The 57,275-nt window shown below is 55.2% G+C and carries 54 protein-coding genes and 1 pseudogene (1 of these 55 cut by a window edge); 16 read left to right on the top strand and 39 right to left on the bottom strand.

The window, feature by feature from the left end:
* A protein-coding gene (locus RT613_RS10945) for an ATP-binding protein (protein ID WP_313615278.1) crosses the window boundary here: on the top strand, positions 1–1,692 show its 3' portion. Its footprint begins 648 nt before the window's first position; the window shows 1,692 of its 2,340 coding nt (coding positions 649–2,340); its start codon lies beyond the left edge, outside the window; its stop codon occupies positions 1,690–1,692.
* Positions 1,693–1,725: 33 nt separating this feature from the next.
* Here the strand turns inward: RT613_RS10945 and RT613_RS10940 are convergent, their stop codons facing one another.
* From RT613_RS10940 to RT613_RS10885, 12 genes are all read right to left on the bottom strand, one after another.
* On the bottom strand, positions 1,726–4,719 hold the full coding sequence (locus RT613_RS10940; protein WP_313615276.1) for a bifunctional [glutamine synthetase] adenylyltransferase/[glutamine synthetase]-adenylyl-L-tyrosine phosphorylase: 2,994 nt from the start codon (positions 4,717–4,719) through the stop codon (positions 1,726–1,728).
* A 72-nt stretch (positions 4,720–4,791) separates the two neighbouring features.
* A complete protein-coding gene (locus RT613_RS10935; RefSeq protein WP_313615275.1) occupies positions 4,792–6,198 on the bottom strand; it encodes a sensor histidine kinase in 1,407 nt (468 codons plus the stop codon).
* 9 nt (positions 6,199–6,207) lie between these two features.
* A complete protein-coding gene (locus tag RT613_RS10930) occupies positions 6,208–6,966 on the bottom strand; it encodes a response regulator transcription factor (RefSeq protein ID WP_313615274.1) in 759 nt (252 codons plus the stop codon).
* A 63-nt stretch (positions 6,967–7,029) separates the two neighbouring features.
* Complete coding sequence (locus RT613_RS10925; protein ID WP_313615273.1) at positions 7,030–8,589, bottom strand: Do family serine endopeptidase; 1,560 nt, start codon at positions 8,587–8,589, stop codon at positions 7,030–7,032.
* Positions 8,590–8,734: 145 nt separating this feature from the next.
* Positions 8,735–9,196: a cytochrome c-type biogenesis protein gene (locus RT613_RS10920; protein WP_313615272.1), complete on the bottom strand. Its 462-nt coding sequence runs from the start codon at positions 9,194–9,196 to the stop codon at positions 8,735–8,737.
* Positions 9,193–11,184: a heme lyase CcmF/NrfE family subunit gene (locus RT613_RS10915; RefSeq protein ID WP_313615271.1), complete on the bottom strand. Its 1,992-nt coding sequence runs from the start codon at positions 11,182–11,184 to the stop codon at positions 9,193–9,195. Before RT613_RS10915 ends, RT613_RS10920 begins: the two co-directional genes overlap by 4 nt.
* Entirely contained in the window at positions 11,181–11,639 is a 459-nt protein-coding gene (gene ccmE / locus RT613_RS10910) for a cytochrome c maturation protein CcmE (protein ID WP_313615269.1), read from the bottom strand. Before ccmE ends, RT613_RS10915 begins: the two co-directional genes overlap by 4 nt.
* Positions 11,636–12,829 carry a c-type cytochrome biogenesis protein CcmI gene (ccmI, locus tag RT613_RS10905; protein ID WP_313615267.1) on the bottom strand — a complete coding sequence of 398 codons (1,194 nt, stop codon included), beginning with the start codon at positions 12,827–12,829 and terminating at the stop codon, positions 11,636–11,638. The genes ccmE and ccmI overlap by 4 nt, the downstream gene beginning before the upstream one ends.
* Before the next feature lie 123 nt (positions 12,830–12,952).
* Complete coding sequence (locus tag RT613_RS10900; RefSeq protein WP_313615265.1) at positions 12,953–13,381, bottom strand: hypothetical protein; 429 nt, start codon at positions 13,379–13,381, stop codon at positions 12,953–12,955.
* A 217-nt stretch (positions 13,382–13,598) separates the two neighbouring features.
* Positions 13,599–14,999, bottom strand: coding sequence for a HAMP domain-containing sensor histidine kinase (locus RT613_RS10895; RefSeq protein WP_313615264.1), 1,401 nt, complete (start codon positions 14,997–14,999; stop codon positions 13,599–13,601).
* Positions 14,989–15,660 (bottom strand): response regulator transcription factor, encoded by a 672-nt coding sequence (locus RT613_RS10890; protein WP_313615322.1) that lies wholly within the window; start codon positions 15,658–15,660, stop codon positions 14,989–14,991. Before RT613_RS10890 ends, RT613_RS10895 begins: the two co-directional genes overlap by 11 nt.
* 173 nt (positions 15,661–15,833) lie before the next feature.
* Positions 15,834–16,088, bottom strand: coding sequence for a hypothetical protein (locus RT613_RS10885; protein ID WP_313615262.1), 255 nt, complete (start codon positions 16,086–16,088; stop codon positions 15,834–15,836).
* Between the two features lie 648 nt (positions 16,089–16,736).
* Here RT613_RS10885 and RT613_RS23860 point away from each other — a divergent pair.
* Entirely contained in the window at positions 16,737–16,826 is a 90-nt protein-coding gene (locus tag RT613_RS23860; RefSeq protein ID WP_409558809.1) for a hypothetical protein, read from the top strand.
* A gap of 183 nt (positions 16,827–17,009) precedes the next feature.
* Here the strand turns inward: RT613_RS23860 and RT613_RS10875 are convergent, their stop codons facing one another.
* The gene (locus RT613_RS10875) at positions 17,010–17,324 is read right to left on the bottom strand and encodes a Dabb family protein (protein ID WP_313615260.1); all 315 of its coding nucleotides are present in this window, start codon (positions 17,322–17,324) and stop codon (positions 17,010–17,012) included.
* An 803-nt stretch (positions 17,325–18,127) separates the two neighbouring features.
* Between RT613_RS10875 and RT613_RS10870 the strand changes: the two genes are divergently transcribed.
* Complete coding sequence (locus RT613_RS10870) at positions 18,128–19,789, top strand: alpha/beta-hydrolase family protein (RefSeq protein ID WP_313615258.1); 1,662 nt, start codon at positions 18,128–18,130, stop codon at positions 19,787–19,789.
* A gap of 35 nt (positions 19,790–19,824) precedes the next feature.
* Here the strand turns inward: RT613_RS10870 and RT613_RS10865 are convergent, their stop codons facing one another.
* On the bottom strand, positions 19,825–20,664 hold the full coding sequence (locus RT613_RS10865; RefSeq protein WP_313615257.1) for an SDR family oxidoreductase: 840 nt from the start codon (positions 20,662–20,664) through the stop codon (positions 19,825–19,827).
* A gap of 138 nt (positions 20,665–20,802) precedes the next feature.
* Between RT613_RS10865 and RT613_RS10860 the strand changes: the two genes are divergently transcribed.
* On the top strand, positions 20,803–21,177 hold the full coding sequence (locus tag RT613_RS10860) for a helix-turn-helix domain-containing protein (protein ID WP_313615255.1): 375 nt from the start codon (positions 20,803–20,805) through the stop codon (positions 21,175–21,177).
* A gap of 5 nt (positions 21,178–21,182) precedes the next feature.
* Here RT613_RS10860 and RT613_RS10855 read toward each other — a convergent pair whose 3' ends face one another.
* Entirely contained in the window at positions 21,183–21,614 is a 432-nt protein-coding gene (locus RT613_RS10855; protein ID WP_313615254.1) for an Lrp/AsnC family transcriptional regulator, read from the bottom strand.
* Positions 21,615–21,739: 125 nt separating this feature from the next.
* Here RT613_RS10855 and RT613_RS10850 point away from each other — a divergent pair, with 125 nt between their 5' ends.
* Positions 21,740–22,840 carry a saccharopine dehydrogenase family protein gene (locus tag RT613_RS10850; RefSeq protein ID WP_313615253.1) on the top strand — a complete coding sequence of 367 codons (1,101 nt, stop codon included), beginning with the start codon at positions 21,740–21,742 and terminating at the stop codon, positions 22,838–22,840.
* A gap of 53 nt (positions 22,841–22,893) precedes the next feature.
* Here the strand turns inward: RT613_RS10850 and RT613_RS10845 are convergent, their stop codons facing one another.
* The 4 genes from RT613_RS10845 to RT613_RS10830 all read right to left on the bottom strand — a co-directional run bounded on the left by RT613_RS10845 (position 22,894) and on the right by RT613_RS10830 (position 29,209).
* On the bottom strand, positions 22,894–24,357 hold the full coding sequence (locus RT613_RS10845; RefSeq protein ID WP_409558806.1) for a protein adenylyltransferase SelO: 1,464 nt from the start codon (positions 24,355–24,357) through the stop codon (positions 22,894–22,896).
* 74 nt (positions 24,358–24,431) lie between these two features.
* The gene (locus tag RT613_RS10840) at positions 24,432–25,631 is read right to left on the bottom strand and encodes a low temperature requirement protein A (RefSeq protein ID WP_313615251.1); all 1,200 of its coding nucleotides are present in this window, start codon (positions 25,629–25,631) and stop codon (positions 24,432–24,434) included.
* A gap of 26 nt (positions 25,632–25,657) precedes the next feature.
* Positions 25,658–25,936: a hypothetical protein gene (locus RT613_RS10835; RefSeq protein ID WP_313615249.1), complete on the bottom strand. Its 279-nt coding sequence runs from the start codon at positions 25,934–25,936 to the stop codon at positions 25,658–25,660.
* 93 nt (positions 25,937–26,029) lie between these two features.
* The gene (locus tag RT613_RS10830) at positions 26,030–29,209 is read right to left on the bottom strand and encodes a PAS domain S-box protein (RefSeq protein ID WP_313615248.1); all 3,180 of its coding nucleotides are present in this window, start codon (positions 29,207–29,209) and stop codon (positions 26,030–26,032) included.
* A gap of 248 nt (positions 29,210–29,457) precedes the next feature.
* On the opposite strand from RT613_RS10830, the gene RT613_RS10825 reads away from it, so the two are divergent.
* The 4 genes from RT613_RS10825 to RT613_RS10810 all read left to right on the top strand — a co-directional run bounded on the left by RT613_RS10825 (position 29,458) and on the right by RT613_RS10810 (position 33,627).
* Positions 29,458–31,173: a glycoside hydrolase family 32 protein gene (locus tag RT613_RS10825; RefSeq protein WP_313615246.1), complete on the top strand. Its 1,716-nt coding sequence runs from the start codon at positions 29,458–29,460 to the stop codon at positions 31,171–31,173.
* A gap of 130 nt (positions 31,174–31,303) precedes the next feature.
* A complete protein-coding gene (locus RT613_RS10820; RefSeq protein ID WP_313615244.1) occupies positions 31,304–32,032 on the top strand; it encodes a hypothetical protein in 729 nt (242 codons plus the stop codon).
* Between the two features lie 86 nt (positions 32,033–32,118).
* Positions 32,119–33,192: a linear amide C-N hydrolase gene (locus RT613_RS10815; RefSeq protein WP_313615242.1), complete on the top strand. Its 1,074-nt coding sequence runs from the start codon at positions 32,119–32,121 to the stop codon at positions 33,190–33,192.
* 105 nt (positions 33,193–33,297) lie between these two features.
* Positions 33,298–33,627, top strand: coding sequence for an SMR family transporter (locus RT613_RS10810; RefSeq protein ID WP_313615240.1), 330 nt, complete (start codon positions 33,298–33,300; stop codon positions 33,625–33,627).
* A 25-nt stretch (positions 33,628–33,652) separates the two neighbouring features.
* Here the strand turns inward: RT613_RS10810 and RT613_RS10805 are convergent, their stop codons facing one another.
* The 4 genes from RT613_RS10805 to RT613_RS10790 all read right to left on the bottom strand — a co-directional run bounded on the left by RT613_RS10805 (position 33,653) and on the right by RT613_RS10790 (position 37,587).
* Complete coding sequence (locus tag RT613_RS10805; protein WP_313615238.1) at positions 33,653–33,856, bottom strand: heavy-metal-associated domain-containing protein; 204 nt, start codon at positions 33,854–33,856, stop codon at positions 33,653–33,655.
* Positions 33,857–33,893: 37 nt separating this feature from the next.
* Positions 33,894–34,322, bottom strand: a complete 429-nt coding sequence (cueR, locus tag RT613_RS10800; protein WP_313615236.1) for a Cu(I)-responsive transcriptional regulator — start codon at positions 34,320–34,322, stop codon at positions 33,894–33,896.
* Positions 34,319–36,871: a heavy metal translocating P-type ATPase gene (locus RT613_RS10795; RefSeq protein ID WP_313615234.1), complete on the bottom strand. Its 2,553-nt coding sequence runs from the start codon at positions 36,869–36,871 to the stop codon at positions 34,319–34,321. Before RT613_RS10795 ends, cueR begins: the two co-directional genes overlap by 4 nt.
* Positions 36,872–37,113: 242 nt before the next feature.
* The gene (locus RT613_RS10790; RefSeq protein ID WP_313615232.1) at positions 37,114–37,587 is read right to left on the bottom strand and encodes a YcgN family cysteine cluster protein; all 474 of its coding nucleotides are present in this window, start codon (positions 37,585–37,587) and stop codon (positions 37,114–37,116) included.
* Between the two features lie 168 nt (positions 37,588–37,755).
* Between RT613_RS10790 and RT613_RS10785 the strand changes: the two genes are divergently transcribed.
* The 3 genes from RT613_RS10785 to RT613_RS10775 all read left to right on the top strand — a co-directional run bounded on the left by RT613_RS10785 (position 37,756) and on the right by RT613_RS10775 (position 41,263).
* Positions 37,756–39,948, top strand: coding sequence for a transglycosylase domain-containing protein (locus RT613_RS10785; protein WP_313615231.1), 2,193 nt, complete (start codon positions 37,756–37,758; stop codon positions 39,946–39,948).
* A 186-nt stretch (positions 39,949–40,134) separates the two neighbouring features.
* Positions 40,135–40,722, top strand: coding sequence for a DUF1214 domain-containing protein (locus tag RT613_RS10780; protein ID WP_313615229.1), 588 nt, complete (start codon positions 40,135–40,137; stop codon positions 40,720–40,722).
* Entirely contained in the window at positions 40,715–41,263 is a 549-nt protein-coding gene (locus RT613_RS10775) for a DUF1254 domain-containing protein (protein WP_313615227.1), read from the top strand. The genes RT613_RS10780 and RT613_RS10775 overlap by 8 nt, the downstream gene beginning before the upstream one ends.
* A 57-nt stretch (positions 41,264–41,320) precedes the next feature.
* Here the strand turns inward: RT613_RS10775 and RT613_RS10770 are convergent, their stop codons facing one another.
* On the bottom strand, positions 41,321–41,527 hold the full coding sequence (locus RT613_RS10770; protein ID WP_313615225.1) for a hypothetical protein: 207 nt from the start codon (positions 41,525–41,527) through the stop codon (positions 41,321–41,323).
* A gap of 724 nt (positions 41,528–42,251) precedes the next feature.
* Between RT613_RS10770 and RT613_RS10765 the strand changes: the two genes are divergently transcribed.
* Positions 42,252–43,208: a DUF2336 domain-containing protein gene (locus RT613_RS10765; protein WP_313615223.1), complete on the top strand. Its 957-nt coding sequence runs from the start codon at positions 42,252–42,254 to the stop codon at positions 43,206–43,208.
* Positions 43,209–43,226: 18 nt separating this feature from the next.
* On the opposite strand, the gene RT613_RS10760 is transcribed toward RT613_RS10765, so the two are convergent.
* Genes RT613_RS10760 through RT613_RS10750 form a run of 3 tightly spaced genes read right to left on the bottom strand, consistent with a single transcriptional unit; the run spans position 43,227 to position 46,050 of the window.
* Positions 43,227–43,577, bottom strand: coding sequence for a DUF1491 family protein (locus RT613_RS10760; RefSeq protein WP_313615221.1), 351 nt, complete (start codon positions 43,575–43,577; stop codon positions 43,227–43,229).
* Between the two features lie 36 nt (positions 43,578–43,613).
* Positions 43,614–44,549, bottom strand: coding sequence for a peptidoglycan-binding domain-containing protein (locus tag RT613_RS10755; protein ID WP_313615220.1), 936 nt, complete (start codon positions 44,547–44,549; stop codon positions 43,614–43,616).
* Positions 44,521–46,050 carry a HAMP domain-containing sensor histidine kinase gene (locus RT613_RS10750; protein WP_313615318.1) on the bottom strand — a complete coding sequence of 510 codons (1,530 nt, stop codon included), beginning with the start codon at positions 46,048–46,050 and terminating at the stop codon, positions 44,521–44,523. Before RT613_RS10750 ends, RT613_RS10755 begins: the two co-directional genes overlap by 29 nt.
* A gap of 509 nt (positions 46,051–46,559) precedes the next feature.
* On the opposite strand from RT613_RS10750, the gene RT613_RS10745 reads away from it, so the two are divergent.
* Both RT613_RS10745 and RT613_RS10740 read left to right on the top strand, forming a co-directional pair.
* Positions 46,560–46,970 carry a DUF5330 domain-containing protein gene (locus tag RT613_RS10745; protein ID WP_313615219.1) on the top strand — a complete coding sequence of 137 codons (411 nt, stop codon included), beginning with the start codon at positions 46,560–46,562 and terminating at the stop codon, positions 46,968–46,970.
* Between the two features lie 237 nt (positions 46,971–47,207).
* Positions 47,208–47,624, top strand: coding sequence for a SufE family protein (locus RT613_RS10740; RefSeq protein WP_313615316.1), 417 nt, complete (start codon positions 47,208–47,210; stop codon positions 47,622–47,624).
* 112 nt (positions 47,625–47,736) lie between these two features.
* Here the strand turns inward: RT613_RS10740 and RT613_RS10735 are convergent, their stop codons facing one another.
* The 9 genes from RT613_RS10735 to RT613_RS10695 all read right to left on the bottom strand — a co-directional run bounded on the left by RT613_RS10735 (position 47,737) and on the right by RT613_RS10695 (position 55,279).
* A complete protein-coding gene (locus RT613_RS10735) occupies positions 47,737–48,153 on the bottom strand; it encodes a helix-turn-helix domain-containing protein (protein WP_313615217.1) in 417 nt (138 codons plus the stop codon).
* Positions 48,154–48,519: 366 nt separating this feature from the next.
* Entirely contained in the window at positions 48,520–48,948 is a 429-nt protein-coding gene (locus RT613_RS10730) for a MucR family transcriptional regulator (protein WP_313615215.1), read from the bottom strand.
* Positions 48,949–49,355: 407 nt separating this feature from the next.
* Complete coding sequence (gene mnhG / locus RT613_RS10725; protein WP_313615213.1) at positions 49,356–49,694, bottom strand: monovalent cation/H(+) antiporter subunit G; 339 nt, start codon at positions 49,692–49,694, stop codon at positions 49,356–49,358.
* Entirely contained in the window at positions 49,691–50,050 is a 360-nt protein-coding gene (locus RT613_RS10720; RefSeq protein ID WP_313615211.1) for a cation:proton antiporter, read from the bottom strand. The genes mnhG and RT613_RS10720 overlap by 4 nt, the downstream gene beginning before the upstream one ends.
* Positions 50,047–50,520, bottom strand: coding sequence for a Na+/H+ antiporter subunit E (locus tag RT613_RS10715; protein ID WP_313615209.1), 474 nt, complete (start codon positions 50,518–50,520; stop codon positions 50,047–50,049). The genes RT613_RS10720 and RT613_RS10715 overlap by 4 nt, the downstream gene beginning before the upstream one ends.
* Positions 50,517–52,094 (bottom strand): Na+/H+ antiporter subunit D, encoded by a 1,578-nt coding sequence (locus RT613_RS10710; RefSeq protein ID WP_313615208.1) that lies wholly within the window; start codon positions 52,092–52,094, stop codon positions 50,517–50,519. Before RT613_RS10710 ends, RT613_RS10715 begins: the two co-directional genes overlap by 4 nt.
* A 22-nt stretch (positions 52,095–52,116) precedes the next feature.
* Positions 52,117–52,494, bottom strand: coding sequence for a Na+/H+ antiporter subunit C (locus tag RT613_RS10705; protein WP_313615206.1), 378 nt, complete (start codon positions 52,492–52,494; stop codon positions 52,117–52,119).
* Entirely contained in the window at positions 52,494–52,913 is a 420-nt protein-coding gene (locus RT613_RS10700; RefSeq protein ID WP_313615205.1) for a Na+/H+ antiporter subunit B, read from the bottom strand. Before RT613_RS10700 ends, RT613_RS10705 begins: the two co-directional genes overlap by 1 nt.
* The gene (locus RT613_RS10695) at positions 52,910–55,279 is read right to left on the bottom strand and encodes a putative monovalent cation/H+ antiporter subunit A (RefSeq protein WP_313615203.1); all 2,370 of its coding nucleotides are present in this window, start codon (positions 55,277–55,279) and stop codon (positions 52,910–52,912) included. The genes RT613_RS10700 and RT613_RS10695 overlap by 4 nt, the downstream gene beginning before the upstream one ends.
* 199 nt (positions 55,280–55,478) lie before the next feature.
* On the opposite strand from RT613_RS10695, the gene msrB reads away from it, so the two are divergent.
* Positions 55,479–55,886, top strand: coding sequence for a peptide-methionine (R)-S-oxide reductase MsrB (msrB, locus tag RT613_RS10690; protein WP_313615201.1), 408 nt, complete (start codon positions 55,479–55,481; stop codon positions 55,884–55,886).
* Positions 55,887–55,998: 112 nt separating this feature from the next.
* Here the strand turns inward: msrB and RT613_RS10685 are convergent, their stop codons facing one another.
* The 3 genes and pseudogenes from RT613_RS10685 to RT613_RS10675 all read right to left on the bottom strand — a co-directional run.
* Positions 55,999–56,577 carry a histidine phosphatase family protein gene (locus RT613_RS10685; protein ID WP_313615199.1) on the bottom strand — a complete coding sequence of 193 codons (579 nt, stop codon included), beginning with the start codon at positions 56,575–56,577 and terminating at the stop codon, positions 55,999–56,001.
* On the bottom strand, positions 56,574–57,086 hold the full coding sequence (locus tag RT613_RS10680; protein ID WP_313615197.1) for an N-acetyltransferase family protein: 513 nt from the start codon (positions 57,084–57,086) through the stop codon (positions 56,574–56,576). Before RT613_RS10680 ends, RT613_RS10685 begins: the two co-directional genes overlap by 4 nt.
* A gap of 46 nt (positions 57,087–57,132) precedes the next feature.
* Positions 57,133–57,275, bottom strand: a pseudogene (locus RT613_RS10675) (hemolysin III family protein); the annotation flags it as partial.

Below are 57,275 nucleotides of genomic sequence, written 5' to 3'. Positions count from 1 at the left end.
GAAATTGCCATGAACGTCACTTTGTTCGCCGGCATTTCCTCAATCCTCATCGTCATTCTTTACGCCTATTACATGCAGGTCAAACGGGCGCGTGAAGCCGACGAAATCTTTCTGGAATCGAACCTGCGCGTCGATACCGCCCTTTCACGTGGGCGCTGCGGTCTTTGGGATTTCGATCTCGCCAACCGCCGCATGTTCTGGTCCAGCTCCCTTTACGAAATGCTGGGCCTGCCACCGCGCAACAAACCGCTTTCGTTTAGCGACGTGGCCCGCATGATGCACCCGCAGGATGGAAATCTCTACGCGCTTGCCCGTGCGGTTGCTGGCCACGAACTGAACCAGATCGACCAGATTTTTCGCATCAGACATGCCAAGGGCCATTATGTGTGGATGCGCGCTCGTGCGCAGGTTATCCGCACGGCAACCGGTCGCACCCATGTAATCGGTATCGCCATGGACGTCACCGAACAGCATCGTCTTGCACAACGTTACGCCGAGGCCGACCAGCGTCTTGCCGATGCTATTGAATGTACGTCGGAAGCCTTTGTTCTCTGGGACAAAAATGACCGTCTGGTGATGTGCAACGCCCACTTCCAACAGGCCTATGGTTTGCCAGACAGCGTGCTCATTCCCGGGACTGAACGCTCAGCAGTCAATTCTGCGGCGGCACGCCCGGTTGTCGAGCGCCGTATTGCCGATGGCGACAAGTCCGGCTTGTCGCGCACCACCGAAGTGCAGCTTGCCGATGAACGCTGGCTGCAGATCAACGAACGGCGCACCCGCGACGGCGGCCTCGTTTCAGTTGGTACGGACATTACCCTTCTCAAGCGCCATCAGGAACGGTTGCGCGATTCAGAAAAACGCTTGATGGCAACGATCGGTGATCTTTCAGCCTCCCGACACACGCTTGAACGTCAGAAATCCGAACTGTCGCTGGCCAATACCAATTACCTAGCGGAAAAAGAGCGGGCCGAGGCTGCCAACAAGGCCAAGTCAGAGTTTCTGGCCAATATGAGCCACGAGTTGCGCACGCCGTTGAACGCCATTCTCGGTTTCTCGGAAATTCTGATGAATGAGATGTTCGGCCCGGTCGGCTCACCGAAATATCAGGAATATTCGCATGACATTTACGACAGTGGCAAACATCTGCTGAACGTCATCAATGATATTCTCGACATGTCGAAAATCGAAGCCGGCCACATGCGGATCAACCCGGAAAATGTCGACCTTGCTCCGCTGATCGATGAGGCGCTGCGCCTGACCTCCATTCAGGCCGAGCAGAAGAGCATTTCGATTGAACAACGCATCTGCACCGGCCTGACCATGACCGGCGACCGCCGCGCCATGAAGCAGATTTTCCTCAACCTTCTGTCCAACGCCGTGAAGTTTACTGAAGAAGGCGGTAAGATCGCCCTGCGAACCCATGTGCACCAGGGTGCTCTGATGCTGACGATTGCCGACACCGGCATCGGCATTCCAACCAACTCACTGCACAAGATCGGCCAGCCGTTTGAACAGGTTCAAAGCCAGTACGCGAAAAGCAAGGGTGGTTCAGGCCTTGGACTGGCAATTTCCCGCTCCCTGGTTCACCTGCATGGCGGCACGATGAAAATCCGCTCCTGCGAGGGCAAGGGAACGGTCGTGACGCTGATCATTCCCCATGTTCAGCCACGGGGATGCCTGCTGCACTGATGCGCTGATCCCCTTCCGTCCCTTGGCGGCGGATCAGCCGCCGTTCTTCACCATTGCATTGAAGGTCTTGCGAACGGTTTTGGACAACCGTTTGACTTCACCTTCAAGCGTGCCGATGTCGGGGCATTCCCCTGCACGGCAGACGAGATCGATCAGACCGGCAGGCGCATCTTTCGGTTCGAAACCGGTGTCGATACACAGGCGGATGATCTGGGAGAGCGACGTCCACAAACGCATGGCTTTCAGGCAGTCCTCATAGGCCGATGGATCGATTGTGCCCTCGCCTTGGCCCTCCAGCACGTCGAGCGTGCTCTGACCAAGCGTTGGCAGCTCCTTGCACTTGGTCACCGTGACCAGCATCAGAAACTGCGCCATGAATTCCAAATCGATCAACCCGCCAGGAATAAGTTTCAGATCCCAGATATCGGCTGGTGGTTTTTCCTGTTCGATCAGGCCACGCATTTCCTTGACGTCGGCTGCAATCTTGCTGATCTCGCGTTTTTCCGACAGGACCGAGCGGATGATGGTTGTAGCATCGAGCCTCAGGCTTGGATCACCGCAAAGCGGCCGGGCGCGCGACAGCGCCATATGTTCCCAAGTCCAGGCTTCTTCGCGCTGGTATTTCTCGAAAGCGGCAAGGCGTGTTGCCACAGGACCCTTGTTGCCAGATGGGCGAAGCCGCATATCGACCTCGTAAAGCACGCCCTCTGCAGTGGGTGCCGACAGAGCCGCAATCAGACGCTGCGTGACGCGGGTGAAGTAGCGCACGGCGTCCAGCGGCTTTTCGCCGTCCGATGCGGTTGCACTGTCGTCGTAATCATAAAGCAGGATGAGATCGACATCGGAGCCGGCGGTCAGTTCAAAACTGCCAAGCTTGCCCATGCCCAGCACTGCCACGCGCCCGCCGGGGAACTGGCCATGCGCCTGCTTGATCTGTTCCAGCACCGCATTAAGCGACGCCTCGATCACCAGATCGGCAAGGTGGGTGAAAGCCCGTGCCGCCATCTCGCCTCTGATGGCACCTGTCAGCAACCGCACACCAATCAGGAAGCGCTGTTCAGCGGCAAAGATACGCAACCGGTCGAGGATGTCCTCGTAATGCTGTGCTGGCGCCAGAAAGCCGGCCATGCGGCCCGCCAGATATTCGCGGGTCGGAATATCATTCATCAGGCCCGGATCGAGCATACCGTCAAACACATGCGGCCTTGAGGCAATGATATCTGCCAGTCTGGGCGCAGACGACATGATCGTCACCAGCAGGGACAACAGAGCGGGATTGTTGCCAAGCAGCGAAAAAAGCTGGATGCCAGCGGGAAGGCCAGAGAGGAAATTGTCAAAGCGCAGCAGCGCTTCATCGGCACGTTTGCTTTCCCCAAATGCTTTCAGCAATTGCGGTGTCAGTTCGGTCAAGCGTTCACGAGCCTCAACCGACTGGGTGGAGCGGTAACGCCCATTGTGCCAGGTGCGGATGACCCGCGAAATATCCTGCGGGCGCTCAAAACCAAGCTTGCTCAAAGTCTGCAACGTGTCGGGGTCATCTTTCTGGCCGGTGAATACCAGATTTCCGGAACCGACAGACAGGCGTGTTTCCTGTTCGAACAGTTCCGAATATTGTTTTTCAACCCGACGCAGCACCTCCTCCAGACGGCTGGAGAATGTCTTGGTGTCTGCGAAGCCGAACATGAAGGCAATACGCTTCAACTCCGCCTCACTATCCGGCAGCGTGTGCAGTTGCTCATCACGGACCATCTGGATCCGGTGTTCGATTTCTCTCAGGAACCAGTAGGCATCGATCAAATCGTCGCGGGTGGTCGCATCGATCCATTTCGCCGTGGTCAGCTCGTTCAATGCCGGCTCTGTGGCAGGCACCCGCAGCGCAGGCATACGGCCACCGGCAATCAGCTGCTGGGTCTGCGCAAAGAACTCGATTTCACGGATGCCGCCGCGCCCCAGCTTGACGTTATGGCCTTTGACGGCGATGGCACCATGGCCTTTATGGGCATGGATCTGTCGCTTGATCGAATGAATGTCAGCAATTGCCGCGTAGTCGAGATATTTGCGGAACACGAAAGGTGTCAGCTCGCGCAGGAAGCTTTCGCCGGCTTTCAAATCACCGGCCACCGGCCGCGCCTTTATATAGGCCGCACGTTCCCAGTTTTGTCCCCTGCCCTCGTAATAGAGCAGAGCTGCCTCGACTGGTATGGCGAGCGGTGTTGAGCCGGGATCAGGTCGCAGACGCAGATCGGTGCGGAAGACATAACCGTCGCCCGTACGCTCCTGCATGATACGGATCAGGCGGCGCATCAAACGCCCGAAAGTTTCCGTTGCCTCCAGCGGATCGGGCACGATGCCAGCCGACGGTTCGAAAAACACCACAGCGTCAATATCGGAGGAGTAGTTGAGTTCACGCGCGCCAAGCTTGCCCATGCCAAGCACCACAAGTCCAGATTTGTCTGACGGGGTGGAAGGATCGACAAGAACCAGCTTGCCGGCCTGATGGGCCGACAGCAGCAGAAAATCGATTGCAGCAGACAGGGCAGCGTCTGCCATGTCGCTTAACCAGCGCACCGTATCACGGGCGGTATAGATGCGGGCGAGATCGGCAAGGGCCACGATGAAGGACAAGCGACGTTTGGCAACACGCAACCGTGTCATCACATCGCTCTCGCTTGGGAAAGTCCCTTCCTCATCCGCACGCCAGCAATTGCGGGCATCCGCGACCAGCTTGTGCAACGTGGCGTCCAGCGGTTCACTGATTGCCAAAGTCAGCAGGCCTTCATCCATGGTTGCCATGTCGCGCAGATAGGGCGACAGGGTGAAAGCATTGGCAATGAAGTCCTTGAGCGGGCTGTCCTGTGCCATCAAAACAGCAACGGCCGGTTCGTTTCTAGCGATATCCTTCAAAATCGAAAGGACGGATTTCAGCTCCGTTTGCGTATAGGGGCGAATGATATCCGCCGCGACGCTGTCCAAACGGCTCTGCGCGATCTTGTCCTGCAGCAATGTCTCTCTCCCTTGTCGATACATTCTAAGCCGTTTTCCCTTTGAAGGGGAATCGGCGCGTACCGTTCAATTTCGGGAGCTTAGAGCTTTTCCGGTCTAATTTGAAACGGGAAAGACCATCGACACCGTCAGGCCCGGACACGCGGTGTTGAGCGGGTTGGTGTCGGAAAGCTCCAACCGGCCGCCATGCAACTCCATAACCGCTTCAACAAGCGACAAGCCAAGGCCGGTACCCGGCTTCGAGCGGCTTTCATCCAGTCGCACAAAACGCTTGATGACTTCGCTGCGTTTATCTTCAGGCACACCGGGGCCATCATCGCAAACGGACAGAACAATCTTCTGGTCCTTGCGTGTCAAGGTCACGCGAATGCGCTTTTCGCCTTCGCTCTCCGAGGAGTATTTGATGGCGTTATCAATGAGGTTGGTCAAAGCCTGGCCGATCAGTTCACGATTGCCATGCAGCTTGATGCCCTGTTCAACCTCGACAAGGAAAGACAGCCCCGCCTCTTCCGCCACAGGCTCGTAAAGTTCGGCGCTGTCAGCGGCGATGGCCGAAATATCCACTTCCGTCATTTCAGCTGCAATGGAGCCAGCCTCGACGCGAGAAATCATCAGCAGCGCATTGAAGGTCCGGATCAACTGATCCGATTCGGCAATAATGCCTTCGAGTGCAATCTTGCGCGTATCTTCGTCATGGCTGCCCAAGGCGTCCGCGGCCTTGTTACGCAACCGGGTCAGCGGCGTTTTGAGGTCATGGGCTATGTTGTCAGAGACCTGGCGCAGGCCCTCATTGAGTTTTTCGATACGGCCGAGCATGGCGTTGAGCGAACTGGACAGGCGGTCGAATTCATCGCCCGAACGCCCTTCCGGCAGACGCTGCGAGAGGTCACCAGCCATGATTTTTTTGCTAGCCGCAGACATGCGGTCGATACGCTTCAGTGCATTACGACCAATTGCAAACCAGATGACAAGCGCACCAATGCCCATGATGGCCAGAGCAACCATCAGTGCGTTGCGAACCAGCAGGCGCAGCTTGGTCGGCTCGCCCAGATCTCGACCGATCAGGATACGCAGTCCGTTGTCCAGGAAGAAAACATGGCCTGCGGCGAGATGTCTGACGCCTTCGCCACTTTCCGAATAACGCTGGTATCGGAACGGAAAACCGGTCCAGCCTTCCTTGTCGAAGATACCAGGCTGTACCGAGGCAACGTTGCCGGCCAGTATTTCACCATTCGGCCCGGCAATGACATAGAGATTGGCACCGGGCTGGCGGGCGCGTCGTTCCAGCATGCGCAGCATGGGGTTGATGCCGCCACGTTCATAGGAACGCTGGACCTCCAGCACTTCCTGCACAAGCGAGTCCCGCGTCTGCTGATTCAGCAGACGCTCGGACAAGGCTGTCACGTAGAAGACGAGAAATGCCGCGCATAAGGCAACAAGCAGAATGTAGAGTGCGGAAAGACGAACTGCCGTCGAACGCTGTAGAAGCCGGAAACCAGCCATAATGCGGGCTTACCCCTCGTCTTTGATCATGTAACCCGCGCCGCGGATCGTTTTCAGCAAGGGCTTTTCAAAGTCCTTTTCGATCTTGGAGCGCAGCCGTGACACATGCACATCAATCACGTTGGTCTGCGGATCGAAATGATAGTCCCAGACGTTTTCAAGAAGCATGGTTCTGGTTACCACTTGTCCGGCATTTTTCATGAGATACTCAAGCAAGCGGAATTCGCGTGGCTGCAACAGGATTTCCTTGCCGTTTCGGCGAACATCATGGGACAGGCGATCCAGTTCCAGATCACCGACCCGGTAGACCATGTCCTGCTCCGGCTTGCCCTTGCGGCGGCCGAGCACCTCGATACGGGCCAAGAGCTCACTGAACGCATAGGGCTTTGGCAGGTAGTCGTCGCCACCAGCCCGCAGGCCCGTGACGCGGTCATCGACCTGGCCAAGGGCCGACAGAATGAGAACCGGGGTCTCAATGCCACGACGGCGCAACTCGCTGATGACCGAAAGGCCATCACGGCGCGGCAACATGCGATCAATGACCATCACGTCGTAGGTATTCTCACACCCCATAAACAGACCGCTCTCGCCATCGCTGGCGTGATCGGCGACTATTCCGGTTTCCCGGAATGCCTTTGTCATGTAGGCCGCAGCCTCAAGGTCGTCTTCAATAACAAGAATCTTCATGTGCGGCACATTAGCGCCGTCAACCTTTTGGGCACAACCGGAAACAGACGAGGCTGCGGCTTCCTGAAGCTTGATATCCATAAGAAACCTCCTCAAAAAATATGTGCCGGGGCATTAAGCGCCCCGGCACAGGTTCGATGGGGCTTAACCGGCGTCGATGTCGAGAGCGACGAAACGGCTGCCGTTTTCAGTCTGGATCTGGAACAGAGCCTTTGAGCGGCCGTCTTTCTTGGCCTGCTCGAGGATTTTTTCCACATCGGCCGCCGAGCCAACCTGCTGGTTGTTGACGGAGGTGATCTTCTCACCTGTCTTGAGGCCACGCGCGGCTGCGTCCGAATCCGGATCAACATCCGTAATGCTCAGACCCTTGCCGTCATCCGAAGGCGCAACGGTGACACCGAGGCTTGCAAGTGCCTTTTCAGTGGACGGCTGCTCCTCGTTCTGCGAGGTGGTTGGCGTGGACGTAGCAGCATCATCGCTGGAAAGGTCCCCAAGCGTCACCGTGACTGGTTGAGATTTGCCATCACGCCACAGCGAGATTTCCACCTTGGTGCCTGGCGGCATGGCGCCAATCTTGCGCGACAGGTCACGGGCATCCTTGATGGTGTCGCCGTTGACCGCAGTGATGATGTCACCCTGCTTGATACCGGCCTTGTCACCCGGCGAACCGGCCTGTGGTGCAACAACCAGCGCACCGCTTGCTTCGGACAGGCCAAGCGATTCCGCAATATCCTTGCTGACCGGCTGGATCTGAACACCAAGCCAACCGCGTTCTACCTTGCCATCCTTCATCAGGTCGGCAACGACATCCTTGGCAACTGCTGCCGGGATTGCGAAGGCAATGCCGACGTTGCCGCCGGATGGCGAGAAGATGGCGGTGTTGATACCGACCACTTCACCATTGAGGTTGAAGGCCGGGCCACCGGAGTTGCCACGGTTCACGGCAGCGTCGATCTGCAGGTAATCGTCGTAGGGGCCAGATCCGATATCGCGACCACGCGCCGAAATGATACCCGAGGTTACCGTGCCGCCAAGACCAAACGGGTTACCAACGGCAACCACCCAATCACCGACGCGAACCTTGCTGTCATCCGCAAATTGCACGTAGGTGAACTTGCGGTTCACATCGACCTTCAACACGGCCAGATCGGTTCTGCTGTCCTTGCCAACCAGCTTGGCGTCATATTCGGTACCGTCATTCATCACGACCGTGAAGGCTGCACCATCATCGACAACGTGGTTGTTGGTGACGATGTAACCATCTTCAGAGATGAAGAAACCGGAACCCTGTGAGGTTGGACGCAAGGCACCCTTGCCTGGGCCACGACGGTTCGGGCCACGGTCCGCATGATCACGGTCACCTGGCATTGGGCCGCCAAACTCGCGGAAGAAACGCTTCAACGGGTGATCGTCCGGAAGCTGGTCAAGACCACGACCGCCGAAATTGAAGGAAAAGTTACTGTTGTCATCGGCAGCGGCTTGGACATTGGTCTGTACGCGCACGGAAACAACGGCTGGAGAGACGGCGTCCACGACATTGGCAAAGCTTGCCACCTGCGGTGCATTCACCTCAACAGGCGCAGCAAGCGACTGGCTGACATGCAGCGGCAAACCGGCGGCCAGCATAACAGCAGCCAGGCCAGCAACAGTTGACGTCTTAAGTGCGTTTTTTGCGAAAATGCGTCCGGTTAAATTCTTCAGCATGGTGGTACCTCTTTCATCATTCAAACTGGAGCCCTGAGCGGGAAGCGGTGGATGATGAAGATATAGGACCTCTCACCTTACAATCAGGTGTCTGCCGCATGAAAAATCGGTAATGTTGCGAAAAGACGGTTTTTACAACCGCGTTTTAGTCCTGCTTTGCCAGCAAGGAGCGGATTTTCGCTTCTTCTTCTGACGACAATTTCTGCTGTGCCGGCAAGGTGTTACGGCGTCTGGCAAAGACCAGCAGCGATGTAATTCCGGCGAGTGTCAACAAAATAGGCGCGCCCCACAACAACAATGTCCGCGTGCTGAAACGGGGTTTCAACAGCACGAATTCGCCGTAACGGGACACGACATAGGCAATCACATCCTGATCGCTGTCGCCATCTACCAGCCGTTCGCGCACCAGCACGCGCAAATCGCGGGCAAGCTCGGCATTGGAATCGTCTATCGACTGATTCTGGCAGACCATGCAGCGCAACTGGGCGGAAAGATTGCGTGCGCGCTCTTCCAACACCGGATCGCTCAACACCTCATCAGGCAGAACGGCCATGGCCGGAAGGGTGGAAAACAGCAACAGGACGGCCAGAACAATACTGCGCATCATTCGGCGGCCTCCAGCGTGGGAGCCTTCGCAGGCTTTGCTTTTCGGGTCGGTGCACCGACACGCAACCTTCTGTCACTGAGCGAAATGAAACCGCCCGCCATCATGAACAACGTACCGCCCCAGATGCAGAGGATGAAGGGTTTCCACCAGACACGAACGACAATGCCACCGTCTTCTGTCGGATCACCCAACGATACATAGAGCTGGCTGAGCCAGAAGGTAGAGATGCCAGCCTCCGTGGTTGGCATGCGCCGCGCCGTGTAGAGTCGTTTGGACGACCACACATCGGCCACCATGACGCCACCCTTCATGATGTTGAAGTGGCCACGGTCCTCAGTGAAGTTGGGACCGACCGCACTGCGGACACCGTCGAACACCAGCGTGTAACCACCAGCTTCCGTGGTCATACCCGGCTTCATTTCCAGCACATGTTCCGTTTCATAGGTGGTGACGATGACGATACCGAGAACCGTGATACCAAGACCCATATGGGCAAGGGCGGTACCGAAGGCTGAACGCGGCAAGCCTTTCAGACGACGAAATGCGATGTCGAAGGCCAGCTTGCCAAAGTTTGCACGGTACCAGAGATCGGCAAGCGCACCGATGATCAGGAAAAAACCGGCGGCGATGCCAAGGGCTGCCATAACAGGGCCGCCATTTTCGACGTACCACAACACAAGGCCGGCCAGCGCCGACAGGGACGCAGCCACATAAAGCCGCTGGAATGCACCCAGCAGATCACCACGCTTCCACGCCAGAAGCGGACCAAATGGCGTGATGATGAGGATTGGCACCATCAACAGACCGAAGGTCAGATTGAAGAATGGGGCGCCGACCGAGATCTTCTCACCGGTCAGTGTTTCCAGAACCAGCGGATAAAGCGTGCCGGTCAGGATTGTTGCGGTCGAAACGGTCAGCACGAGATTGTTGAGAACCAATGCGCCTTCGCGCGAAATCGGCGCAAACATGCCGCCGGCTTTCAACATCGGCGCACGCCAGGCAAACAGGGCAAATGCGCCACCGATAAAAATGGTCAGAATGCCAAGGATGAAGATGCCGCGGCTTGGATCTGTCGCAAAGGCGTGAACCGAGGTCAATACGCCAGAGCGCACAAGGAAAGTGCCAAGCAATGACAGCGAGAAGGTCATGATGGCAAGAAGCACGGTCCAGATTTTGAGCGCTTCGCGCTTTTCCATGACCAGTGCCGAGTGAAGCAGCGCCGTGCCAGCCAGCCATGGCATGAAGGAGGCATTTTCGACCGGGTCCCAGAACCACCAGCCACCCCAGCCCAGCTCGTAATAGGCCCAGTAAGAGCCCATCGATATGCCTGCCGTCAGAAAGGTCCATGCAGCCAGCGTCCATGGACGCACCCAGCGCGCCCAGGCGGCATCAATGCGGCCATCCAGCAAGGCTGCGACGGCGAAGGAAAAACACACGGAAAAGCCGACATAACCGAGATAGAGCAGCGGCGGATGGATCGCCAGGCCAAAGTCTTGCAGGATCGGGTTAAGGTCCTGACCTTCGGCCGGCACCGGCTCCATCCGCTCAAACGGGTTGGAGGTGAGCAGGATGAACAGCAGGAAAGCAACCGTGATCCAGGCCTGCACGGACAGCACATTGGCTTTCAACGTATCCGGTAGGTTGCGACCGTAAATGGCAACCAGCGCGCTGAAGAAGGTGATGATCAACAACCACAACATCATCGAGCCTTCGTGGTTACCCCACACACCGGTGATCTTGTAGAGCATCGGCATCATCGAATGCGAGTTCTGGTAGACATTGGCAACCGAGAAATCCGACACGGCATAGGCACGTGTCAGCGCGGCAAAGGACAGGCTAACCAGCAGGAACTGCAGGATGGAGCCGAGGCTTCCAATCTCCATCAGCGCGACATCCTGACGGCGTGCGCCGATGACCGGCAGGATCGACACGATCAGCGCAACCGCCAGAGCAAGCACCAGCGAATAGTGACCGATTTCGGTAATCATTGCGTTGCTCCTGCTGCAGCCTCTTCGCCGCCATGCTGCCATAGCCCCTGCTCTTTCAGGCGATCGGCAACTTCCTTGGGCATGTAATTTTCATCATGCTTGGCCAGAACACTATCGGCCATGAATGTATGGGTTGTGGCATCGAACACGCCTTCGGTCACCACGCCTTGTCCCTCACGAAACAGGTCAGGCAAAATGCCGGTGTAGGACACAGGCACGGTTGCCGACCCATCCGTCACCACAAAACTGACAGTGGTGCCTTCACCACGCTTGACGGAGTTTTCACCTCCCAGACGGATACGGGTGCCTGGCTCAACCGTGGTTTTGGTCAGATCGGACGGCATATAGAAATAGGCAACCGCCTGCCCGAAGGCGAACATGACCAGAAACACAGCCGCAATGATGAAGCTGACACCACCGCCGATAATGCTCAGGCGTTTCTGTTTGCGTGTCATTGCTGAACTCCTTCAAGCGACAATCCCAGTTCCCGTGCCAGGGCGACAAGCTGTTTGCCCTGATCGCCTTCCGCCGGGAATGATTGCAGGCCGCTTTTCAATGCTTCCTGTGCCTTGTCCTGATTTTTGAGCATTGCATAAGACCTGACGAGACGCATCCAACCCTCGAAATTATCGGGGTCTTCGCGCAAACGCGCATCAAGACTATCGACCATGCCCTGGATCATCGCCTGACGATCCTCGACACTCATGTTTTGCGCATTGGCGACATCTTCAGCACTTGGATTACCAAGGGCTGTGCCGGACTGCGTTTGGGACTGGCCCTGCGCCGGCGTCTGGGTTTGCGCCCGGTCGACAGTCGGTCCGTTGTCCTGCTTCAATGCGGCGATATGTTCATTGACCAGAGGAAGCCAGGGTGAATCTGCCTTGGAATCCTTCACCAGTCCTTCAAAGGCTGCGAGTGCCTCCTGTTTTTTACCAGCCTGCTCATAGGCAAGACCAACATAAAAACGGGCACGCGGATTGGTGGCATCAAGGCTCAGGCCTTCTTCAAAGGCCGAGCGCGCATCTTCGGTGACAATGCCGTCATTGGCTGCGACCATGGTTTCACCAAGACCGATCAGACGTTCGGGGCTGACACCCTGAATGCGGAGGGCATTGCGGTATGCAAGTTCGGCATCACCCAGACGCATTGTACGGAAATAGATCGGCGCGAGAATATCCCAGCCGGCGCCATCTTCCGGATTTTCTGCCAGGTGTCGTTCTGCCTTTGCCACGAGAAGCGCGATGTTGTTTCCGGGGTTTGCAAGACGTGCTTCTAGCGGCATGTCCGGTTTTTCCGGATTGCCGGTCAGCAAGTAAAGACAGAGACCGAAAGCTGGCAGCAAAACGGTGACGAAGGCCGACGCAAATTTGTGATTGCTCCGGGTTCGTGCTGCCGCGTCAGATACGGAGGTTTTCTTGGCATCGGCCGCCAAAAGGCGCCGGCCAATTTCCGCCCGGGCATATTCCGCTTCGGAATCGCTGATCAGGCCGCTCTTGCGTTCGCGTTCCAGTTCCGCGATCTGATCCTTGTAAACGGCGACTTCTCCGCTTTCTGTTGCAGCGGGCAGTTCAGCCTTGCGCATCAGCGGATACATGAGGACGACAGCCACAGCAGCCGTCAATATGGCAACTATAATCCAGAACATAATGCCCATTACTCGAAGGCAGACCCATTTGAAACAAGCAGGTCCTCAATAACGCAAATTTGAGGCAATGTGCCGCAACCCTGCGTGTCTTTCATGGGGCTGAAAACAGCCTCACGCCATGACTTATGTCAAAGGCGTCCAGCTACCATCCGCATTTCGGCAGGCCGTGCCACGCACCTTTGTCTCACGACCTTCGGCCGTCAGCGTGTGGGTGTACTGGCGGCAATTCTGCCCACCAACCTGATAAGGGGCTGCTGCGACGACCTGGCCCTTACCGCCATCGCCATTCCAGTTCACCGGCTGGCCGCCCGGAGCGGCCTCAAGCGCCTTGTATTCGGCTTCCAGTGCGCGCTGCAGATCATTGCGCTCAAACTTCATGCCACTACGCGCGACAATGCCACCTTGCAGGCTGGCTATGTAGGGCGTTGACGTGGCCGAACTGCGCGACAGCAAGCCGCCGGTGTGGGCTGCACGGTTTGTTGTGGTGCAGGCGCTTAAAACAGACAGGGATACAGCCGAAACGACTGCCGAACGCATTGCGAGATTGATCATCTTTCCAAATCTTGTTTTTTGATATGCACCGGTCATGAATATGCTTGTGTCCATCCTAGAACATTTCCAGAAAAAGTGTGAAGCAGTTTTGCGTGGCGACCCACGTAAAAACAAAGAGATGGTGCGTTTCAGTGACTCTTTTTCAAGAGCGGATACATCACCACCGGCAAAAAACCTTACGATAGCTTGAATTGTTGTGTTTGGGTTTTGAGCACCCTCACCCGTGTTCTTTCGAAAGCCCCGGCAACAGCAGTTCAGCCCTGAGACCGCCAAGCGTGCTGCGGGACAGCTTGAATGTACCATGATATTCCGAGGCCACCTCGCTGACGATGGACAGACCAAGGCCTGTTCCGGGCTTGCTTTCATCCAGACGCTTGCCACGTTTCATGGCTTCGCTGATCTGCTCAGGTTCCAGTCCCGGGCCGTCATCCTCCACCAGCAGCGTCACCCATGAGCGCCGTGCATCTTCAGGATCGGACGGCGCGTGGGTGGACACTGAAAGTGATAGGTGAACCCGCGACGCGGCAAAGCGGGCCGCGTTTTCCAGCAGGTTTCCGACGACTTCTTCGAGATCCTGCTGCTCCATGGCAAGCACCAGACCTGATGGAGCAACGTCGAGGCTGAAGGCCTTGTCGCTGTTAAGGCGACGCATGACCCGCACCAGACGTTCCAGAGCTGGTTCCGCCTCAACACGCGCTAGAATGGAGCCACGTTGTGCAGCGATGCGCGCCCGACTGAGATAGGACTGCACCTGCGCCTGCATGGCCTCTGCCTGCGTGCGGACAAGTTCTCCCTGCTGGTGATCCAGCAAACGGGCCTCGTTCAACAGAACCGCGATCGGTGTTTTCAGCGAATGGGCAAGATTGCCCACCTGCATTCGGGCACGTTCGACAAGCCGGCGGTTGCTATCGATAAGGGCGTTGATTTCCGTGGCAAGCGGCTGGATTTCCCGTGGGAACGTGCCTTCGAGCCGCTCCGCATCGCCACTGCGAACCTTGCCAAGCGCCACCTTTGCCTGATCAAGCGGGCGCAGACCAAACAGAATGGCAAAACCATTGACGGCCAGACTGCCAACACCAAAAATCGCCAGCGCGATATAAAGGCTGTTGGAGAAACTGGCGATATCATCTTCCACGACATCGAGATTACCGGTCACACGAAACCGTGCCGCACGGCCTTCGCCATCCAGCACCACTTCGGTTTCGGCAACCAGCACACGGTTACCGGCCTCGTCGACGACGGGATAAAACCGCTCATAGCGGCTATCAAACGGTGCATCGAGAATGCCGGGAACCGGAAGGCTTGCCACACCAAGCGATGATGACACCAGGGGTGCTGCAGTGAAATTGCCGAGCGGCTCCACCACCCAATACCAGCCGGTATCGGGCTGGGCAAAACGCAGGTCACCCAGCTGCGGGCTTCCTGTCAGCGTGTTTTCGTTGCTGATCGAAACCGAATTGATGACGTTGTAGAGCTGGGCACGCAGGAGGTCGCTGAAGCTGCGCTCAACACCCTGACGATACAGTGTGGAAATGGTCACGGCAATCACCACCAGCGCCAGTGCTGACCACAAGGAGGCAAGCAGCAGAACGCGGGCAGTGAGTGAACTATTTTGCATTTTCAGGCGCTTGCATTCGGTATCCCAGACCACGGATGGTCTCGATCAGATCGATGCCGATCTTCTTTCGCAAGCGACCGACGAAAACCTCGATCGTGTTGGAATCCCGGTCGAAATCCTGATCATACATATGTTCGACGAGTTCGGTACGGGACACGACCTCACCCATGTGATGCATGAGATAGGACAGCAGGCGGAATTCATGTGAGGTGAGTTTCAGCGTGATGCCATTGACGGTTGCCTTGGAGGTCTTGGTATCCAGACGCACCGGGCCGCAGATGATTTCCGAGGAGGCATGGCCAGCCGCGCGACGAATGAGGGCACGCACACGCGCCAGAACTTCCTCGACGTGGAAAGGCTTGGTGACATAGTCATCGGCACCGGCATCAATACCGGCCACCTTGTCGCTCCAGCGGTCACGCGCCGTCAGCATCAGCACCGGCATGCCCTTGCCACTGGCACGCCATTTTTCAACAACGGTAATACCATCCATCTGTGGCAGGCCGATATCCAGCACCACGGCATCATAAGGTTCGGTGTCGCCGAGATAGTGGCCCTCTTCGCCATCAAAGGCTTGATCGACCACATATCCTGCCTCTTTCAAGGCGTCCGTAAGCTGCCGGTTGAGATTTGTGTCGTCCTCGACCACAAGAATGCGCATTGTCCGCCCTTTAACCCTCTGAAGCGTTCCGGTGAACACCGGGTCGTGAAGACGCTCCATTTCTTTCCATCTGCATTCCCGAACGCAAAACAGAGACCGATTTTTGCCGGAAATGCCATTTCATCCATCGTCACATTGCTGGCAACAGTGCACCGTTACCAGCAACGCAACATTTACATGGGAACTCTCATCGTGACTTTTCTTGGGCGTTCTCCCCCGCCCTGCACCAGAACAGTCACAACGCAACTCTGGCCGTCCCCCGAGGGCTGGGCAGACAGAAGCTGACCGCCGGTTTCGCGGACGACCCGGGAAACGGCCTTACTGCAATCGACAGCAGCCATGATGATCCGGTCCTGCAAATCAGCCTCCGGCGCCATGAAGCCGGAAATCCCGGCTGCAAGCGTCGCTATGATCAGAGGTGATGCCATTCCACAAACTTCCAAATACGAAACACAGTAACGAATATGTAGCGCAATACGCCTGAATGGCAAATGAATGACGCCATAATTCAGGAAAACAAGGTTTACAGCACCGGTTCCTGCCGTGTTATTTCAAAGACTTGATGGTAAAAACCTCGCCATAAAGTACAGCCTGACAAGTGAGAAGATTGGTATGGCTTATGCGGATATCCACAGCCTGATTCTTGATGCCTGCGCCAGATCACCAATTGCGGAATGCCAAGTCAGAGTTGCCGGGATATTCAACCGCCGTGGAGCGGACGCAGGCCTGCGCCTGCAAAGTTCAGAGATAATTCATCTGTTCGGTGTAAGACGAAAAAACACTGGCAGGACGTTCTGCCCTGGCCAGCCGGACCCGTTTTGCGCTTTGTCAAACCGGAAATGCCGATTCAAATGAATCGCTTGCGCGACATATTTCACGCATTGATTCCAGTCCTTCACAGATTGATTCAACTTTTGCCAATCAAGAATCTGCAAAAGCGCGTAATGCTTTGTTTTTTTGTAATATTGACCATGCTCAAGGTGATTGCGCAGGCTTTGATCAAACCGGAGGCGGTAGAGAGCGTCATGCCGCTCTAACGGGCGCTTGTCGAAAAAAACAAACGGGAAAAACTCTGCATCGCCCATGATCTTTTCGTTGATCAGAAGGACTCCGGCCATTTCATTTTCATCGAGGAATGGCCCGACAGGACGGCACTCAATGCCTAAATGCGCCACAGAAAATTTCACCCGCTTTTTGCCTCTGATCAACCAGCATCAACAACAGGATGGCACCTTTTATTTTGATGAATGGGCTCGAACCCGTCCCATAGAGAACGCAGAAAAAAACCGCCGCGAAATTGCTTTCCGGCGGTTTGATTTTCGGACCACTAGAGTGGATTGCTCTTCGCCTCAATCTGATTTGATCGGGTTTGTCACAGCCCTAGCGCTGTCATAGTCCGCGGCGATGCGCATTTCGCGCAGCGGCTTTACTGTCGAGGTCGAACGATTATAGTCCGGGTGCGCCTTGTAAGCGGCAAGTGCTGCTTCATCCTCAAACTCACCATACACGACAAAATCGATTTCATTGTCCCACTGGTCATTCTTCACATTCTCGCCAATCTCCAGCTTTGAAGCGTGCGGGATCGCGGTGAGGATCGACAATCCTGCCCGTACCGCCTCGCGGTTTGCTTTTGTGGCTGTGAAGAAAACGATGTGACGGATCACGGCTGCACCCTGCTTTTAATATTCGTCTGAATTGTCCCCGGCGATATCACCTGCGCCGCCCATGTTCAATCCGCGGGACATGACACAACGATTCTCACACTAAACTGTGAGCGGCACTCTTGCCTTTGAACGCGCTTTTTTCTGCGTCAAAAAAGGAACTTTCGTCGCAGAAGAACCGCGCTGGAACAAAGCGGCACGTGGACCTGCTGTCAGCGTGATTGCCTTTCATCAAATGCTAATCGATTTGAAAAAATCTTAATCGATTTTAATGTCATCAAGGCCTGTTTGGAGTGGTTTTTTGCTTGAAGCGTGGAACGATCACGGTAATCCTCACGTTCATTGACCCGCTATTAACAATAGGAGGAATGCCAATGACACCGACAATTCCCCATGATGTTGCACAGCGTCTCGAAGATGAATGGCGTCAGATGCGCGATCTCGGATCGAAGCAAAAGCCAGTGACTGAGAGCAAAAAGTAATATTCATAAGGTTTTCGTAAGGGGCATTTCATGCCCCTTACTTTTTTGGGAAATTCATTCCCAAATTCATCCGCGATATTGATTGCCAAGAACGGCTTGCCCGTCACCTCGGTTTGATGATCGCGTTATCGTGCCGTTTTCCCGAAAGTCTTAGCTTGGTTACCAGGACACCCATTCGGTGTATCTGTATCCCGTGAGAGTTAACGAAATCATGAAATAGGATTATTATCCTATTTTGCGCAATTTTATCAATTTCGCCTGCTGGCATATCCGGAGTAGCCGTAATAGAGTTGGGCAAATAGCCAACAGGATTTTGAAACAATCATGAATTTTCAATTCCTTAGGAAATTTCCATCCTCCCTTTCCATTACGGGCATTCTGATTGGAACGCTGTTTTTCTGCGTTTCACTGACCCCCAGCCTGCTACCCCGGACCTATGTCATGCAGGGTGCGCTGTGCGGATTTGCTTTCAGTACCGGATACATGATCGGCGTGTTCCTGCATTGGGTGTGGGCCTATCTTCAGTTGCCGGAACCGGACCGGAATCAGGCACGTGGCATACGGTTCATCATTTCCTTTGCCTGCCTGATCACCGCGATCTTTTTCCTGTGGCAAGCCGCAGAGTGGCAAAACTCCATTCGTATCCTGATGCATCTGCAGCCAGTGGACAGTGCACATCCGACCAAAACAGGTCTCATTGCTGCAGCAATCAGTATTGTGCTGATTGCGGCCGGCCGCCTCTTCCAGTTCATCCTGCGGTTTACCTCACAGCGCAGCGGTCGTTTCCTGCCGCGCCGTGTGGCGAATGTTGTCGGTGTCGCCGTTGCCGTGTCGCTGTCGTGGATGGTGGTCAACGGCATCATCTTCGACATTGGGCTTAGAGCAATGGACTCGTCCCTCAAGCAGTTCGACTCGATGATGGAGCCGGATGTCGCAAGGCCGATCGATGCCAGCAAAACCGGTAGCGGCGCATCTCTGGTCAGCTGGGAGGGTCTTGGCCGACGCGGTCGTGAATATGTGGCAACCGGCCCATCCAAGGCGGATATTGAGGTACTGACCGCAAAACCGGCGCAGGAGCCTATCCGGGTCTATACCGGCCTGAACTCGGCAGAGACACCGCAGGACCGAGCAAAACTGGCACTGGAGGAGTTGAAGCGACAGGGCGGTTTTGAACGTTCGATGCTGGTTATCATTGTGCCAACCGGCACCGGCTGGATTGACCCTGAGGCGGTTGACACACTGGAATATCTGCACCAAGGCGATACGGCCAGCATTGCCGTGCAATATTCCTATCTCTCCAGCTGGCTGGCACTACTGACAGAACCCGATTACGGTATTGAGACGGGCCGTGCTTTGTTTCAGGAGGTCTATGGTTACTGGACCACACTGCCAAAAGACCAGCGTCCCAAACTGTATCTGCATGGTCTGAGTCTCGGTTCGCTGAACTCGCAGAAGTCTTCGGATCTTTATGATGTTCTGGCAGATCCGTTTGACGGGGCTCTGTGGAGCGGACCACCCTTCTCCAGCACAACTTGGCGCATGGCGACCAACGGTCGTGAACCGGGTTCGCCGGCATGGTTGCCACGCTTCCGGGATTCGTCGGTCATCCGCTTTGCCAACCAAACCACGACGGCTGAGATGCCGGACAAGCCGTGGGGGCCGATGCGGATTGTCTACCTGCAATATGCCAGCGACCCGATCACCTTCTTCGAACCCTCGGCGCTTTATCGCCGCCCCGCTTGGATGGATGCGCCACGCGGACCGGATGTTTCACTGTCGCTGCGCTGGTTTCCGGTCGTCACACTTCTGCAATTGGGGCTCGATGTCGCCTCTGCGACAACAGCGCCGATGGGTTATGGCCACGTCTATGCGCCGGAGCATTATATTGATGCCTGGATACAGGTGACCCAGCCACAAGGCTGGAACGCGGAAGAGACACAGAGGCTGAAGGCGTTTTTCATCAAGCGGCGTAGTTTGACAGAATAGGGCAGAAACAGCTCTGCCCTGTCTGACGTCATCGCTTAACCTTTAAGCGCTGCAAGATTGTCGGCGATGTAGGTTTCCAGCGAGCGTGCGGGTTTACCGGTCAGCACCTCAACATCGCCGGTGACAGCTGACGTCCACCCCTGACGGACCGGGTAGAAGATCGAGGTGAGGAATGTTGCGTAATCCTCCGGCACACCAACACCGGTCAAAAGTCCGATAAAGGCCTCGTCACTCAAGGTCGAATAAGTCACGGGCTTGCCGATCGCCGTGGAGATGAGAGCAATCGCTTCGGCGTAACCCAGTGCCTTCGGGCCGGTCAGGTTAAATGCCTTGCCATTAAATTTGCTTGTTGTGAGTGCTGCGGCTGCACTGGCGGCAATGTCCCGCACATCGATGAAGCTGGACTTGCCGTCATCGGCAGGCACGGAAACCTGACCTTGGTCGATGCCTGCCTTCCAGTAGGTATGGAAGTTGTCCGAGAACCAGTTGGGCCGCAGGATGACAAAAGGCACGCCTGAATTGATGATTTCCAGTTCCACCTGACGGTAAGGAATGCTGTCATCTGCATCGACACCCAGCACGCTCTGGAAGACGATTTTGACCTTGCGGCTGATGGCGGCTTCGATGACCGGCAACAACTTGCCCTTGGCATCGACGTAACCGCCCGCCAGCATGATGTAGGCACGATCGACGCCCTCGAATGCCGGGCCGAAGGTTGCTGCATCATCATAATCAAACCGCACGCCTTCCGCACCCTCGATCGCGTTGCCGGAGCGGGACGCTGCCTTCACGCTTTCGCCCTTGTCGAGCAACAGCTTGACCAGCGGTTTGCCGACGTTTCCATTTGCCCCCAATACGAGAACCTTGCCTGCCATATCAAAACCTCTTAGTATCCGTTAGAAACTATGTGCGCAGACGATACATACTTTCCTTGAAAAATTTGCGAAAGAGAGCACTTTGAAGTCACATGGTTTCCATCAGGAAACCGGTGAACATGCCAAAGCGGGGTTGAGATGGAACATGTCTATGATGTCTACGAGGATCGCTGCCCCACCCGCATGGTGCTGGACAGGCTGGCCGACAAATGGGCGCTGTTGATCCTGGATCGGTTGCGGTCGAAGACCGTGCGCTTCAACCACCTGCGACGCGACATCAAAGGCATTTCGCAAAAGGTTCTGTCACAGACCCTAAAAAAGCTGGAGCGCGACGGCCTGATCAACCGCGAGGTCTTCCCCACCGTTCCCGTGACAGTGGAATATTCCCTGACACCGCTTGGGCTGACGTTGAATGAAACCGTGGCAGCCCTCACCCATTGGGCGGAAGGCAATATAGAAGCAGTGCTGGCGGCGCAAAAAGCCTATGATGACAATATCGCCGAGAAGAACTGAACGGTTCAGCGCGAAATCCGGGTCGACAAAATAATCGACGATAGGGTTCGCTCAACCCCATCGATTGCGCCGATGCGATCAATCAGGCTGTCGAGGTCGGCAATGGATGGCGCTGCCAGAATGGCAATCAGATCAAAAGTGCCGCTGACAGAATGCAGTGTGGTGACCTCACTGATTGCGGCCAGCGCCGCCGTCACGGCCGGCAGGGACTTGGGCGCGATGGTTATCAACACATGCGCTCGCACCAACCCGCTGCGATAGGCATCCGACAGCCGAAGGCCGTAACCGGCAATCACCCCATCTGCTTCCAGACGCTCGATCCGGGCCTGCACCGTGGTGCGGGACAGGCCGAGTTTGCGCGCCAGTTCCGTCACCGGCATGCGGGCATTTTCACTCAACAGCGCCAGCAAAGCGCGATCCTTGTCGCCCACCGTCATATTGCACAATCCTGTCGGCATTATGCGTTATTTATTTCGTCCATATGAAACATATGCAGCTACAAATCGACAAGAAAAATCGGCATTCTGTTAAAAAATTGCATTGCCTCTGCGGGGAAAACAAAATGAAAAACATTGTTGTCGTTGGTGCTGGAAATATCGGTTCTGCCATCTCATGGATGCTGGCAGCCACGGGTGATTACCGGATTACCGTTGCGGACCGGTCCACAGAGCAGTTGGCCAATGTGCCGGCTCACGAGCTGGTTGAAACCAAAGTTGTCGATATTACCAACCGTCCGGAACTTGAGGCCTTGCTCAAAGGCCAGTTCGCGGTGCTGTCTGCTGCACCGTTTCACCTGACCTCTGGCATCGCCGAAGCGGCGGTTGCGGTTGGCACACATTATCTCGATCTGACGGAAGACGTCGAATCCACCCGCCGGGTCAAGGCACTGGCGGAAACCGCCAACACTGCACTCATCCCACAGTGCGGTCTGGCACCCGGTTTCATTTCCATCGTGGCTGCCGATCTCGCGTCGCGCTTCGATAAGCTGGACAGCGTGCGCATGCGGGTTGGTGCCCTTCCGCAATATCCGTCCAATGCGTTGAACTATAACCTCACCTGGAGCACAGACGGCCTGATCAACGAATATATCGAGCCGTGCGAAGCGATTGTCGAGGGACGCCTGACTGCGGTGCCAGCGCTGGAAGAACGCGAAGAGTTTTCGCTGGATGGCGTCACCTATGAGGCGTTCAACACGTCGGGTGGCCTTGGTACACTGGCGGCAACGCTGGAAGGCAAGGTGCGGACCATGAACTACCGCACCATCCGTTATCCCGGCCATGTGTCGATCATGAAGGCGTTGCTGAACGACCTGAACCTGCGCAACCGCCGCGAAGTGCTGAAAGACCTGTTCGAAAACGCCCTGCCCGCCACAATGCAGGACGTTGTGATTGTGTTTGTGACTGTGTGCGGCACACGCGGTGGCCGTTTCCTTCAGGAAACCTATGCCAACAAGGTTTATGCCGGCCCGGTAGCCGGCCGCATGATGAGCGCAATCCAGATCACCACAGCCGCCGGTATTTGCACGGTTCTGGATCTCCTGGCCGATGGCAGCCTTCCACAGAAGGGTTTCGTGACGCAGGAAGAAGTTGCTCTACCAAAATTCCTCAACAACCGCTTCGGCCATTATTATGCGCCGCATGACGGTCTGGCGAAGGTTGGCTGAGTTAGCTCAATCGGGGGCGATCACCTTTCGCCCCCAATCTGTTGTTCCTGGACTTAAGTCCCACAGAATGTCCTGAACACCCGCTCATGGCCCATTGGCGGCTGCATGTAGACGGAAAATTCCGGCAGTTCTTCAAACGGCTTGGCGATGGCCTTCAGCATGTCGTGGAAGGGTTCGAAATCTTCATCCTCAACTGCTGCGGCAATCAGTTCTTCGATGCGGTGATTGCGCGGAATGATCGCCGGATTGGTGGCGCGCATCTTGCTCGCCCGGTCAGCCGGTGAAATTGACTCACGCCCTGCCCGTTCCTTCCATCGTGCAAGCCAAGTGTCGATGGAATGCAGATCAATAAACATGCTGCGGAATGGTTCGACGTTACCTTCTGCCGCGTCACAGAGCCGGCGGAAGGCGAGCGTGAAATCGACCTCGCCCAGCTTCATCTGCTCCAGCAGATCCTGCACCAGCGCTTCGTCATCATCCTCTTCATTGTCCAAGCCTAGCTTCTGACGGAGACCGGACAGCCAGCGCTGCGGGAAGGTTTTGGCAAAATCTGCCAACACGCCATTGGCCATCTCGGCTGCTTTTTCGACATTGTCATCCAGCAGCGGCAGCAGGCACTCCGCCAGCCGGGCAATGTTCCACTGGGCGATGCCCGGCTGGTTGTTATAGGCGTAACGCCCCTGCGCATCGATGGAAGAAAACACCTTCATCGGCTGGTATTCATCGAGAAAGGCACAGGGGCCAAAGTCAATGGTTTCGCCTGACACTGCCATATTGTCAGTGTTCATCACGCCGTGAATGAAACCGACCATCAACCAGCGGGCAATCAGTTCAAGCTGGCGTGCGGCAATGCCCTGCAGCATGGCAAGATACGGATTTTCGGCCTGTCTGGCGTCCGGATAGTGGCGATCAATGACGTGATCTGCCAGGGCCTTGATGGCCTCATTGTCTTCTCTGGCGGCAAAAAACTGGAATGTGCCGACGCGGATATGGCTTGCAGCAACACGGGTAAAGACACCGCCCGGCAGCCCGGTTTCACGCTGGACGCGCTCGCCTGTCGTCACGGCGGCAAGCGCGCGTGTAGCGGGAATGCCAAGCGCATACATGGCCTCGGATACGATATATTCCCGCAACACAGGTCCGAGCGCTGCGCGCCCATCACCTCGCCGAGAGAATGGCGTACGGCCAGCCCCTTTTAACTGAATGTCACGGCGTTTGCCTGATGTGTCGACCACCTCACCCAGCAGAATTGCTCGGCCATCGCCAAGCTGCGGCACGAAGCCGCCAAACTGATGGCCGGCATAAGCCATGGCAAGAGGCTCGGAGCCTTGCAGAATGGTGTTGCCGGAGAAGATCTGCGCCAGACGTGCATCATCGGAATCAGCCAGATCAAGCCCAAGCTCTTCGGCAAGAGGCCTGTTGAAGGCTATAAGCTGCGGCGCTTTTACCTGCGTCGGCATGACCGCTGCGGTAAACCGTTCAGGCAGGCGGGCATATGAATTGTCAAAATGGGTCAAGGTTTCACTCCCTGCGTTTGCCTCTATATGGGACTTGTCAGGCAAAGATGCGAGAGGATTTCACCCACACACCATCATGCGGCGGAAACAGCGACCACCCGCCGGCGAAGTACCAGATATTCCCATATGGCGACCATCAACAGCACTGTGGCACTGGCAATCTGCAACAGATAAAGCGGCAAGCCTGGCAAGAAGAGGAAACCGGCCAGAATGGCAATGCCGGCAAAATGCGACAAAGGACGTATATGAGCGGAAGCCATTTTCACACCGATCGCTCCGGCCAGGAACAGGACCGGCCCACCGATGAGTGCGAGCGTATGGCGCAGCGTCGCCTCCTCATGGCTGTGCGACAGGCTGAAATCCTCACCGACCGCGGTTAAGATGATGCCGGCGACGATTGGCAAATGACCGTAGTTAAACAGGTTTTGGGCGATTTTTTCCGGCGCTGCCGCACCATCGACCTTTTCGGACACCCGCTCCTGCGCATAATCAAAATAAATCCACCACATCAGAACTGTGCTGGAAAAGGCGCAGAAAAACACCAGGAATGTCAGGCTGGAATTCATGTGTTCCGATGCGGTACGCCCGGTCGTCAGGATCGTTTCGCCCAGGCATATGATGACGAACAAAGCACAGCGCTCCGCCAGATGTTCGCCCGACAGCCCGAGCTTTTCCTCACCGCCGGCTTGTAGACCCGGTACGTAATATCTTACCAGCGGCCCTATATATTCCACCGCAATGGCAAGCGTCCACAAGACGATGCGCAGATGCAGCTCGGCCAGTCCGCCGGCGAACCAGAACAGGCTTGAAAACACCAGCCACACTGCAATACGTGCAAATATGCGATGATTTTCGTCATCAACGCCTTTGAACACATAGAGCGCAAAACATGTCCTGCCGATCTGGATGGCGCTGTAGACGATCGCAAACACCATACCCTGTTCGCTAAAGGCTTCGGGGATGGAGATCGCCAGCAGGATGCCGCCAAACATCATGGCAAATAGCAGAAGCCGCACGACTTCCTTCTCGGTGTTCAGCAGGTTGGTGAGCCAGGTGGTATTGATCCATAACCACCACAAAGCCAGGATGAGGATTGCCGCCTCAATGAGGGCCGTTGCCCCGAAATCTTCCGCCAATGTGTGTGACAGCTGGATCAGCGCAAAGACAAAGACCAGATCAAAGAACAATTCAGGGAATGTCGCCTTGCCGCTTTCCTGATCATCACGTTTTAAAAGCCCGGCTTTTGCCGGCTCTGCAGCCTGCGTATTCTTCATGATGTGCCCCGCATGCCGAGTGTTCTTTATCGCATTGCTGCATCAGCCAGATCATTACGTTCCAGCCCAGGGTTTTCCCGACCAGGAAATTTCATCGCAGTTGCCGGGTCCGTATAAAAACGCGGGCCGACAAGGCGCACGCGCTTGCCTGCAACATCGGTGATGTAATGGACCTCACCGGCGGCGGCAGTCACCTGCTGGTTTTTCTGGGCCGGTGGGCCGCCAGCCTGTATGGATTGGGACAAAGCGGGAAGTGAAGTGGCTGTAAGGGTAATAACCGCAAGACTGATCGACAGCCAATTCATATCTGTTCTCCATACATGATGAGATTTCACGCATGGAGAACCGTAAAGGGAAAATTTTGTTCCATCGCCCGATCAAGCCCGGCAATGGACCGATCAGGACGCCTTCGGTAGAAGCGTTGGCGCGGGCTTGTTCTTAAGTTGCGGGATTTCGTTGAGCAGTTCGCTGACCTGATTTGTCGTCAAAGGTCGCGCCATCAGGAAACCCTGAACCTCGTTGCACTGATCCGCAGTTAGCATTGCAAGCTGGTCGTTGGTTTCAACGCCTTCGGCGGTGACCGACATGCCAAGCGCCTTGCCCAGACCGAGAATGGCCTGAATGATCGAGCGTGCGCTATCGCTGGAATCAATGTCCGAGATAAAGCTGCGATCGATCTTGATCACGTCAAACGGGAAGTTGCGCAGGTAGCTCAGCGAGGAATAGCCGGTTCCGAAATCGTCCATGGCAAGCTTCACGCCAAGCGCCTTCAAATCCTGAAGTACTTCATTGGCGCGCTCAGCATCCTCCAGCAGCACACCTTCGGTGATTTCGAGTTCCAGCAGATGACCGGGCAGACCGCTTTCCAGCAGGCTTGACTTGACCTTGTCGACCAGTCCGGCGTCGCGGAACTGGATGGGTGACACGTTGACGGATACGCCGATACCCTCCCATTTGGCGGCAGCATTGCAAGCAGTGCGCAAAATCCACTCTCCAAGTGGAACGATCAAGCCATTCTGTTCGGCTATCGAAATGAAATCCACCGGGCTAATACGACCGCGCTCAGGATGCGCCCATCGAACCAGTGCTTCAACGCTGCGGATCGTTCTCTGGCGTGTATCGAATCGCGGCTGATATTCGAGATAGAAATCACCGGCTGTCAGACTATGACGCATGTCTTCAGCCAATTGCCGCTGCACGCTGATCTTCTCATTCATCTCGGACGCAAAGAAGCTGTAATGTCCGCGACCATTTTCCTTGGAGCGATAGAGGGCCGCATCGGCCATCCGCAACAGTTCGTCCGGTGTCGTTGCATCGGTTGGCGCAATAGCAATACCAATGGACATACCAACGCTGACCTCGCCACCATCGTGACGGATCGGCTGGGTGACTGACCTATAGAGATTTTTGCAGAAGGGCTCGATCTCATCCATCGTCATGCCAGGTGCGGCAATGACGAATTCGTCACCGCCGATACGGGCAACGAGTTGATCGTCCTTCAATGAGCGGCGCATACGGTCAGCCACTTCGCCCAACACACGGTCACCGACATGGTGGCCATAGGTGTCGTTGACCGGCTTGAAACGGTCGAGGTCGATATAGAACACCACCATACTGGCTTCTGGACCACCAAGGCAGGCATTCATGAAGCTCGACAATTTGGCACGGTTGGGCAAGGACGTTGCGGCGTCGTGGTTGGCCTGACGGCGCGCATCCTCGAAGGCTTCGGCAAGCGCAACATTGGAGCTGACATCGGTGGCATATTTGATGACCTTGACCGGCTTGCCGTCGAGATCGAGCACCGGATTATAGGAGGCCTGAATCCAGATTTCACGGCCGTCCTTGCCCAGACGTTTGTACATGCCGGAGTGATAGGCGCCGGTGCGCAAAAGATCCCAGAACTCAACATAGTCACGGCTGGCGGCAAATTCCTTCTCAACCAGCGTCGCGTGATGTTTGCCGTCGAGTTCATTGGCTTCATAACCGAACATCGACAGGAAGTTTTCATTGGCCTCGGCGACCGTGCCATCGAGGTTGAACACCACAACGCCCTGTGATCTGTGAATGGCGTTGATCTGGCCGACATGGTCGGCATGCATCATCTTGTCGGCGGTAACATCGGTTGCGTATTTGACGATCTTGAACGGCTTGCCGTTCATGTCGAGAATGGGGTTATAGGTAGCTTGCAGCCAGATCTCGCGCCCACCCTTGCAGATGCGGCGATATTCGCCGGCGCAATGGTGACCTTCGGACAGTTTTTTCCAGAATGTCTTGTAGTCCTCGGTCTTTGCATATTCCTGTTCCACGAACATGCTGTGGTGCATGCCGCGCACGTCGGAATAACGGTAACCGGTGGCATCAAGGAAGTTTTCGTTGGCATCGATGATCGTGCCGTCAAGCTCGAACGAAATCACGCATTGTGCGTTGTGGATCGCAGCAATCTGACCTTGATTGTCGGCCTGCAACAAGCGTTCATCAGTCACCACGGAGGCGTATTTCACCACCTTGACCGGCTGACCATTGGTATCAAAAATCGGATTATAGGTTGCCTGTAACCAGACTTCCTTACCGTCCTTGCCAACGCGACGATACTGGCCGGAGCGATGGTGCCCCTTACGCAGGTCCTGCCAGAAGGCGGCATATTCACCGCTATGGGCATAGGACGGCTCCACAAAGATGCGGTGGTGACGTCCGCAAATTTCGTTTTCCGAATACCCGGTTGCTTCCAGAAACAGGTCGTTGGCCTCCAGAATGGTGCCGTACATGTCAAACGTGATAACAAGGTTGGACTTGTGGATGGCGGTGATCTGCCAGCTGTAATCCGCCTGGCGCAGCTTTTGCTGAGTAATGTCGGTGGCGTATTTCACGACCTTGGTTGGACGTCCCGCAGGATCGAGAACCGGACTGTAAACCGCCTGCAGCCAGACTTCCTTGCCATTCTTGTTGATACGCTGGCATTCTCCTATCCGGTGCCCGCCCGCAGAAAGCTCATTCCAGAACGCCTGATACTCAGCCCCATCACGCTTATCTTCGCGGATGAAAATGGAATGATGCTGGCCAAGCACTTCATGCTCCTGATAACCCATGGTTTTCAGGAATATGTCATTGGCGCTGAGAATGATGCCGTTCAGCGAAAAATGGGCAACGGCCTGCGTTTTATTGATAGCGACAATCTGACTACGCTCATCCGCTTCGCGGGTCTGCTGCTCGGTCACGTCCTCAACGATCTGCACGATTTCATTGATATGACCACGGTCGTCCTGCAACGGCACGTAACGGGAATGCAGCCAGATTTCACGTCCACCATTGGTGATGCACAAAGAGCGTTTTTCAACGATCTTGCCGTCGCGCAAATTCTCCCAGGTCGTATTATGTTCGCTGCGCTGGTAACTTTTTGACAGGAACATGGTGTCCTGCTGGCCGATCAGATCAGGCAGCTCATACCCGGTAATGCGCAAAAACCTGTGGTTTGCAGCATTGATTCTGCCATCCGGTGAATACCGAACCGTAGCAAAAACCTGATTGAGCGCACGTAACTCGGCATGCACTTCAGAGGTTTTATTAGTAATGACAGACATTTGTTCTACCGAATAAAAATGAAATTTCGGCACCGTTATAGTCCATGACTATCTAAACAAATGTAAACCATTGTATCTTCACGAGAAGTTCAGCTTCTAAGTTAATGAAACATCTACAATGCGCTGCAAGCATAGCGCCATGGTTGACGCACGATGCTCACCTTGATGTCATGCAGCCTTGTTCTTGCTGAACTTTTGGGCCTTAGTTTCGTTGTCTAGGGTTACACACAGACGAGAAAGGACGCTGAATGAACGACACATCCTTGCCCATCGAAGCAGAGAGCGCCATTCGCACCATCCACCTCGACCTCCCCGTCAACACGACATTCCACATATGGCTGAAGGCAAAAAAAGATGATGAAGCAGGTGCTGTTGCCTTTTCCAATGCCAATGGGAAATTTGCCGAGGTTTCCAGTTCCAATACTGACGAATATTCATTTCGCATCTACCAGATTTTCGGCGGCGGCCATGTGGAGTTGAATTATGACACGGCTCTGACGGCCGTGTCGGTCATCTACTGGTTTACTGCCTCCGACGTGCTGGAAACCGGCATTACCGTGGTTCACACCAAGCCGGACAATGCCGCACCCGACATATCTGGCAGCTATCATTTCCGCCCACCCTTCGGCTGGATGAATGATCCCAACGGCTTTGGTCGTTTTGAAGGGCGCCCGCACCTGTTCTATCAGCATTATTCACATGGGCTGCACTGGAACACCATGCATTGGGGCCATGCCGTTTCGTCCGATTACCTGCGCTGGCGGCATCTGCCAATCTTTCTGTTCCCATCTGAGGAACTGACCGCCAAACCCGACAAACGTGGCGGGGCATTTTCCGGCACCACCATTCCGCTTGCCGAGGGACCGGGCATTCGCGTGTTCTTTACCGAGCAGGAATTGGGACGTGAGCCGGAACAGCAGATCCAGCTGACCGCGACCTCCCATGACCTGATCATGGCCGGTCAGGCCGAGGTCATTCTCGCCAATCGACCCGCCAATGAAGGCCTGACGCCCGATTTTCGTGACCCCTACGTGTTCAAGGGGCCGGATGGCATCTGGAAGATGTTGCTTGGCAGCCAGAGCGATCAGGGCGGCGTTATTCTTCTGTATGAAACGCAGGACCCGACCGCCGCGTCCGACTGGACCTATGTCGGTAAATTGCTGGTCGAGACCCGCTACAAGACAACGGCGATCGAGTGTCCATGCCTGCTGCCACTGGATGGGCCAGTCACCGGCCGCGCTACACGCTGGGTATTGATTTATGGTCTGATGCACAGCGAGGATGCGCAGACCGGCCGCAGGAACCTGACCATGGCCGATGTCGGCTGGTTCGATGGCAAGACCTTCACCAAGTCCTTCGGCCAGGAACTGGATTTCGGCACCGATAATTATGCGTTCCAGGCGTTTCTCGACGGTGACACCGCCGTTGGCATAGGATGGTTGGCCAACTGGTGTGACGCTAGCCCGGAGATCGATTTCCCGACCGCAATGACACTACCACGACGGTTGCATCTTGCCGGTGATGCCCTGTTGACACCGCCGATTGGCGCGGCGGAAAGCCTGCGTAGCCACATTCTCGACCGCACCCGCCTGGCGGCCGGAGACCGCGTGACGTTTCTGAGCGGCGCCATCGAACTGCTTTTCGAAACCTCGGAAGCTGGTGGTCACTTCGAACTGGAGCTCGACCACCCTACTTTAAGGCTTGGTGTGGTGTGCGATGACACCGGGCTTTGGATCCGCCACGAGGATAAGAATGGTGCGCCATCACCGCATTATCTGGCGCGAGATGCCCGGCCTTCGCGCTTTCGAATATTTCTCGACTTCGGCTCGATTGAAGTGTTCGCCGACAAGGGGCGCTGGGTCGGCACAAAACGCATCGACGGCTTTGCCCCTGTCAGTTCCGCAGTGCTGCACGCGCCGACCGGTTCCGTGCAACATGCAACCATATGGGCACTCAAACCGTAGTCTTTTAAATTTCATCCACCCTGCATTGAATTAGATTGCGCGACAATAACTTCTGATTATTATCCTCGCCAGATGCGTAAATGGCGGGGGCGTTACTTTGTGTCATTCCATTCGTTCGTTGATGTCGGCCGTGGCTTTGTCAGCCCTTGCTTTTCCGGCTGTTGGCGCTGATTTCAATGCAGAACGCATGGCGCCTGAACGGGAATGGGCAGTGATTGTCAGCCCTTATGCCTGGGCCGCAAGCCTGAAAGGTGATGGTTCACTGGCCGGGTTCGACACCGATGTCGATGTGCCTTTCTCCGACGTTCTCAAACATCTCGATTTCGTGGCCATGGGCAATGTCGAAATCACCAACGGTTATTGGGGCGTCTATTTCGATGTGCAACATGTGCGCACCAGCCAGGATGAGGAATTGCTGGCCAATGAACTCGACCTTGGTATCAAGACTACCTCGTTGAGTGCCGGTGCCTTCTTCAAGGCCTATGAGGCTGAGCTGGGTGGCCAGACTGTATTTAACCGCCCACGTACCATTTCGATTGAACCAACCGCCGGTATTCGCTGGACGAAGCTGGAAGGCAGCGTGCATTTTCTGGGTCTGAGCGCTCAAAAGAGTGCCGACTGGGTTGATCCCTTCATTGGGGTGCGCGTCAATGCCGACCTGACCGATCGCTGGAACCTGTTCAGCTCGGTGGATGTCGGTGGTTTCGATGTCGGCTCGAAATTCACCATCAACGCGCAATCCTATCTCGGTTATCGCACCGCCATGTTCGGCAAACCGACAATCCTGCGCGCCGGATACCGCGTGCTGCATCAGGACTATGAAAGCGACGACTTTACCGGCGCCAACAAGTTCCGCTGAAACGTGACACAGCATGGGCCTGTCGTCGGTTTTTCCATGCGCTTTTGAACGTCCTGATACCAGGCTCCAAGCAGAGGACATCTCCCATGAAAGCCAGACGCCTTAACGTTTCAAAATCATTGGCGGCCCTTGCCTTTGCCAGCATTTTCACGCTCCAGACCACTGCGGAAGCCTGCACCCGCGTTGTTTATCTCGGTCCAAACGACAACATCATTACCGCCCGTTCGATGGACTGGAAAAATGACGTTGCGACCAATCTCTGGGTCTTGCCACGCGGCATCGAGCGAACAGGCGAAGCCGGGCCAAATTCCATCAAATGGAAAGCGAAATATGGCAGCGTGGTTGCCACCGGTTATGATGTTTCCACCACAGACGGCGTCAATGAAATGGGTCTCAACGCCAACCTGTTGTGGCTGGTGGAATCACAATATCCGCCCCTTGATAACAACAAGCCGGGCCTGACGATTGCTGCCTGGGCGCAATATGTGCTGGACAGTTTTGCGACGGTTGCCGAGGCGGTCGAGGCGCTGGAAAAAGAGCCATTTACCATCGTGACCGACAATGTGCCGGGTGAAAACCGCCTGACCACGCTTCATCTGTCGATCTCCGACGCCAGCGGTGACAGCGCGATTGTCGAGTATATCGACGGCAAGCAGATCATTCATCACAACCGCGATTATCAGGTGATGACCAACTCGCCGATTTTCGATCAGCAGCTTGCGCTCAACGCCTATTGGAAAAGCATTGGTGGCACAACGATGCTGCCCGGCACCAACCGTGCGGCAGATCGCTTTGCGCGTGCCTCGTTCTACGTCAATGCCATTCCTAAAGAGGAAGACACCAACCGGGCTCTCGCCAGCGTGTTCAGCGTTATCCGCAATGCGTCCGTGCCATTTGGCATCAACACGCCGGAAGAACCCAATATTTCCTCCACCCGCTGGCGGGTGGTGACGGACCACAAACGAAAGCTCTATTTCTTCGAGTCCGCACTGACACCCAACACATTCTGGGTTGATTTGAAGAAGCTGGATTTTGCAGAAAACACCGGCAAGGTGCTGAAACTCGATCTGGGGCCTGACCAGGATCACACCTATTCCGGTGAGACGAGCGCCCTATTTAAGGAGAGTCCAGCCTTCAAATTTTTAGGGCTGCCGCAGTAATCATGTGATCCGAAAGGTGGCGCGCCAACATGCCTGGTGATGCGGGTGCGACCATCATTTAAAATTCACGTGACGGAAATTGGGTTTTCTGCTTGATGCGTTGATATGAACGCATATCTCGCACTTGGCATCGCCATCGTCTCCGAAGTCATCGCAACGGCCGCGCTCAAAGCATCACAGGGCTTTAGCCAACTCGTGCCATCGATCATCGTAGTGCTCGGTTATGGCGCGGCGTTTTATTTCCTGTCGATCACGCTCAAATCCATTCCGGTCGGCGTGGCCTATGCCATCTGGTCCGGCACCGGCATTGTGCTGATCTCGATCATCGGCTGGGTGCTGATGGGCCAAAAGCTGGATCTGCCGGCAATTATCGGCATTGCGCTCATCATGGCCGGCGTCATCACCATCAATGTCTGGTCTTCAACAGGCCATTGATGGTGACAAAGAGTGGCGGGTACTGTCACGCCGCCTTTTCAGGGCTGTAACCGGCCTCACGAATGGCCTCTTCGGCCGTTTCTGCATTGCCGGCAACCGACACACGATGCGTCGAAAGATCGATGCTGACCACAGCATCCGGCAGTACATCTGCCAGTGCGCCACGCACGGTTTTTTCACAATGGCCGCAGGTCATGTCAGGTACGTGGAATGTCACCGTATCGCTCATGTTATTTCCTTTCATGCTCGTTCAATTCAGAGGTGTTTCAGTTCTTGTGATGGCTATGTTTGGTCGTCGCTGGCTCATCGAAACCGGCGAGATCATCAAGGATCGGGCAATCGGGCCGATGGTCTCCGCCACAGCAATGAGCAAGGTGAGACAGCGTCGTCACCATACTTTTCATTTCCGCAATCTTGTGTTCGAGATCGGCAATATGGGAGAGCGCGATTTCCTTCACCGCGCTGCTTTCCCGGCTCTTGTCCTGCCAGAGTTTTAAAAGAGTTTCGGTTTCTTCCAGCGAAAAACCAAGCGTCCGCGAGCGTTTGATGAAGCGCAGATTGTGCACATCCTGCGCATTATAAACGCGGTAATTGTTGCCAGTGCGTTCAGCTGGATGGATAAGCCCGATCTGCTCATAATAACGGATCATCTTGGCTGAGACGCCTGATGCCAAAGAAGCCTGTCCAATGTTCATGCCGCGCTGCCTCCATGCTGAGACACCTTTGCCGTTTTCAGACGCAGCGCATTGGCCACCACAAAGACGCTGGACAATGCCATGGCGCCCGCACCCAACATTGGCGACAACAAGATGCCAAGGGATGGGTAGAGTACACCGGCGGCAACCGGCACCAGCGCCACGTTGTAACCGAAGGCCCAGAACAGGTTTTCCTTGATGTTGCGGATGGTGGCGCGGCTCATTTCAATGGCGTTGACTGCGCCGGTCAGGTCACCACCCACCAGCACCACATCAGCACTTTCAATGGCGACATCCGTGCCTGTCCCGATGGCAAGACCGATATCGGCCTCGGCCAAAGCCGGGGCGTCATTGATGCCATCCCCGACAAAGGCAAGCGTCTTGCCGCCTTGGCGTAGATCATGAATGGCCTTGACCTTGCCTTCCGGCAGAACTTCGGCCACCACACGGGTGATGCCGACCTGACGGGCAATGGCTTTGGCGGTGCGTTCATTATCGCCGGTCACCATAACCACCTCTATGCCCACGTCCTGCAAAGCCTTGATGGCAGTGACGCTGGTTGGCTTCAAGGGATCGGCCACAGCGATGATCGCCGCCAGCTTGCCATCGATTGCGGCATAAAGCGGCGTCTTGCCCTCATCCCCCAAACGATTGGCAACCTCGGCAAAAACCTCTGCCGAGAGGCCGAGCTTATTCATGAATCGGTCCGCACCGACCTCAACCTTGCGGCCGGAGACGATCGCCGCAATGCCGTAACCAGTCACGCTCTCGAAGCTCTGCGCAGTTTCTACAGCACCCAAGCCCCGGTCTTTGGCCGCCTTGACGATGGCTTCGGCAATCGGATGCTCGGAGCGAGCCTCAACCGCAGCCACCAAAGCCAGCACCTCGTTCTCGCCAAAACCATCGGCCACAACGAGATCGGTCAGTTCCGGGCTGCCCTTGGTGACGGTGCCTGTCTTGTCCACCACCAGGATCTGGGCAGAGCGCAGCGCCTGCAGGGCATCACCCTTGCGGAACAGCACACCAAGCTCAGCCGCCCTGCCCGTTCCAACCATGATCGAGGTTGGCGTTGCCAGACCCATGGCGCAGGGGCAGGCAATGATCAGTACCGCGACGGCATTGACGAGAGCATAGGTATAAGCCGGCGACGGACCGAATGTCAGCCAGACAAAGAAGGTGATGATGGCAATGGCGATGATCACAGGCACGAACAATGCCGTAACCCGGTCGACCAGCAGCTGGATCGGCAGCTTGGAGCCTTGCGCCTCTTCCACCATGCGGATGATCTGCGACAGCACAGTATCGCCGCCGACCTTGGTGGCCTTGAACCGGAAACCGCCTGTCTTGTTGATGGTGCCGCCGATCACGGCTGCACCTGCGGTTTTCTCGACCGGCACCGGCTCGCCCGAGATCATCGATTCATCGACAAAGGAGTTGCCATCCACCACCTCGCCATCAACCGGGATACGTTCACCAGGACGGATGATGATGACATCTCCCAGCACCACATCGTCAGGCGAAATCTCGATTTCCCGGCCATCACGTTCAACACGTGCGGTTTTGGCTTGTAGGCTTGCAAGTTTGCGAATGGCATCGCCGGTCTTGCCGCTGGCACGCGCTTCCAACAGGCGCCCGGTCAGGATCAGCACAACGATAACGGTGGCCGCCTCGTAATAGACGAACTGCGCCTCATTGGGCAGAAGGTCCGGCACGAAGGTCACAAACACCGAATAGGCATAGGCCGCCAGGACGCCCAGCGCGACCAGCGAGTTCATTTCCGGTGCACCATGCAAAAGAGCGGGAATGCCAGCCTTGAGGAACCGCCAACCGGGGCCAAAGATCACCACTGTCGCCAGCGCAAAATAGACGTAATAAAGCGTCTGCGTTTCGATGATGCCCATCAGCCAATGATGAAACGGCTCATAGATATGGCCGGTCATCTCGAGCACGAACAGCGGCAGGGTCAATACGCCACCCAGCAAAAGATCGCGTTTCAGCGAGGCCTCATCGCCGGCATGATGCATGTGGTCATGGCCACCCTGTGCACCATGGTCCTGCATATGGGCTGCGTGATGGTGACCGCTGTGGTGGTGATGGCCAGAAATAGCGGCTGCCGCGGGTTTGAAACCGGCAGCCTGCGCGGTCTGCGACAGGGTTTCCCGCTCATGCCGGCCACCAATCGTTGCAATATGGACTGCGCCAGTTTGCGCATCGACATGCACATTGAGGACGGTAGCCACCGCCTCAAGCACATTTTTCAGACGGTCCGCTTCCTCAGGATTTTCCAGACCGGCAAAGTGCAATTCGATCTGGTTGGGCGAGACCTCATACCCCATCTTCTTGACGGCAGCGGCCAGCGCCTTGGCCGAAAATCCATCACCGGTCTCAACGGTCAGTTTTTTGGTCGCGAAATTCACGGAGCTTGTTGCAACGCCCGGCACCTTGGCAGCTGCGGTTTCAACGCGGCGCACACAGGACGCACAGGTCATGCCCTCAACAGGGATTGAAACAGGCTCTGCAGAATGGATGTGTTTAACGGTCTCGTTCATGGGTTATCCCCTTTCGAGACCCTATGTAATGCTTCCCATCATGGGAAGGTCAAGGCGCCAAACACGATAAAGTTGTCACATCCGTTTTTTAGCGCCAGCCATAGTGTCGCACCATCACATTTCGGATCTTCCAAGTGATGTGCCAGCACTTGGAAGCCGTTTTCTTTCAATGACATGTGATGGTCATCGGGGCGAGGCTCGCATGGCAGAGCGTGACCTCTGCCTTGCCAAGATGATCTGCCTCAGGGTCTTTCAGGTGCGTTTTGCCCAACTGTTAGCGGCCAATCGACCACATGGTCTTCGAAATCATCCACATCGACGTCAAGTTCGTTGACCGTGCGGTCACGTGCCGAAATGCCGGCGATGTGCACGGTTTCCCTGTCGCCGGAGACAAGTGGATGCCACCAGTAGAGATCATCGCCGTCACGCACCAAACGGTAACCGCAGGTCGGCGGCAACCAGCCAATTTCATCAACCAGTTCAGGGGTTAGCTGGATGCACTCCGGCACTGTTGCGCGGCGATTGGGGTAATCGCTGCACTGGCAGGAATGGCCATCCAGCAACTGACATCGCACAGAGGTAAACACCACATCACCGGTGTCCCAATCCTCCAGCTTGTTCAGACAGCACAGGCCACACCCATCACAGAGGCTTTCCCACTCCTGTAATGTCATTTCCTCCAGCGATTTCGTTTTCCAGAACGGAAGGTCACTCATTATTCATCATTCCATTTCATCATCGCGCGCCATCGCCGGATTTTGCCACCTCGTCAAGCATCGAGATATGCGGTATTTCTTATCTATGGGGCCGATGCCGAGGAATGACCCGCGCAAGCTCAATGCGTCAATCATTCCTTTCAGACCCGAACAGGACATGGTCGCGACGTGCAGGAAGACAAAAACACAAATAAGCCGCTGAAACGCAAGCGCCACATTTTACTGCGAATCGATTCCTGGATCGACTCCAGCCTGTGGACTGCGGGTTTCCGACTTGTTGACCTCTGGGAAGAAGTAACGATTTTTTCCCGAAAATTCCATGTCGAGGGCTGGAAAAAACATCTTATCAACCTCACAGGCAATGCGCTGACGCTTGGAGCCGCCGGTTCCGTGCTGTTACTGACACTTGCCATGCCTGCTTTTGAGGAAACCAAAAAAGACTGGCGATATCGTGGCGATTTCGCTGTAACCTTCCTTGATCGTTACGGCAACACCATTGGCCACCGCGGCATTATTCACGAAGATTCCGTTCCGATCGATGAGCTGCCCGACCATTTCATCAAGGCTGTGCTTGCCACCGAAGACCGCCGGTTCTTCGAACATTTCGGCATAGACTTCATTGGCCTGGCACGTGCGATGAGCGAAAACGCCCGTGCGGGTGGCGTCGTGCAGGGCGGCTCGACCCTGACACAGCAGTTGGCCAAAAACCTGTTCCTGACCAACGAACGTTCTCTGGAACGCAAGGTCAAGGAAGCCTTTCTGGCACTATGGCTTGAGGCCAACATGTCCAAGAAGGAAATTCTCAGCCTTTATCTCGACCGTGCCTATATGGGCGGTGGCACCTTCGGTGCGGCGGCCGCTTCGCAATTTTATTTCGGCAAGAACCTGAGTGACGTGACACTGGCAGAATCAGCTATGCTGGCTGGCCTGTTCAAGGCACCGGCCAAATATGCCCCACATGCCAACCTGCCAGCGGCGCGCGCCCGCGCCAATCAGGTGCTGTCCAACCTCGTTCAGGGCGGGCTGATGACCGAAGGACAGGTTGTTGGCGCACGTCGCAATCCGGCAACGGTGATTGACCGTGCCGAGGTCAAGACACCGGACTATTTCCTCGATTGGGCCTTTGACGAAGTGCAGAAGCTGTCGGCCGCCGGCAAATTCAAGGACCATACCGTCATTGTGCGCACCACGGTGGATACCGGGCTGCAAAGCGTTGCAGAACAAGCCCTGGAATCGGGCCTGCGTGAATACGGTGAAGGTTACCGCGCCAAACAAGGTGCGATGGTGATGGTCGAAAATGGCGGCGCCGTGCGTGCCATGGTTGGCGGACGAGACTATGGCGAAAGCCAATTCAACCGCGCCACCAATGCGCTGCGCCAGCCCGGTTCGTCTTTCAAGGTCTATACTTACGCTGCGACCATGGAAAAGGGTTACAAGCCGGAAACCCTGATTTCCGATGCACCAGTGACCTGGCGTGGCTGGTCGCCGCAAAATTACGGACGTTCCTATGCGGGCAAGGTTACGCTGGAAACGGCACTTGCCAAGTCTTACAACACCGTGCCAGTACGGCTTGCCAAGGATGTGCTTGGTACCAAGGTGATTGTTGAGACGGCCAAAGCAATGGGCGTGATGACACCGCTGCGTGAAGACAAGACCATTCCACTCGGCACTTCTGAAGTGACCGTACTGGATCAGGCAACAGCCTATGCGGTTTTCCCGGCCAATGGCATGCAGTCACGCCGCCACGGCATCGAACAGGTGCTCGATTACGAGGGCAATGTACTCTACGATTTCGAACGTGATGAACCGCCTGCCCACCGCGTATTGAGCGAGGAAGCCAACTCCAAGATGAATCGCATGCTGGTGACCATTCCAGTCAACGGTACTGCACGACGCGGCGCTCTGGAAAACGGCATCGTCAGCGGTGGCAAAACAGGCACCTCGCAGTCCTATCGTGACGCATGGTATGTGGGCTTTACCGGCAACTACACGACAGCAGTCTGGTTTGGTAATGACGACTTCACCCCGATGAACAACATGACCGGCGGCTCGCTCCCTGCCATGACCTTCAAACGTTTGATGGATTATGCCCACCAGGGCATGGAGATTCGTCCAATTCCCGGCATTCAAAACCCGCTGCCATCTGGCTCACGGCCCGAACCGGCTGCCGGTGCTGCCAATGTTGCCAATACAACGGAGAACCTGCCCGCCTTTGTACGTCCCCGCTCCCTCTCGACAGAGGCAACACGCATCATTCGCGGCATGAGTCAACGCTTCAAGGATGCTCCGGCACTGTCACTGACCGTGCAAAAGGTGGCCGGCATTGACAGCCCGTCCACGGGCAACAACGAGCAGAATTGAACCAAAGCGGGGCACAGTGAAAAACTCTGCATTTCCCAAAACGGGAATCAATGATACCGCTCTGACGTGTCGGCATGGAAACCGGGTTCGGATTTCGGCAGACACGCTGCATGGTTTCAATGCGTTGCAGGATTGTTGCTTAATCTGCGGTTGACCAAGGCGCCGTTTGGAACAGGAAATATTCAAGTGCTAAGGGTTCCCTTTCTAGTCGCCATCATGCTGGTCATCGCCTTTGGCGGCGGCATTTTTTCGACGTTGGCGGCTCTGGAAGCGACCTCGGGTTTCGGGTCCATTCGCATCGGCCAGTGGGATGCCTTTCCGGAAGCACAGACGGTCAACGCCGACCCCTATGCAAAATCGCACCGCGCGGATGCTGGCAAGCTGCTTTATGGCACGGCCGAAGGGTTGACCTTTACAGCAACCGTCGACAATCAGGGCAACCGGCTGAACGGCACCTGCCGTTACCGCATTGAAGGCGTGACCCCTCCTGCCCGGTTCTGGACACTTTATGCCGCCGACATGCAGGGCAACCTTCTGGATGATGGCAACGGACGGCCAACCGCGCTCAACTCGCGCACATTGCTGCGTGGTGCAGAGGGTGACATCGACATATCAGTCGCCTCCATCGCCCATACCTTCAACTGGCTGGCCGTGCCGGCCAATGGCGAATTCAAGCTGGTACTGACACTTCTCGACACACCGGTTGCAGGAAGTTCCGGCCTGATCGACCTGACCATGCCCCACATCATTCGTACGGGGTGTGGCAATGCTTAGGGTTCTACTGGCAATTTTTACCGGCTTGATTGGCGCAGCCTTGCTGCATCTGATCATCGTTCTGGCCGTTCCGCATTTCAGTAATCATGATGCCTATACGCGCTCGCTTGCCGAAGGTGGACCGGACACGTTTCATTTACTGAAGGACACACGCGACCAGGCCGAACTTGGTAGCGGTGATCCCTTCATGCGGGTGGCCGTTTGTACCTTCAACATTGAAGACATGCCGCTCAGGCTCACCGCATTTGGCAATGTGCCCTTCTGGTCGATTGCCATTTACGACAGCGCGTCGAACGAGGTGTTCAGCATGAATGACAGGACATCGGCCGAAGGCGTGATGGACATTCTGGTGGCAACCCCGGTGCAGCTTGCGACGATTCGCAAGTCGCAGCCATCGGCGCTCGCACAGGCAATCCTGACATCGTCGGTTCAGACTGAGGGATATGCGGTTTTGAGAACTATGACACCGCAGGCCAGCTTCATTCAGGAAGCGGAGACATTTCTCGATCAGGCGAAATGTGAGCCATTTCAATGGCAGTGAAGGCGTCCAAAGGGCGTCATTCCCTTTTCGCATCTGCCGAAAAAGCCTTGATGGCTTTCAGGATTTAACGACTTTTCCAGACTGGGCGCGACTGCGATTGGCAGTCTTTGGTGCCGGTGTTTCCGGTTCGGCCTGGCGACGCTCATATCTGACGCCAGTGAAAAACAGGATTTGTGCCGGACCGACCGGTGTAGTGCTGTTTCTGCTTTTTGTTCCCTGGGAAGAACGATCATACATGATGCCCAGTTTGATAATCTCTGCCATGCTCCTCTCCTTTGCTGCATCTGTTCATTGCGACACTCGCACCCTCATGGGTACATGAGTCAACATTATGAAGAAGGCAGAACGGTAAGGCCCATCATCTCTATTCAGGCCGATACCTTTGGGGCACCTTTTACACAATGTATTCGAACCACTGCATAGTATGCGATCAAGCCACATTATGGTTAACGGATAGTTAATGCTAATTTGGCAATTGCTACGACACTATCCACAGGCCGACCCCTGAAAAATGATGGTTGATCAACAATAGTTCATTAATATTACAACCAGTGTAAATCATTTAAGCAACCCAAGATTTAAGAACTTTACATCATTGGAATGAAACGACTTTTTCTGCCACGTCTCTCGCATCCCCCCAAAACTTGGGTGAAAAATCCGTTTATCAGCGTTTGACGGAATAAGGTTGAGTGTTCTCTATAGCATTCAGCCGTCATGATGACGGTCAGGGCCCGCATTTCATGGCGAAAACCATGGTGCGGGTTCCGCTTTTTCAGAGATCGGAGCGCCGTTTTCCCGATCTCGCCTCCCTCGATTTACCGACTTTTTCCACATTGTCATTCAGCACAGTGAAAAACTTGCGCGCACCCGTCCATAGTTAACAGGACGTCAACGGATTTGTTCTAAATCTACACAATATTGCGTTTGCGTAAGTTGTATTGGGTGCGCTTTGAACGACCGGTTTCGAGAACTTGAGAGGCCCACGGCCATGAGGAAGAAAGATGTCGTGCTGATGGCTACGGTCACGAGCTTTGAAACACTTGCTCATCCGTCGAAATCTGAACTGCGCCAGTTTGCCGAACTTTTTCTGCCGCTGTTTTCGGCCTCGACCGATGAAGCCAGACGGCAGGCGATTGCCGCGCTTTCCCAACATCCGGACATTCCGCCGCCGGTTGCATTTTTTATCGCAAGCCAGCCGATTTCACTGTCAGCACCGTTCCTGATTTCATCAAAAGCACTTGATGACGAAACGCTGATCACCATTGCCCGCACACAAGGTCGCGCCCATGCACGTGCCATCGTGCGCCGCGAGGCACTGTCTCCAACTGTAATCGATGCGCTTGTTGGCATTGGCCACGCGCAATCGGCATCAATGCCAGCGACAAGCGCGAAGGCCGCTGACGTACCGGTGACACGCCAAGAGCCTGCCCCTGCCGTGGAACCAGTCTCCATTCCGGCCGAAATCACCGAAGTGCCGGTGAACCGCCAGCTTCGCGAAGAAGAGCTTCGCCAGCAGATCAAGACCATGGCACGACAGGTCAGCCGTCCGGCAGACGATGTGCTTGGCCTTCGCCGTTTGAGCGATATCCAGGAAGCACTGCTGGTCCGCTTTGCCCGCGAACGCGACGCAAGGCAGTTTTCAGCAGCATTGGCCAATTCGCTTTCTGCAAGCCACTGGCTTGCAGAGCGTGTCATGCTTGATATCTCCGGGGTGCAACTGGCAACCACCCTCAAGGGGCTGGGCATGGGCATGCAGGACGCAACATTTGTGCTTCAGGGATTCTATCCGCATCTCGGTCGCAAAACCGGCGATCTCAGCAGAGCCGAAGCGATATTACACACGCTGGATGCCGTGGCCTGCGAACAGCGCATTGAAAGCTGGCGTCGGGCCGATAGTTATACATTCCAGCCCAAGGACAGCGATCAGCAAAGGCGGTTCGGCTAAGACCCGCCGCTGGCGCTATCAGGCCTCGTCACCGACGATGGTGATGAGATCAGCAACCTTGTCCGTTTCAATCTCTACCAGCCATAGATCGCGATCGAAACGGCTTTCCTTCTCGATGATGGCGGCGACATCAGCGGCCTCTTGGCGCTCCATACGCACCTCAAAACACCGGCCGTTATCACTGTCATCATCACTGGAAAAGATTTGCGGGGCTGGTCCGTAAAGGGTTTCGAGACCATCGCGAAACCGCTGGCGAATGAAGATTGCACCGGCCTCATCCGCGCCGCGTTTTTCAACGGCGGCGAAATCGCCATTGGCAAAAACCCGGCGGACCAGTGCCGCAACAAAAATATCCGATTTCAGCCGCATTGACGATTTCCCGGGTGAAGCAACAGGCACGCCTTATTACAGGGCGCCAATATCCTTCAGCTTTTTCAAAACCGCATCACTGGGTTCGCCCGTCTCAGGCAAGCGGTAATGCTTCTCGAAGTGGCGGATTGCTGTGCGCGTCTGCTGACCCAGCATGCCATCCACGGTGACATTGGCATAGGCAATGTTCACCAATCCCTGCTGAATTTTGGCGACGAGTTCATTGTTGACCGGCTTGACGGCCGCATTCTGCGCCTGTGCGGCGGCGGGAGATGCCTTGACGTTTTCCGACTTGCGAATGGCGGCGGCAACCGGATCGATTGCCACACCCTGATTGCCGGCGTTGTCGCTAGGGCGATCCCTTGGAATTGCCGATACGGTCGAGCCATCAATTTTCAGCGCCGCCAGAACCCGGGTGGTCGGTTCGCCGGTTTGCTCCATGCCAACCGTTTCTTCAAAAAACAGGATGGCGGCTGTGGTCCGCGGACCAACCTTGCCATCCGCCTTGCCATCATAAAGGCCACGACGGGAGAGTTCCTGCTGAATCTCGGCCACCACTTGCGACGGGATTTGTGACGGCTGACCATCAGAGACCGGCGCTGCGGCCTGCTGCGGCTGGTCGCCAACCGGTTGATCCGTCGCTTCGCCCGGTGCGCGTTCGATGCGAAATGTCGTTACATCCCCTGTGGCATCCAGCGGCTGTGCCACGCGGTAACCGGCGATGCCGTTGGGATTGACCTCGTCACGGGTTCTCAAAAACGGCGATGGATGCACGCCCGGCTGATACCATAGGGCATTGGCGGACACGAAACCAAAGACAATCGTAAAGACGGCAACACCTGCGATAAGGCGCGGGTGCTGGCCGAGCTGATATCCCACCTGGCGCCCCATAGCGCCAACAGCCAGAGAAACGATGCCCGGCTCACGGCGGACAGGTTTCTTCTCAGGCGATTTTCGCTTTCGCGGTGCCATTCACATGTCCCTCTTTCATAACTTCCACAGAAGCGATCTTCCGAAGACGTGGCGGAAATTCGACCATACGCTCCGTTTCATCGTTCTGTGCACAGCCAATTGCACCCGATCCGTCAATTGGCAATGTAACCGTTACAATTGTTCCTTCACCGGGGCGGCTGGCAATGGCGAAACGACCGCCATGAAGCCCGACCAGTCCCTTGACCAGTGAAAGACCAAGCCCCGTGCCCTCATAGCGACGGGTATATTCGTTCTGAACCTGCATGAAAGGCTGGCCCAGCAGATCAATCTTGTCGGCGGCAATACCGATACCGGTATCGCTGACCGAGATTTTCAGCAGGTTGCCGTCACGCGCTGCGTCCATGCTGACAACACCACCGGCGTCGGTGAACTTGAGTGCGTTGCCAGCAAGGTTGATCAAGACCTGCTGGATGGCGCGCTGATCGGCAACCACTTCGCCGAGATCGCGCTGCACGCGGCTCGTCAAGGTCACGCCCTTTTCTTTCGCCTGCAGGCCAAGCATGGCTTCGCAGGTGGAAATCGATTCGCTGATGTTGAATGGTTCCATCAACAGTTCGTAGCGACCGGCTTCCAGCTTGCTCATATCCAGCATGGTGTTGACCACCGACAGGAGATGCGCGCCGGACTGGCGGATAAGCGCAACATATTCGCGCTGACGATCATTTTCGAACTTGCCGAAATATTCACCGGCCAGAATGTCCGAGAAACCAAGCACGGCATTGAGCGGCGTGCGCAGCTCATGGCTGACAGCGGCCAGAAAACGCGACTTGGCATCATTGGCCGATTCGGCTTCGGCCACCTTGCGCGCAACTTCGCCACGAAGGGCTTCCTTTTCCGAGATATCACGCAATTGTCCGACCACGCGGAAGAGATCGCCATTGGCTTCACGAATGGCTGTCATATCCATGCGGGTATGCAGGAACTGATCCGCGGCCCGACCCAGCGCTGGCTGCTCGAAACGCAGTTCCACACAGGACTGGTCAGCCCCCTGACGCAGGAAATCCAGCGCCTGCGCAAATGCGATGCGATCGGTCACATGAATGCGTTCTGCAAAGATCTGTCCGGCGCAATCCTTGATGCTTTTGGGGAAACTGTCGATGTCGCGACCTGCAACATGCTGGACAGTGCCCTGCTCATCAAAAAAGATAACCGTACCAGGCATATAGGCCGCAAAGGCTTCCGGCTTGACCGACTGATTTGCAATGTCTGTGGTGACCGAGACTGGGCGGCGCAGGCCAAGGTAGAATGCGGTAACGATGAGGAAACTGGCGAGCACGATTGCGGCACCTGCAGGCAACGCAATTGCCGGGCTTGCAAACAGGCTCATGATGGTTGGCACAACAAAGAGTGCGAACAGGCCGAATGCCATGAACCGGCGCAATACCGGCACTCTGGCGGTCCGCTGCACGGCATCTTCCTCCATGCGCGCAAGCCACGTGCTTGCGACATGATCAATGCCTGCAACCGCTCTTTCAGCAATGTTACTCAATACCTGCACACCAAAACCCTAAAACGGTCTTCTTGAGGCCGGAGAATAGGTCTTGCCACTTAAAGAAACGATAAAGACGCATGCTGGATAGGGCGTCAAAAGGGCGGAAAATCTCATTTCGGAACATTTCACAGCGACTTTGCCAATCATGGTTAATGACGGGTAAGCGACGGATTTTGCTCAATTTTCCAAATTCTGTTAATCTTTGTGGCAAACAGAACCCAAGGTTTGTCGCGCATCTGGCGCGCGCTGCCGCAATTATGCTTAACATGATCGCTTAAATCCCACCCAATTGCCTGGTGCCCAGTGCCGAAAAAGGAAAAAAGATAAAATTTGAATCAAATTTGATGAAAATACCGCCGGAAATTTCAAACGGCTGTTGGTCTGTTGTGTGTAGGTTTTGCTCAAGCCCGGAAAACAGGGCAACCGCAAACGGTGTAATGCCTGCTGCAAAACAAGGCAGCCTTTAAAGGGCGGCCAACAAACAGGGTAGTTGGACAATGTGGTTTCTTATTAAAGGAACATTCTGGTTTTCGCTGGTGCTGGTGGCCTTATCCTATTTTGGCGCCGCGCAGAACGAATCGCAGACCTCGACACCGATGAATGTCGCAGGTGCGGTGAGCGCTGCCAATGAAGCCTACCGTTATGTCAGCGCCATCTGCATCGAAAAACCTGATGTCTGTGCACAGGGTGCCGAGACCTTCCACGCTCTGGCCGGTCGTGCCCGTGACGGTGCCAAGGTCGCCTATGAATTCCTCGACACACAGATTGGCGTGACCGAAGACAAGACCACTGCTGAACTGACAACCGCCTCTACCGGGACCCCTAACATCACGGTTGAATTTCCACAGAACGCCGAAAAGACAGCCGCTCCCTTTGTGCCGGTTCCGCAAAAGCGCCCTGCCCTTTGAGATCATCTGATCTCGCCGTTGCCTACGCCTTTTGAAATTCCTGCCGGAGACGATCTGCCGACATCCACCCCTTGCGACTGGTTGATTGCCATCACCTGCCGCCAGACTGCCTGAACTGGACTGAAATTTGGTCACGCCCTGCACGGTGCCAATCCGGCAGGGCTTTTTCTTTGCATGACGGTTCAAATCATTCCGGTTTTGGCCTATATGGCCGGAGACAGTTAAATGGGTAAAATAATGACCTCTCTCGACAAGATCATGGATGACTTCGCCTTTCTCGATGATTGGGAGGATCGTTATCGTTACGTCATCGAGCTGGGCAAGGAGCTGCCTGATCTCGCCGAAGAGCACAAGAATGCCCAGAACAAGGTTCAGGGCTGCGCCAGCCAGGTTTGGCTGGTGACGCATGCGGCCAGCGACAAAGACCCTGTCATGACCTTTGAGGGCGATTCCGATGCCCATATCGTGCGTGGCCTCGTTGCCATCGTCATGGCCGTCTATTCCGGCAAACATGCCTCCGAGATTACGCAATTGGACGCCATCCAGGTTTTCGACAAGATCGGCCTTGTCGAGCACCTGTCGTCGCAGCGCGCAAACGGTCTACGCTCGATGATCAACCGTATCCGCGAAGAAGCCCGCCTGCGGCTGCAATAGACATGTCATCAACGGCATAGTGTTGATGTGCGGCAGTGCAGAGGCGCTTCAGCCGCACGTATTTGCCTTCTGTGCGACCTGCTGCGTGCCGGTCGACAACACTGCACCTGAATTAATCGTTGATAGCACTTTCCATCTTGCCGAACACCGAGGCTGTGATGCGTTCCAGCACGGATACAAATTCATCAAATCCAGGGTCATCGCGCCGATCCTCGACGACATTGCAGGCATAACCGACGGTCGTCCTGTCCTTGCCGAAGGATATGCCGATATCGCTCAGCGAGATCCCAAGCGCCACGTGGCAGACATACATGGCAATCTGCCTGATGTGGCAAACCGATCGACGCCGATCACGGCGAACCAGCGTACGCTCGCCTGCAAACGCCACCATTTCGCTCGTTAGCTGCCGGACAATGCGGCAAACATGCCGTGTCGACATGGGCATTCCGCCGCACATGACAATCAGTGCGGCGTCCGTTTTCTTGCGTTGTTGCGGCTGGATGTCTGCCCGTCTCGTATCCCCTGGCATGAATGAACTCCCTTCACTTATAGGAATTTATTCATTATATCCATGCCATGCAAGGGGGGATTAGCACGCGTTTTTTGGTGACAACTGATGCCTACGCACCAAGATATCAGCGTTCAAAACCAGAGTTATTTCGAATACCGCAATAATTTCAATACACTAATTAACCTCCAACACTTAACGTCTAGCGTAGCTATGGACTAGCGATTGATTTGGCAATGAATTTAATGTGATTTTTTTCCTTTAAATTCACAGAAAAACGCGCAAAAGAAAACCGGCCTCACGGGCCGGTCATCATAACTGCCATTTCTTTGTCCCTTTGCCGCACTCGTCGCAAGACAACTGATGACATCAGGGACGGGAACGCGATTAGCGCGACGACTTGCGACGCTGACCGAGACCCATTTCCTTGGCGAGGCGCGAGCGTGCTTCGGCATAGGCCGGGGCGACCATCGGATAATCGACCGGCAGTTCCCACTTCTCGCGGTAGTCTTCCGGGGTCATGTTGTGATGCGTTGTCAGGTGGCGTTTCAGAGACTTGAAGGAACCGCCGCATTCGAGGCAGATGATTTGATCGTCCTGAACCGACTTTCTGACAGAGATCGCAGGCTTCTGCTTCTCGGCAGCAATGACAGAAGGGGCTGGGGCTGTTGTGCCACTCAAGGCGGAATGCACATCAGAAATGAGGCTTGGCAGTTCTGCAACCGGAACAACATGATTGCTGACATAGGCGGCAACAATGTCGGCGGTCAGTTCAACCAGCAGATCATGTGCACTACCGTATGCGGTTTCAGTCATATAAGTATCTCCTATCAATTCGTTCCGGTACGGCAATGTTTGATACCACCCTGACATGCTGATGGGCATGTCTAGAAGCCATCCCCCAACGGCTTCCAGCAGACAAAACAAACATCGTCTGACTCCGCGCTCCGACTGCGCACATGCGGTCCCCCTCCACGAAAAGAGGGCAACACCGTGTAATCAAAACAACTACACAAACAGGTTACGCAGCAGGAAAACCAGCATCAGAAACTTAATGGGAAATCGAATAACATCGTTTCAAAAAAAGTCCAATTATTATTTATACTAATTTAAGCTACTGATTTCTTATAATTTACGTTTTTCTCACAAAAATTCTATGATCAGAATACTCATTCTTCTGCTTCGCGAAGATATAGCTGAAAAACAAAATAATATTCAGTTTTTCAACTTTCAGTTTTCTTCAATTCATCAGTAACGGACAAGTCACAGAGCTTATAACCTGCAATGTGCGCCGCTCTGGCAAGCAAATGCGCGGATAGAGGTGCGGTCAAGATAAAGAAAAAGAAGCCGGCAATAGTTCGCGCGAAAATTGAAATGTCGGCAGAATGGATTCCGACGGCCAGTAATAACAAGCCAGAACCAATTGTACCCGCCTTTGATGCAGCATGCATGCGCGTATAAAGGTCCGGGAACCGGTTTATACCGATGGCCGCGATCAGAGCGAACAACGCGCCAGAGATCATCATAAACGCGGTTATAAGCGCAATCACCATCTCCATCATTTCTTCCTCTTCGCGGCTTTTGTATGCGCCCGCTTTTCGGTGCGTTTGCCGGGCCTAGCTGCAGTGGTGGATTTTTGTGATGCGCGCGACAGGACAAACCGGGCGAAGGCAACGGTGGCCAGAAAACCGACAAGGCCAAGCGCAATCGCGATATCGATATAAAGAGTAAAACCCGTCTTGATGGCAATCACAGCGATGAAGCCGATCACAATGCCCACAAGCATATCCAGCGCGATGATACGGTCAGGAAGCGATGGACCCTTGATAACGCGATAAACTGTCAGCAGGAAGGAAAGAGACAGAACGACCAAGGCAATGACGGTTGCCCAGGACACGACCAGAGATGCCGCACTCATTGAAACGCCTCCATGATCTTGCGCTCAAAACCATTGGCAATGTCGTGTTTGGTGGCTTCTATGTCAGTGCAGTCAACGGCGTGTACATAGAGGAACCTGCGGTCATCAGAAACATCTACTGACAGCGTTCCAGGGGTCAAGGTAATGAGGTTGGCAAGCAGGGTGATTTGGAAGTCGCTGGTGACTGTCAGCGGAAAGGCAAAAATTCCCGGTTGCACATTCATACGCGGCTTGACGACCATGACTGCCACATTCCACGCTGACAACATCAGTTCTTTGAAGAACAGGCAGACCAGCGAGGCAATACGGCCAATCCTGATCCAATAAATGCGCCCACCGACCTGATCGCGGATCAACCAAAGCGCAAAAGCTGACAGCAGGAAACCAAAGGCAATATTGAGTATAGTCGCACTGCCTGTGATCGCCACCCAGACAACAACAAAGAGAACATTGACGATAAGCAGGGTCATCTCAGGCTCCCTTCAGGAAACACGGACCGGATATAGGCAGCCGGGTCGACCAGACCTTCCGCTGCCTGCTGGCTGAGGCGGAAGATGGTTTCCGGCAGAATGCCGCCAACCACAATAATCAGCGCCAGAATGACAATGGCAGATATTGCCGAGGCGGAACTGGCGCCTTGCACAACAGCGACTTGCGCCCCACCTGTTTTCTGAGGTTTGGGACGCCAGAATGCCAGGAGATAAAGGCGGCCAAAGGCCAGAGTGACCAAAAAGCCCGAGACCAGAATGGAGCCAGCCAGCCACCAGGCGTCGATATCGATCGCCGCCTTGACCAACATTGCCTTAGGCCAGAAACCAACAAATGGTGGCAGGCCGGCACCGGCAAAGAATAAAGCCAGTGCCAGACCGGAAAACAATGGCGCCAACTTGTAGAGACCACCAAGCTCGGACAGTGACCAGGTGCCAGCCATGCGGGCAACAATGCCGACCACGAGGTAAAGTGCTGTCATCAACAATACTGACTGGGCAGCGTAAAAGACGGCACCACTGATACCGCCCACCGTACCGATGGCGATACCCGCCATCATGTAACCGATGCCAGAAACCACGATATACCCCATCATGCGGCGGATATCATTCTGCGCCAAAGCACCGAGCGCGCCAAGAACCATGGTCAAAGCGGCAACAATGGCGATGACCAGGCTTAGTTCTTGTCTTTCAACCGGGAACAGCATGACCATGACGCGCAGCAGAGAATAGACGCCGACCTTGGTCAACAGACCGCCAAACAGAGCAGCCACCACGATCTTTGGTGTATGATAGGAAGCAGGCAGCCAGAAGTTGACCGGAAAGGCCGCTGACTTCATCGCAAAGGCGAGCGTAAACAGGCAGGCCAGCGTCATCATCGGCGCTGTACCGCGCATCTCTCCAGCCTTCAACACGATATCGGCCATATTGAGTGTGCCGAAGATGGCATAGAGGTAACCGACCGTAATCAGGAACAGCGTTGTGCCAATGAGGTTGAGCACAGCGTATTTTAATGCACCGTCGATCTGCTCTCTTTCCGATCCCAGCACAAGCAGGCCAAATGACGAGATCAGCAAGACTTCGAACCAGACATAGAGGTTGAAGATGTCACCGGTCAGGAAGGCACCGGACACACCGGCCATCAACAACATCAGGAAGGGGTAAAAACCGTAACGTTTGCGGTTTTCATCAATATCCGACAGGGAATGGAGGCCACAGGCAAGTGCCGACAGCGCTGCCGCAAAGGCAAGCAACACACCGGTCAGATCTGCGGTAAACGCAATGCCGAACGGCGGCAGCCAACGCCCCATGACCATGGTGAATGGGCCTTCTGTTGCGACCTTCCATAACAATGCCGCATCCACGGCAACAAGCAAGACAAGTCCCGTCAGCGCGATGCGGGCATGCAGCCATGTGGAATGACGTACCATCATCAGGATTGCACCGAAGACGATACACACCGCAAAAGGCAGAACGATCAGCCACTCGGACGCAGCCACGGGCTGCATGATCATGGCGGCGGTGTAATCTGGCGTAATAGAGGAAGGAGCGGCCATTTGTTCTTTCTATACGGAAACGTCAGTAGCCAAGCGGTGGCAACGGTTCGTTGGCAGGTTCGGCAGTGCGCATTTCATCCGTGTCATCGGTTTTCAGTTCCTGAAATGCGCGCCAAGTCAGCACCAGCAGAAAGCAAAAAAACGAAAAGGAGATCACGATGGCCGTCAGGATCAGCGCCTGCGGCAGTGGATTTGCGGTACCTGCTGGCAGGGTATCCATGCCCGTCCCGATGATCGGCGGGATTTCGCGGGTCAGTCTACCTGAGGTGAACAGCAACAGGTTGACGGCATTGCCCAGCACCGCAACACCCAGCAGAATGCGAATGCTGTAACGCGACAGCATGAGATAGATGGCAACGGAAAAAAAGATGCCGACAACGATCGAAAGAACGGCTTCCATCAGTCACTGTCCCTTTCTTCCAGCGCAAGCGCTATGGAGGTAATGCCTCCCACCACGACAAGATAGACACCGATATCGAACGACATAACGGTAGCCAGCGGCACCTCGACGCCAAACAGGCTTGGATAGATCCAGATCCCGGTCATGAAGGGCACACCGGCGACCATCGAAACGAGACCGGATACCGTCGCCAGCAGTAGGCCTGAACCGGCAATGGCCAGCGGGTGAAAACGAATGGCCCGGCGAACGGCATCAACGCCAAAAGCAATGCCATAAATCGCCAAAGCGGAAACGGCGATCAGGCCACCGATAAAACCGCCCCCCGGCTCGTTGTGACCACGCAACAATACGAAGATCGAAAACAGCGCCATGAGGCTGGTTATGACAGGCGCAATGGTGCGCAGGATGATGGTGTTCATGCACGCTTTTCCTTAGGCCCCTGATCCTCATCCAACGGGTGAATACGTACCCCTGCCCGCAGCCGGATCAGCGCCAGAATGGCAAGGCCAGTAATCATCACGACAGAGATTTCGCCCAGCGTATCCGTGCCACGGAAATCCACAATGATGACGTTGACCACGTTGGCGCCGTGGGCAATGACCTTGGACCACTGATTGAAGAAGTCGGTAAGACTATTGTTGAACGGCAATTGCGTAGACTTGAGCAGCATAAGTGCGAAGCCTGTGCCGCAGGCAATGGCAATGGTACCGTCGAGAATGACCTGCCCAAAAGAACGATGATCAGCTGCCGACAGTCGCAACCGGGTCATGACCAATGTCAGAATGACCACGGACAGGGTTTCGACCATGAACTGGGTAAAGGACAGATCAGGGGCGCCAAACAACAAGAACAAAACAGCGACTGAAAACCCCTGAATGCCAAGCGCGACAATAGCATTAAGGCGTGTCCTGGACATCAGGATGGCCACCAACCCGAGCAAGGCAATGACGATAAAGGTCAACTCATGGAAAAGAATGTCCTGCGGCCAGGAGGGCATGTCAGGCAATTCGCCATAAGCGAACAAGGGAACGAGCAGCGCAAAGGCCAGAACGGCAAAGGTTGCGGTGACGTAAAACTCCATACGCCCCGGCTGAATGAACCGCGTGATGTGAAACGCCAATTTAACCAGAAGGGCGACGAAACAATCAAACCACTTGTCAGGACCGCCACCGATGGCATTGAGCGACGAAGCGATCAATGTCCGCAGTTTTGCCAGGCTTACATAAGCCGCTATGCCCAGCACCACAGTCAGCAGCGATAGCGCCAGCGGCACACCAATATGTGGAACAAGCGATATTTCAACCGCCCTTGCCTCTCCGGCAACAGCACTTGTCATAGGTGTCGACAGGAAATTATGCGCAATGCCGGAAAAAAGCGCCAGCAGAAGTCCGAGAACCGCCAGAACAACCGGTCCGAGCCACAATAAAACCGGCCCCTCATGTGCATGTTTCGGTGTTTTGACCGGTTTTCCGAGGAAAGGTTTCAGCGCCACGGCAAAGGCAATGGCGAACATCAATGCATTGCCAATGATTGCGACGGACACGAACAGCACCGAACGCGGATCATTGTGCGCCATCGCATAATAGATTTCTTCCTTGGCCAGGAAACCAAACATCGGCGGCAGGCCACCCATGGAAATGGCTGAAATCAGTGCCGCTGCAAAGGTAATCGGCATGGCCTTGCGTAAACCGCCGAGCTTGGTCACGTCGCGGGTACCCGCTTCGTGGTCAATAATACCGGCGACCATGAACAGCGCGCCCTTAAACAACGAATGTGCGATAAGATAAAGCACCGCAGCCTCTATGGCATGGGGTGACCCAAAGCCGGTCAACATCACCAGGAGCCCCAGCGACGAGACGGTGGTATAGGCCAACATCAGCTTGAGGTCAGTCTGTCGTACAGCAAGAAGCGCACCAACCAGCATGGTTACGCCGCCAAACAACGGCAACAGAATTTCCCAGGCAGGCGTATCGCCGAATACAGGGTTGAGCCGCATCAAGAGATAGACGCCCGCTTTGACCATGGTCGCCGAATGCAGGTAAGCCGACACTGGCGTTGGTGCCTCCATGGCGTTTGGCAACCAGAAATGAAACGGAAACTGCGCGGATTTGGTGAAAGCACCACCGAGCACAAGCGCCAGAGTGACGAGATAAAACGGGCTTGCGCGCACGATATCCCCGCCCTGCACCAGCTCGGAAAGCTGAGTGACACCACTGATGTTCCAGATAAAAATCAGGCCAGCCAACAGCGCCAAACCACCGCCACCGGTGACCAGCAAGGCCTGCAAAGCGGCGCGGCGCGAGGCCTCCCGCTCATGGTCAAAACCAATCAGCAGGAAGGAGGTAATCGAGGTCAGTTCCCAATACACAAACAGCATCAGGAAACTGTCTGATATGACCACACCGAGCATGGCCCCCATGAACAACAGCAGAAAAGACAGGAAGCGGCCCTGTTGCGGGTGACCCTTGAGATAACCGCCAGCGTAACAAACGATCAATGTGCCGATACCCGTAATCAGCAGCGCGAAGGTCAGCGACAGGCCATCGATAAGCCAGGAAAAACTGAGATTGAAGCTTGGCACCCAGACATAACCGCCCGTGATGGCCTCACCTGCGGACACCGCAGGTAAAAACGACGTAAAATGTACAAAGGCAAGAGCCGGAATAATGGCAAGTAACCAGGCCGCATTATGACTGAATCTGCCAACCAGAAACGGCGCAAAAATCGCGCCAGCAAATGGAAGAAACAGCACGATGAATGTCATCAGCGTGACATTTTCAGTCATCAAACCTCCTGCGGATCTAAAAGAATCCCCCTTGAGAAAAGCCCATTCTCAATAGGGGAACAGAGGGCGAGCCTCAACCATTTTCGATAAAAATCGGACTATTCACAGCCTTCTCCACCAAATGCGTAGAACACAGGTCCGTGGGCTTTTTTCTTGACCTAACGCATCTTATCTAAGGGACAACAGAAAGGATCAGACCATGGGCGACATCAAGACACCGAAACTCGTCAAGACAGATGCGGAATGGAAAGAGCAACTGACCCCGGAGCAGTACCACATCCTGAGGGAACACGGCACAGAACGTGCATTTACCGGTCCTTACTGGGACAGTAACGAAAAGGGCCTCTATCGCTGTGCAGCCTGCGACGAGCCGTTGTTTTACTCCGACACCAAATTCGATGCGGGATGCGGTTGGCCCAGCTATTTCGAGCCCGTCAAGGCAGATGCCGTCAGCGAGCATCGCGACACGAAATATGGCATGATCCGCACGGAAATCCGCTGCGCCAACTGTGGCGGACATCTGGGCCACGTATTTCCGGACGGTCCCAAGCCGACAGGATTGCGCTATTGTATAAACGGCCATTCCATGGTGTTTGAGCCGCAATAACAAACAGTATATTTGAAACGATGGCAGGGGGCGAGATCACATTGATCTGCCCATTGTCTCTTGCAGCATTTCCGATGCGTGGAAAGCCTGTGACTATCATCGCCACACTGATCTAAGCTGGCGCGATGGATTTCCAACCGCTGACAACACGTTGTTCTTGGCGAGACCAGGTCCAGTAATGTCCCTGAAATGGCTGGTCATAGGAACGCTCGATTTCGACATTACTTAGTGCACACAACAGCAACGTGCCGACGCCACCATGGGCAACGATGGCAACATCGCCATCGCGCGCTTCAGTTTTTGCAGCAATGTCGTGAAAGGCTCTCAGAATCCGGGCCTGCGCATCCGCAGCCCGCTCCCAGCCTCTTACGCTTTCATTTGGCGCGGAAAAAAAACGATCCGCCACGGCTTCGAATTCATGCGGCGGCAAAAAACCGGTCGCACTGCGATCATTTTCATGCAGCGCATGGAGTACCTGAACAGGCAAACCATGAAAGCCCGCGAGAATACCGGCGGCTTCAATCGCTTTTGTTTCGTCACTGGCCCAGACATCGGTCACACGAGCCATGACAGGTGAGGCTGCAAAAAGCCGAATGCGCGCAATGCCTTTGTCAGACAGGCACCAGCGCGGTACTGGTTTGGCCGGGTCGACGACGACCTCCGGATGGGTGATGAAATGGATGTTGCTCACGTCGGGTCCGCTTCGCCAAGACGCAGTTCCATGCAGGTCAGGTCAAGCCAGCGACCAAACTTGATGCCGACCTGCTCAAACCGGCCGACATGGCGAAAGCCCATTTTTTCATGCAGGCGAATGGACGCGGCGTTTTCCGACTCGATTGCTCCGATCAACACATGCACACCATTGTCTCTGGCGCGCAGGATCAACTCCTGCATCAACGTTTTGCCGGAACCGGTGCCGCGCGCATCTTTGTGCACATAAACCGAATGCTCCATGCTGCGACGGAAACCATCAAACGCACGCCAGTCGCCGTAAGAAGCGTATCCCATGCATTTGCCATCGAGTTCAACGGCCAGAACGGGGTATCCCTTGTCTTTGCGCGCCTTGAACCAGTTCAAACGATTGTCCAGATCAACCACCGCGTCATTCCAGATGGCCGTGGTGTTGAGAACCGCATCATTGTAAATATCCATGATCGCAGGCAGATCTGCTTCCGTTGCGTCACGCACTATCAGTGTCATCGGGTATGTCCATCACATGTAAAAGCCGGAATATGGCTCTTATGTCTCACAGGCCGGTGGCAGGCGAAAGGCTGAAACAGGTCATAACTGCAGAATAATGCACGGCCGCGGCCGCCACCACAAAGCCGTGCCAGATGGCGTTTTGAAAACGCAGTTTTTCCCAGACATGGAAAATCACGCCCAGCGAAT

Origin of the sequence: Agrobacterium sp. (genome assembly GCF_032092815.1) — a bacterium.
Lineage (GTDB): Bacteria > Pseudomonadota > Alphaproteobacteria > Rhizobiales > Rhizobiaceae > Agrobacterium.
This window is presented reverse-complemented; position numbering and strand designations above follow the sequence as displayed.

What these genes read in the sequence shown, in the direction of transcription:
- RT613_RS10940 (WP_313615276.1), bottom strand. Translation starts at nt 4,719, where the DNA reads ATGTATCGACAAGGGAGAGAGACATTGCTGCAGGACAAGATCGCGCAG.
- RT613_RS10935 (WP_313615275.1), bottom strand. Translation starts at nt 6,198, where the DNA reads ATGGCTGGTTTCCGGCTTCTACAGCGTTCGACGGCAGTTCGTCTTTCC.
- RT613_RS10930 (WP_313615274.1), bottom strand. Translation starts at nt 6,966, where the DNA reads ATGGATATCAAGCTTCAGGAAGCCGCAGCCTCGTCTGTTTCCGGTTGT.
- RT613_RS10925 (WP_313615273.1), bottom strand. Translation starts at nt 8,589, where the DNA reads ATGCTGAAGAATTTAACCGGACGCATTTTCGCAAAAAACGCACTTAAG.
- RT613_RS10920 (WP_313615272.1), bottom strand. Translation starts at nt 9,196, where the DNA reads ATGATGCGCAGTATTGTTCTGGCCGTCCTGTTGCTGTTTTCCACCCTT.
- RT613_RS10915 (WP_313615271.1), bottom strand. Translation starts at nt 11,184, where the DNA reads ATGATTACCGAAATCGGTCACTATTCGCTGGTGCTTGCTCTGGCGGTT.
- ccmE (WP_313615269.1), bottom strand. Translation starts at nt 11,639, where the DNA reads ATGACACGCAAACAGAAACGCCTGAGCATTATCGGCGGTGGTGTCAGC.
- ccmI (WP_313615267.1), bottom strand. Translation starts at nt 12,829, where the DNA reads ATGTTCTGGATTATAGTTGCCATATTGACGGCTGCTGTGGCTGTCGTC.
- RT613_RS10900 (WP_313615265.1), bottom strand. Translation starts at nt 13,381, where the DNA reads ATGATCAATCTCGCAATGCGTTCGGCAGTCGTTTCGGCTGTATCCCTG.
- RT613_RS10895 (WP_313615264.1), bottom strand. Translation starts at nt 14,999, where the DNA reads ATGCAAAATAGTTCACTCACTGCCCGCGTTCTGCTGCTTGCCTCCTTG.
- RT613_RS10890 (WP_313615322.1), bottom strand. Translation starts at nt 15,660, where the DNA reads ATGCGCATTCTTGTGGTCGAGGACGACACAAATCTCAACCGGCAGCTT.
- RT613_RS10885 (WP_313615262.1), bottom strand. Translation starts at nt 16,088, where the DNA reads ATGGCATCACCTCTGATCATAGCGACGCTTGCAGCCGGGATTTCCGGC.
- RT613_RS10870 (WP_313615258.1), top strand. Translation starts at nt 18,128, where the DNA reads ATGAATTTTCAATTCCTTAGGAAATTTCCATCCTCCCTTTCCATTACG.
- RT613_RS10865 (WP_313615257.1), bottom strand. Translation starts at nt 20,664, where the DNA reads ATGGCAGGCAAGGTTCTCGTATTGGGGGCAAATGGAAACGTCGGCAAA.
- RT613_RS10860 (WP_313615255.1), top strand. Translation starts at nt 20,803, where the DNA reads ATGGAACATGTCTATGATGTCTACGAGGATCGCTGCCCCACCCGCATG.
- RT613_RS10855 (WP_313615254.1), bottom strand. Translation starts at nt 21,614, where the DNA reads ATGACGGTGGGCGACAAGGATCGCGCTTTGCTGGCGCTGTTGAGTGAA.
- RT613_RS10850 (WP_313615253.1), top strand. Translation starts at nt 21,740, where the DNA reads ATGAAAAACATTGTTGTCGTTGGTGCTGGAAATATCGGTTCTGCCATC.
- RT613_RS10840 (WP_313615251.1), bottom strand. Translation starts at nt 25,631, where the DNA reads ATGAAGAATACGCAGGCTGCAGAGCCGGCAAAAGCCGGGCTTTTAAAA.
- RT613_RS10835 (WP_313615249.1), bottom strand. Translation starts at nt 25,936, where the DNA reads ATGAATTGGCTGTCGATCAGTCTTGCGGTTATTACCCTTACAGCCACT.
- RT613_RS10830 (WP_313615248.1), bottom strand. Translation starts at nt 29,209, where the DNA reads ATGTCTGTCATTACTAATAAAACCTCTGAAGTGCATGCCGAGTTACGT.
- RT613_RS10825 (WP_313615246.1), top strand. Translation starts at nt 29,458, where the DNA reads ATGAACGACACATCCTTGCCCATCGAAGCAGAGAGCGCCATTCGCACC.
- RT613_RS10815 (WP_313615242.1), top strand. Translation starts at nt 32,119, where the DNA reads ATGAAAGCCAGACGCCTTAACGTTTCAAAATCATTGGCGGCCCTTGCC.
- RT613_RS10810 (WP_313615240.1), top strand. Translation starts at nt 33,298, where the DNA reads ATGAACGCATATCTCGCACTTGGCATCGCCATCGTCTCCGAAGTCATC.
- RT613_RS10805 (WP_313615238.1), bottom strand. Translation starts at nt 33,856, where the DNA reads ATGAGCGATACGGTGACATTCCACGTACCTGACATGACCTGCGGCCAT.
- cueR (WP_313615236.1), bottom strand. Translation starts at nt 34,322, where the DNA reads ATGAACATTGGACAGGCTTCTTTGGCATCAGGCGTCTCAGCCAAGATG.
- RT613_RS10795 (WP_313615234.1), bottom strand. Translation starts at nt 36,871, where the DNA reads ATGAACGAGACCGTTAAACACATCCATTCTGCAGAGCCTGTTTCAATC.
- RT613_RS10790 (WP_313615232.1), bottom strand. Translation starts at nt 37,587, where the DNA reads ATGAGTGACCTTCCGTTCTGGAAAACGAAATCGCTGGAGGAAATGACA.
- RT613_RS10775 (WP_313615227.1), top strand. Translation starts at nt 40,715, where the DNA reads ATGCTTAGGGTTCTACTGGCAATTTTTACCGGCTTGATTGGCGCAGCC.
- RT613_RS10770 (WP_313615225.1), bottom strand. Translation starts at nt 41,527, where the DNA reads ATGGCAGAGATTATCAAACTGGGCATCATGTATGATCGTTCTTCCCAG.
- RT613_RS10765 (WP_313615223.1), top strand. Translation starts at nt 42,252, where the DNA reads ATGAGGAAGAAAGATGTCGTGCTGATGGCTACGGTCACGAGCTTTGAA.
- RT613_RS10760 (WP_313615221.1), bottom strand. Translation starts at nt 43,577, where the DNA reads ATGCGGCTGAAATCGGATATTTTTGTTGCGGCACTGGTCCGCCGGGTT.
- RT613_RS10755 (WP_313615220.1), bottom strand. Translation starts at nt 44,549, where the DNA reads ATGGCACCGCGAAAGCGAAAATCGCCTGAGAAGAAACCTGTCCGCCGT.
- RT613_RS10745 (WP_313615219.1), top strand. Translation starts at nt 46,560, where the DNA reads ATGTGGTTTCTTATTAAAGGAACATTCTGGTTTTCGCTGGTGCTGGTG.
- RT613_RS10740 (WP_313615316.1), top strand. Translation starts at nt 47,208, where the DNA reads ATGACCTCTCTCGACAAGATCATGGATGACTTCGCCTTTCTCGATGAT.
- RT613_RS10735 (WP_313615217.1), bottom strand. Translation starts at nt 48,153, where the DNA reads ATGCCAGGGGATACGAGACGGGCAGACATCCAGCCGCAACAACGCAAG.
- RT613_RS10730 (WP_313615215.1), bottom strand. Translation starts at nt 48,948, where the DNA reads ATGACTGAAACCGCATACGGTAGTGCACATGATCTGCTGGTTGAACTG.
- mnhG (WP_313615213.1), bottom strand. Translation starts at nt 49,694, where the DNA reads ATGATGGAGATGGTGATTGCGCTTATAACCGCGTTTATGATGATCTCT.
- RT613_RS10720 (WP_313615211.1), bottom strand. Translation starts at nt 50,050, where the DNA reads ATGAGTGCGGCATCTCTGGTCGTGTCCTGGGCAACCGTCATTGCCTTG.
- RT613_RS10715 (WP_313615209.1), bottom strand. Translation starts at nt 50,520, where the DNA reads ATGACCCTGCTTATCGTCAATGTTCTCTTTGTTGTTGTCTGGGTGGCG.
- RT613_RS10710 (WP_313615208.1), bottom strand. Translation starts at nt 52,094, where the DNA reads ATGGCCGCTCCTTCCTCTATTACGCCAGATTACACCGCCGCCATGATC.
- RT613_RS10705 (WP_313615206.1), bottom strand. Translation starts at nt 52,494, where the DNA reads ATGGAAGCCGTTCTTTCGATCGTTGTCGGCATCTTTTTTTCCGTTGCC.
- RT613_RS10700 (WP_313615205.1), bottom strand. Translation starts at nt 52,913, where the DNA reads ATGAACACCATCATCCTGCGCACCATTGCGCCTGTCATAACCAGCCTC.
- RT613_RS10695 (WP_313615203.1), bottom strand. Translation starts at nt 55,279, where the DNA reads ATGACTGAAAATGTCACGCTGATGACATTCATCGTGCTGTTTCTTCCA.
- msrB (WP_313615201.1), top strand. Translation starts at nt 55,479, where the DNA reads ATGGGCGACATCAAGACACCGAAACTCGTCAAGACAGATGCGGAATGG.
- RT613_RS10680 (WP_313615197.1), bottom strand. Translation starts at nt 57,086, where the DNA reads ATGACACTGATAGTGCGTGACGCAACGGAAGCAGATCTGCCTGCGATC.